This window comes from Paenibacillus sp. FSL H7-0918 (assembly GCF_038007025.1).
Taxonomy (GTDB): domain Bacteria; phylum Bacillota; class Bacilli; order Paenibacillales; family Paenibacillaceae; genus Paenibacillus_AQ; species Paenibacillus_AQ odorifer.
On record NZ_JBBOWJ010000005.1, the window covers coordinates 230,686 to 288,356 of the forward strand.

Here is a 57,671-nt window from a genome sequence, read left to right on the forward strand (position 1 = left end):
AGGCAGTGATATGCTGCTACTAAGCATTGATACGAGTATGATATCTGTACAGGCCAATGACGCTGGAATGAGTCCATTCAGAGCTAACGTTACGCTGAACCTCAGTACATCTGCAGGAGGCAAAGAAACGGCTATCCACCAGCTTAAAGGTGCTGTTACGATTACCTTGACGCTGACTAAGGAACAGCTTGCTAAGCTTGATACAGATTTTGCGGGTGTCTATTATGTAAATGGCAGCACGTTGGAATATTTGGGTGGAGTGTTTAAGGATAATACCGTTACCTTCACAACAAATCACTTTTCCTCCTTTGCGGTGCTGGAATACCATAAGCAATTTAGGGATACTGCTGGTCACTGGGCAGAGTCGTATATTTCCAAGCTGACGGCTAAGCATGTGATTAAAGGGATCGACGATACGCATTATGGACCACAGGCGAATGTAACCCGTGCAGATTTTGTTACACTGGCCGTTCGTTCTCTCGGATTGGATGAAGCAAATGGGGCTATCGTACAGAGTGCTTTTGCAGATGTATCTAAAGATGCTTATTATGCACAGTCGATAGACAAAGCTGTCCAGCTTGGATTGATCCAAGGCAGTGATGGCAAGTTCCGACCTAAAGATGCGATTACTCGTGAGGAGGCGGCAGTTGTCCTGCAGAAACTGATGCAGTATAAAGCAGGATTGCAAGCTTCCGTTGCTGCTGCTGCAAGCTTTAAGGATATGAATAGTGTATCTGAGTGGGCGAAGCAAGCGGTAATTGATTTGCAAGCAAAGGGAATCCTTGACGGCAAGGGCGACAATAACTTTGACCCTCGTGGCAAAGTGACCCGTGCTGAAATCGCAAAACTGTTATATGGAATAATCAAATTATAAGATAGGTTGGCAAAGGCAGGCAGAGGTGACTCTGGCCTGCTTTTTGTCTTTTTTGCGTGTAGTCTCCTTTTTCTTCTATGTAAAAAGGGAATTTCCACTATTCATATGATTTTTCATATATAATATTTTTGAATTAATTTTTAATTTTCAGAATCTTTCAAAATAAAAGGTAGATTGCAAGGAGTGCAAGTGAAATTAAATATCTCCAATCTGCCACTTCAGGAGTCGGGTAAAATATATTTACCAGTTAGAGCGTTATTTACCGGCCGTATCATCTTTTATGCAGGTTTATGATGAAGACAGCCATGCGCTTGTACTGGAAAGTGGTCTATAAGCTTCCAAGTTGGAGGGCACCTTTGAGGGTGTTCTTTTTTTGAATATATAAAATACTTACTTGACAGGTAGGAATAAAGGGGTATATGATATCACCAATACTTAAACAGTAATTAAATGAACAGTGAAATAATTCAACTGAGCTGATTGGACCACCAAAGGCTCCCGTACTTTTCCCTTGTCAGGGGTAGGTGCTGGGAGTCTTTTTTTATGGGCTGATTGGGAGAAAGCAGAGGTAAGTAAGCCATGAGCGAACAATATTGGAGACAGCTGGAGGAGACAGATTGGGCATTTCGCAAGGCGGTTCGCAGATTCGTGAAAGAGCGGGATAAGGTCGCCGTAGCAGGCATCTCCTTACCAGGCATGCTGATTCTGCACAAAATCATTCGTGATGGTGAACAAAGGCTAGGAGACTTAGCGGATGAACTAGACTTCACCTCAGGTGCGATTACCGCATTGAGCGATAAGCTTGAGGCGGGTGGATATACCGTGCGCAGACGTAAAGAAGGCGACCGTAGAACGGTAATGCTGGATATTACGGATAAAGGCCGCAAGCTGGCGGAGCAGAACAGCAACATCGGAGAACGATGTATTTCGCTTTTGTTTGAGGGGTTTACGGAGGAGGAATTGGCGCAGCAAAATGACTTTTATCAGCGGATCATTAGCAATTTGGAAGGATTCTCGGATATCCTGCTGAAGCTCGCCAAGGAGAATGCAGAGACCTCTCCAACCCTTGAACAGAAGCCACGAACAACCACCAAAAAAAGTAATTATCTTAGCTACTAAAAATTGAACGTAGGAGAGATGAACGATGGGACATTCAACCATTTATCCAACTGGAGCAACCGTATATAACCCTAACAAAGCCTGGAGTGGCTATACCGTATTTCAAGCTGGTGAAGAAGGTGTTGTACTGATTGATATGAACGGTAAAGAGGTGCATTTGTGGAAGGGGCTGCTTGGATTTCCGGCTAAAATCTTCCCGGGTGGTTATGTGCTGGGCAGCACAGGAAGAAGAGATCCTAAATTCGGAATACAGGATAATGTAGATCTGGTACAGGTGGACTGGGATGGGAACATCGTGTGGAAATATAACAGCTATGAACATATAGAAGATCCGGGTTATGAACCCCTCTGGTATGCCCGCCAACATCATGACTATCAGCGCGAAGGCAATCCGGTCGGATATTTTGCACCGGGGCTTGAACCCAAGGTAGACAGTGGAAAAACGCTAATTCTTGCTCATAAAAACATCTACAATCCTCAAATCTCCGACAAACAATTGCTTGATGACACGATCCTTGAGGTGGACTGGGAGGGGAATATCGTCTGGGAGTGGGCTCCAAATGAACATTTTGATGAGCTAGGCTTTGATGAAGCGGCCAAAAATGTACTATTTCGTGATCCTAACTCACGCTCTTTCGGAAATCTAGGTGGTGGTGTTGGAGACTGGCTGCATATCAATTCGGCTTCTTATGTAGGACCCAATAAGTTTTACGATGCAGGGGATGAGCGTTTCCATCCGGATAACGTGATCTGGGATGCGCGTGAAGCAAATATTATTGCGATCACGGATAAGCGTACCGGAGCCATCGTTTGGAGAATCGGTCCGGATTACTCGCTGCCAGAAGTGAAGCATATCGACTGGATCATTGGCCAGCATCATGCGCACATCATTCCGAAAGGTTTGCCGGGAGAAGGCAACTTACTTGTATTCGATAACGGGGGCTGGGGCGGTTATGGTCTTCCAAATCCATCTTCTCCTTTTGGGCAAAAAAATGCACTCCGCGACCACTCGCGAATTCTGGAGATTAATCCCGTAACCCTTGAGATTGAGTGGCAATATACAGCGGCAGAAGCAGGTTTCTCTGTCCCAACCGATTCTTATAAATTCTACAGTCCATATATCAGCTCAGCTCAACGGCTTTTGAATGGCAACACCTTAATTACAGAAGGTTCTAACGGCAGACTCTTTGAGGTTACGCCAGAACATGAACTGGTATGGGAATATATTTCGCCATTTACTGACTCCAGAAATACCAACATGGTCTATCGTTCCTACCGTGTGCCTTATGCATGGGTACCACAGCTGGAAACGCCAGTTGAACAAGCGATTGAGCCAATAGACGTAACGCAGTTCAGAGTCCCGGGGTCTGCACCTAAAGGATCGGATTCTGTGGTAAGTGTGGCGACAACCCTGCCATTTGTTGAAGGAGCTGCTTGTGTGGCGACGACGGATGAAGGCAGCAGCCGCAAGGTAAATTAACAAATTTGAGGAGATGTGTCGGTTGAAAAAATCATGGATCAGCTCAAGCTTTCTGCTCTTATCTTTATCAGTGGTTATCCTTTTATCGGGCTGCAGCTCCAAGGGCGACGCGGCTGCCTCTAATGCCGCTAAAGAGGGAGCGGCGAACAGCAAAGCAGAGACATTAAAGATAAAAATTGCTGACATCAATACGAATCCCACTTTTCGGGTGGCACTAGATAAAGGCATCTTTGCCAAACACGGGATTGACGCTGAACTGGTCAACTTTGGTTCCCCTGCGGAAGGTGTAAATGCCCTTTTTATTAAACAGGTGGATGTGGCTTTCGGGGCAGACTTCCCCTTGCTGAACGCAGTGGCGAAGGGCGATTATGCTATTATCGCCTCGGCGGGATTAGCGACTGATGAAGCGTCCACTGAATGGAAATTGTTCGTACAGGACGATATTCAGAAGGCTGAAGACTTGAAGGGGAAGAAGCTGAGTTTCATACGCGGTACCTTCATTCCGTACCTTTGGGATGAATATTTGAAAGAGCATAATGCTGCTCTCAGTGATGTGGAGTTGATAGGACAGGGTGCCTTTGATGAAGCTTATATCGCTTTGAAGCAAGGTGCTGTGGATGGAGCATGGTTTTATGGTTCGGTTCTGAATGATAAGCTCTACGCGCTTAAAGGTGTTCATGAACTGACAGATATGTCTAAAACCACGGTTCGATTGGGGATGGGGATTGTAACGGGAAATGATTTTGCGACTAAGAATCCGCAAGGTATAGCAAATTTCCTAGCAGCGGTGAATGAAGCCGGAGCCTATGCTCAGGCTCACCCAGATGAGGTTGCTGATCTGATGTATAAGGAAGTGAAGCAGCCTAAGGAATCAACGATAAAAGATCTGCCGAATAATCCGTGGGCACTAGGATTTACTCAAGCAGCGTATGACAGTTTGACCAAGCAAAAGAAATATATGGTCGACAACGGAATCATTGAGAAGGATTTTGATCTGGATAGCAAACTGAATCTCGAGCCGCTGGCGAAGGCATTGCCAGAAGAGGTTACGTACAAGAAATAGGGGGAGTTCAGCATGTCATTATCTGCTAAGCAGCATACCATTCATATTGAGCAGCTCCGTAAAAGCTACAGTGAACCGACTGCTGGGGACGTTCACTACATTATAAAAGATGTAGATCTCGTAATTAAAGGTGGCGAATTCTTCGTTCTGCTCGGGCCGAGTGGTTGCGGGAAATCAACACTGCTGAATATGATCGCCGGCTTTGTCTCCAAATCCGGTGGGCATCTACGGGTGGATAATGTAGAGGTGAATAAGCCCGGCAGAGATCGGGCGGTTGTGTTCCAGCAGGCTGATTCCTCCTTATTCCCTTGGTTAACCGTTCGTCAGAATGTGGAGTTCGGATTGCGGATGAAGAAAATCGCAAAGGTGGAACGGCATACAATATCGGATAGGTTCATCGGGCTTGTTGGGCTGAACGGGCATGAGGAGAAGTTCCCGAAGGAGCTGTCTGGGGGTATGAAGCAGCGTGTTCAGCTGGCTCGGGTGCTGGCGAATGATCCAGCGATTCTGCTGATGGATGAGCCATTTGGTGCACTGGATGCGATGACGCGCCGAACGATGCAGAAGGAATTGGTCAATATTTGGCGCCAGACACATAAGACGGTGATTTTTGTAACTCATGATATTCAGGAGGCGTTATTGCTGGGAGAACGAATTGGTATTATGTCAGTAGGACCGTCCTCTAATATTACGGATATTTATGACAATACACTTCCGTATCCGCGGGACGTAACCTCACCGGAATTCTACTCGTTATACAATCAAATTCAAGGTCATTTCGAAGAATAGGATAGGGTGAGACAGATGAGAAAATGGGTGGAGAAGAAGTGGGTTTCCGTAACCCTTCTATGGATTACCGCGCTCTGCGTCTGGCAGCTTGGAGCTGTAATCTATAGCCCCGATGTGATCCCCGGACCATGGAGTACACTTAAAGGCGGAAGGGAGCTGCTGGAAGACGGAACCTTGCTGCAATATATCGGAATTAGCTTTTACCGGGTGCTCATTGGTTGGGTACTCGGCAGTTTACTGGCGATTCCCGTAGGACTAATCATTGGGAAGGTGAACTTGATCCGTATTTTTGCGGAGCCTTTCCTGAACTTTATCCGTTTTATCCCGCCGATTGCATTCATTACTTTGTTCCTAGTATGGTTTGGTATTGGGGAGCAGTCGAAGATTGCGTTAATTATGTACGCTACCTTTTTTATCGTGGTGCTGAATACTTTAACCGGTGTGATGTCCGTGGAAGAGGACAAAATCCGCTCAGCCCGCAGTATGGGCGCCAGTGAGTGGCAAATTCTGATTCATGTGGTCGTTCCGGCGACGATCCCTTATATTTTTACGGGTATCCGGTTAGCGATGGGCACCTCATATATGGCGATTATCGGCGCGGAAATGATTGCTTCGAACGAAGGTGTAGGTTATCTGATCTGGAATTCCCGGTTGTTTTTCCGTACGGATTGGATCTTTGTCGGGTTATTCTGCCTTGGCTTTATGGGCTTCTTTACGGATCGGCTTTTTGGCTGGTTCGGTAAGAAGGTGCTTTACAGATACGGTGTTGTCAGTGTGGCAGCGCGTAGACGGTAGTTATATTCATACATGTAAAACTGCCTGGAAATGTCGGGCAGTTTTTTACTTGGACTGAAGTTTATACGAATATTTTTTGTCATTGTAATTAAATTGGATGGAATCCAGTGATGAGGGATTAAGAGAATAATCATTTATTTTTTCTTTGTTGCCAGTCAGAAGATTATAAATATAAACTTCGTAACTATAGCTACCATCTGCATTTCCAGGAAGTATGGAAACCGATAGATAAAGTTTTTCTTTTTCATCAACTGCATAACTATAAAATTTACCTCCAGATGAATGGAATTGAGCAATTTCTTTATTAGATGTTGGATCGTCTACTTTCATCACCCAAGCTTGTTCTCGTATCGGCTGAGCGCCATCAGTGAAAATGGAAAAGGTATGATAGAGGATATAATCATCTAATCCAAAAACGCCGCTAACCACCAGAACAGCATCGCCATCATTTAAAGGTAACGTCAATAGCTTCTTGGACTTTTCTACAGCTAGTGTTTTTTCATTAGGAGAACTTAAATAGAAAGTGAAAGGCTCTGTTGGAAAATAAAATGGATTTGCTTCTGTTCCAGGGGCAATGTTCATTTTTGGGGCTGGCAACCATACGATACCGGCAGAGGTATTGACAGCGTAGTTGTATTGTTCTGTATTCTGATCACGTAATGGGAGGGTGTAAAGATCACTGTTTATTTGAATGATTTTATTACTTGTATCTGGCGTGTTATTTTTAGGAGGAGTAGCTGCATTGTTGCAAGCTGAGATAAGCAAAGTACATAGAAATAAACCTGTTACCATCTGAATTTTTGTAAACGGCATTTTTCAAGCTCCTCTGAGGGTCATTTCTTATTATGAATAAATACTACTATACATCAGTAAAGTTCTATTTTAGTGTAATTAATGTAATTATTTTCATAAAAACATTTCTAAGGGAAACGGCGGTCATCTAAAAAAGACGACAGGTCGTTTCTTTTTATTTACAAATATTCCTATTCTCCTTAATGCCGCGAAAATAGTACACGCCTATACTGCAATTGGGTGCCTAACAGTTGTACATAAAGAAGCCCGCAAATAAGAAATAGGAGTGAAGGGGAAATCATGAAAAAAGGGATCAAAAATCAATTATCGATGGGTCTAATGTTATCCTTGCTCGTCCTGTTGCTTGCTGCTTGTGGAAATTCAGCCAAGGCTGAAGAAACAACGAATGGAAAGGCTGGCACCAAAGAATTAAGTCTGACTGAGATCGAGAGTAAAGCTAAAGAAGAGGGCAGTATCGTCAGTGTAGGAATGCCGGATTCCTGGGCGAACTGGAAAGATACATGGAGTGATATGAACAGTAAGTATGGTCTTACACATTCGGATACCGATATGTCGAGCGCGGAGGAAATTGCCAAGTTTGATGCGGAAAAAGACAAACCAACGGCCGATATCGGAGATGTGGGGATTGCGTTTGGCTCGGTTGCCGTGGATAAAGGGGTAACCCAGCCTTATAAAACATCCTACTGGGATGAAATCCCCGATTGGGCTAAGGATAAGGACGGGAATTGGATCGTCGGCTATCAAGGCACCATTTCTTTTCTGACTAACACTAAGCTCGTGGCGAATCCACCGAAGAGCTGGGAAGATCTGAAGAACGGTAACTACAAAATCATCGTTGGTGATGTAACCAAGGCTGCTCAAGCACAGATGGCTGTATTGGCCGCAGCGATTGCCTTTGGTGGCGATGAGTCGAACATTGAACCGGGGATTGCTTTTTTCGAGGATTTAGCTAAAAACGGACGTCTCTCCAATGCAGAAGCTTCCCTTGCCAACATTGAAAAAGGGGAAGTAGAAGTTACCCTGCTCTGGGATTTCAACGCTTTGAACTATAGAGACCAGATCAACAAAGATGGCTTCGCAGTAGCCATTCCCCAGGAAGGCAGTGTCGTGAGCGGGTATGCCACGATCATCAACAAATATGCGCCGCATCCTAACGCGGCGAAGCTTACACGTCAATACATCCTTAGCGATGAAGGACAGATTAATCTTGCCAAAGGTTACGCTCGTCCGATCCGTGACAGTGTAACGTTGCCGGATGATGTTGCAGCTAAGCTGCTGCCAAAAGAAGAATACGTCAACGCTAAGCCTGTTGGTGATTACAAGGTATGGGAAGAGACGGCAAAAACCATTCCTCAATTGTGGCAGGAACGTGTGCTTGTGTATTTGAATTAGTATTCATTTCTCCCTAAAAAAGAAGCAGGGCGCCTTCGTCATGATGCCGTAAGGCGCCTTTGTTCTATTCCCGCGACAAGGAGCGAGTAAGATGAAACAAAGAAGCCGCGGTGTGATCCTGGCACTTATTCCATTTGCACTAATGGTGTTAGCCTTTCAACTGGTACCTATACTATCCATGTTGACGGGAAGCTTTCGCACAGCGGACGGAACGGGATTTACGTTAGGCAATTATCTGCATGCGTTGCAAAGTGCCTATTACATGCAGGCGATTAAGAACAGTCTGCTAATCTCCATAACCTCAAGTCTGATAGGGATCATTGTCGGACTTTTTTGTGCTTATTGCATTACCCGGTTTACCCCGAGAGTACGCGATAGACTTCTGATGCTGTCGAATATGACCTCTAACTTCGCAGGTGTTCCGCTGGCTTTTGCTTATATCATTTTGCTCGGAAATAATGGGGTGTTTACACTCTTATTTAAACAGTGGGGCTGGAGTGTTTTTGCCGATTTTGATCTATATAGCTGGTCAGGTCTAATACTGGTGTATGTATACTTTCAGGTTCCGTTAGCCTTACTGCTTTTGTACCCGTCCTTTTACGGAATTCGTGAGCAGTGGAGAGAGGCAGCGTCCTTACTGGGGGCTGGGCCTTGGCAGTTCTGGAAGACGATTGGCCTGCCTATTCTAACTCCGGCGATCTTCGGCACACTTGGAATTCTTTTTGCTAATGCAATGGGGGCTTATGCCACGGCTTACGCATTGGTTGGCGGAAATTACAATCTGTTGGCGGTACGTATCGGTTCACTGATTGCCGGAGATGTGGTTACACAGCCACAAATGGGGAGTACGCTTGCTGTTCTGCTTGGTCTGACTACGATTTTGGCGGTTTATCTGAACCATTTAATGGTGCGGCGTGCGGAGAGGTTCGGAACGAAAGCACTCAGTAAACCGGATGTGAAAATCAAAGCTTCCCGGCGTTTATGGACAGCTCGTGAGGAGGCAGGGCAATGAATATACGTAAAGCAGGCTTTGCTCCACGCACCTTCATGCTGCTGCTCATGGTGTATTTGCTGCTTCCTCTTTTGGCAACGGGCATTTATGCTTTTGCACAAGATTGGCAGAATACCTTGCTGCCCCGAGCTTGGACGCTGAATTGGTTTGGGGAAATGTTTGAGGATATTCGCTTTCTGGAGGCGCTTTGGACCTCGCTTTATTTATGCCTGATCAGCGTGGTGCTGAGTCTGGCCGTGATGCTGCCAGCTGTTTTTGTCATCACCCTCTATTTTCCGCGTTGGGAGAGCTTTATGAAAGGTATTGTTGTTTTGCCTTATGCGGTGCCTGGTGTTGTGGCTGCGGTAGGTCTTATTCGTACCTATTCTTCTGGACCCTTTGATATCGCTGGAACAGCGTATTTATTAGTGGGGGCATATTTTGTGGTCATCCTTCCCTATATGTATCAGGGCATTCGCAATAGTCTGTTAACGGTTAATGCCGTTGAACTGCTGCATGCTGCGGAGCTGCTTGGTGCCCGCCGAAGAACGGCCTTCGTGAATGTGATTTTGCCTAATATATGGCCTGGGGTTATCGTCTCTACACTGTTATCATTTTCAGTTCTATTCGGCGAATTTGTCCTTACGAACATGTTAGTTGGCGGACATATTCAGACGATTCAGGTATATCTATATCAAAGGGTTGGTGAAAGTGGACATTTAGCCAGCGCGATTGCGATCTCTTATTTTCTGTTTATTCTAATTCTTTCGATGGTACTCATGAAGCTCGGTAAAAAGATGGGAGGGGGCGTTAAGGGATGAATGATTATCTAAAGCTGCAGGGTGTATGCAAAATGTTTGGGAATACCTGTGTGTTAGACAATGTTGATTTGGAGATCCGTGAAGGTGAACTTGTAACACTGCTAGGCCCCTCCGGTTGTGGAAAAAGCACATTGCTACGCTGCATAGCCGGTCTTTCAGAGCTGGATGGCGGCAGAATTCTTTTGGAAAATAAAGATCTGGGAAGTTTGCCGCCCCGTAAGCGCGAGGTAGGAATGGTGTTTCAGTCTTATGCCTTGTTCCCCAATCTGACGGTGAGCCAAAATATCGAGTATGGAATGAAAATGCGGGGATTATCGAAATCAGCCCGCCATCATCGCTGCGCGGAATTGCTGGCATTGGTCGATCTGGAAGATAAACGGGATGTATATCCGCAGTCCCTCTCCGGTGGACAGCAGCAGCGGGTAGCGCTGGCTCGTTCTCTAGCGGTGCAGCCCAAAGTATTGCTGCTGGATGAACCCTTAAGCGCACTAGATGCTAAGATACGCAAGAATTTACGTGCAGAAATTCGTGATATCCAAAAAAGGTTTAACATGACGACACTATTCGTGACACATGATCAGGAGGAAGCGCTGATTCTTTCTGACCGCATCTGTATTATGAACGGTGGCCGGATTGTGCAGGATGGCACACCTGAGGGGTTGTACTCCGCACCACGAACAGAGTTCGTTGCCCGGTTTATGGGCAGTTACAATGTATTGACCCGATCAGAAGTGATGACGTTGTTCCGGGGGATAGATAGCACGCAGGACCGCTTTGCTATTCGGCCTGAGGCGGTTACGCTGCTGCATGAGGGCGCGGGACTTCACGAGGTTGCTGCCGGAGTGCAACTGGTGGATGGCATCATTAAATCTGTCTCCGTGTTGGGCAATATTATTAGGTGTACGGTAGAGGTAGAAGACATTTGCTTAACGGTTGATCTTTTAAATGACGGACGCTGGCTGAGGCTGGTGGAAGGGGCTAACGTCACCTTGGCTCTGAACCCTTCTGAGCTGCTGCATCTGGAACGAGAGGGAGCGTAATAAGATGACTGAAATGAACAATAAACTTATTGTGGTAGTGTTGGACGGACTTAGATATGAGGCCGCACGTGAATATATGGGGTATATGGAGCATTTGGTGGAGCAGGGGAAAATATCATGTCACCGAGTGAAGTCGGAATTGCCTAGTCTGTCACGCCCGCTTTATGAAGTACTCTTGACGGGGACACCTGTGACCAAAAATGGAATTACGGCTAACCATATTGTGAGACCAAGCCATGAAGAGAGCGTATTCCATCTGGCAGTGGCCGCTAATTTGCGCACAGCTGCTGTCGCCTATCATTGGGTCAGTGAGCTTTATAATTCGGCCCCTTTTGATCCGCTGGCTGATCGCCATCAGCACAATGTGATGAAGCCCATTCAGCATGGCAGCTTTTATTTCGAGGATCACTATCCCGACAGTCATGTGTTTGCCGACGCGGTGTATTTACGGAGTGCCTATGATCCGCATTTCCTATACATTCACTCCATGAATATAGATGACGCCGGGCATCGTTATGGCGGCGAGAGTAAAGAATATGAGCTTTCAGTGCGTAATGCCGACGGTCTGCTGGCCACTGTTTTGCCTATTTGGATGGAACAGGGCTATAAGATTATGATTACGGCAGATCACGGAATGAACGCAAATGGGTACCACGGCGGGATAACCCCTTCCGAGCGAAATGTGCCATTATATACGTTTGGGGTAGATGTATTATCTTCAGAAAAAGAGGAAGAAATGCTGCCACAGCTGCGAATGGCTCCTTTAATGTGCCACTGTTTGGGGCTGGCCCCTTCGGCAGCAATGAGTAAGGAGGGCTTGCCTCCACTTGTGCAGAAGCAATCTCATGACAAAGTGGAAGAACCTTTGCCGTTGGTATGAAATAAAATAATTAGCACTAGAAAAATCATATACGTGAAAGCTGGGTTTTTGTATAATGATTTGTATATTTAACCCAATTAGGAGGTTGTCTATTGAGCGCTTCTAAAGCTATGAAATGGATTACGGGTTCCTGTGAAATTATTTTGGCAATTCCAATTCTGGGTGCTGCTATTGTTATTGGCACGGGGTATTCCGTTCTGGGGTTGATGTTTATTCTACATGTGATTACATTGATTTTATCTTCAAGAGACCGTGAGTCTATCTACGGTTCAGTGCTAGGAATTATAACTTCTTTATTGGCATGGATTCCTTTTGTGGGCTGGTTCTTGCACTTAATTACTGGGATTCTGTTGATGGTGAGTGGAGGACAGAAGTCCCGTTATCCGTCGAACCATATCTATCCACAATGATGTAAAATGACTTCAATACAGCCCAATTCGGACGTTTGTCCGGTTGGGCTGTATTCATGTTATAATGAGGGCACATTTTAGCAGTAAGCACAGAGAGGAGGCGCATCCATATGGAAATAACCGCACAAGAAGTAGCAGAATGGATGGTGAAGGAGATTCGTTTTACGGGTACCTTGCATCAGACGGCGGCGATTGAATATGTGAAAGAGAATTTTGGAGAACAATTTGTATTTGTGAATGAGAACGGCAATGCCTCACTCTCCAAAGAAGTGAAGAAAGCTTTCCGGAAACTCCATGGCGGGAGAATTGCTTGGGATCGAGACGGGTTCTTGTGGGCTTGGACCTAGGTTTGGCGTTTAAAAAACATTTATAAACTGTTCAACTTATATAATGAGATGAAAAACGGACCATGCATGTACTGCAATGGCCCGTCTTTTTGCATTCTTTTTAGTTAGATATATTCTGTCATTCCCTGTTCCTTTAGAAGCTCCACGATATCTTTGACTGACTGCGCTTTATCCTTGGGACAGATTAATAGTGCATCCCCAGTATCCGCAATGATGAACCCGTCTACACCAATGGTCGTGATCAGTCTGCCATTTCCATAGATGATTGAATTATGGGTATCTATCCCCACATGATTTGCTTTTATAATGTTGCCTGCATCATCCGGAGGGAAGATTGAACCCAGTGCATCCCAGCTGCCGATATCATTCCAGCCAAATTGCCCGGAAAGCACGACAACTTCATCAGAGCGCTCTAAAATGCCGTAATCAATCGAAATATTCTGAAGCGTTGGATAGATGGCATTAATAACTTCCTCTTCCTGATCTGTACCCAAATAATCACTGATGGGCAGCATGGTTTTGTAGAGTCGAGGTAGATAACGTTTGAAATTATCAATAATGACAGAGGTCTGCCAAATAAAAATCCCACTATTCCATAGATAATTACCGGATGCCAGATAACTCTGTGCATTCTGAAAGTTTGGTTTCTCTACAAATTCATCTACATCATATACAGCCACTGGGCTTGTCGCAATCGGCGTCTTATCAAAGGCAATATAGCCGTAGCCAGTAGATGGGAAAGTAGGCTTGATTCCGATGGTTACTATTTTGTCTGACTCCATGGCAACAGTACAGGCTTCGTCTAGTGTAAGACGGAATTGTTCCTCATCCGTTATATAGTGATCGGAAGGCAGGACGACCATTAAGGAATTGCCATGAGATTTCTCTATAGATAATGCTGCAAAAAGAATGCTAGCGGCTGTATTTCGCGCCACAGGTTCAATTAGAATATTAGCTTTGAGAACGCTGCTGTGCATAATACTCTCCAACAATACTGCTTGGGTACGATTAGTAACGATAACTGTATTCTCCTGAGGAATAATCCCTTTGAAGCGTTCAATCGTATCGTTTAGCATAATGTCGTTGCCACTAATATTCAGCAGCTGCTTTGGGATTTCTTGTCTGGACAGGGGCCAAAACCGTGTTCCGCCCCCGCCGGCTAGGATCGTAGCATATTTATTCATGATGCATCACCAACCGGGCAATTGTGAAGGATATAATGCTCTCCGAGCCTTGGTTCAGGTTGAGCCCCGCGGCATGGATGCCGTCATAACAAGCACCAGTCTGCGGATCGATCAGAGGGATTCCCAAGGAATTATGCCCTAGATACCAGTTGTAGCATAATTCTGCTTGCGTAAGATAGGCGGGGTCCTCAAGAACAACAGCTGCTTCCCGGCAGGCCAGCAGCATCTCGCAGGCTTCAATGGGCTGTTCATCATAGGGTGCAGCCAGCCCATCACGCAGCAGCCAGCCATGGCTGCCGATCGGTTTATAGTAACCTTTGCTGGAGAAGGTGGTGGAAGCTAGGAAATCCAGGCTTTCCTTGGCGGTCTCCCGCAGGTCTTTATTCCCGGAGATCAGGAAGGCCCGAAGCAGAGCCCAGGGCAGCATGGAATTGCCATAAGTGATGCTGTCCTCGAACCAATTCCAGCCGTGCCCCTTATAGCGGGTATATTGATTATGCAGCCGAACCGCAATATTTTCGATCAGACTCTCAATGGTTGCCCTTGGCAGAAAGGCGGCTTCTTCGGTCGTGTTTTCAGTATGCGGGTATGGAAAAGCATAACCTAATGAGCCCGGTGCTTCGGTAAGATAACTTAGGCCGATGATGGCATAGGCTCCAGCCCGAGGTGAGCCCAAGGCTTCCAGATGCGGCAGTGCCTGATTGATCAAATACCGGCAGGTATTCATCAGGTTATCGGGCAGGGAAGCAGCATGCGATAGGGCGAACCCGAGTGCCCACAAGGTACGTCCCTGGCAATCTTCAGAACCTTTATCCTCTATAAAGGAGCGGTTATAATCCATGAAATTGCGAAAATTGCCGTCCGCTGTCTGGGAATGATAGATAAAAGAGATATACGTATGAATGAGATCGAGTGCCACGGCATCCCGGGAATTCTCGTACATTAAGACCGCAGCAATCAGGGCGCGGGCGTTATCATCGGTAGTGTAGCCCTTGGAACGGTCCGGAACCCCAAACTTGGTATGCTGAAAGATTCCTGTATCGTCCGTGATTCTGCGCAGATAGCCTGGTTTAGCCTGTACTGTGGTGGAGGTTTCCATTAAATCACGCTCCGATCAGCTGACGCCGAGCTCTGGATATGGCTGTGGAACAAGGCGGCATAGATTTTGGCGATTTCGTTCCAGCGCATAGTGAGCCCGAGCTTCAACGTACGGTCTTCCATCGTTTGCACCAGGGCGGGGCTATTCAGCAAGCGCAAAATGCAGGCTTCCAAGGAAGCAGAATCATGAAAATCAGCCAGTAGACCGCGGCCTTCTGCCAACATTTCCTGGGCGTAGCGGTAAGGGGTCGACACGATGACCCGGCCATAACCGACTCCGTAGGCCAGGGTGCCGCTGACGGCCTGATCCTTACCCAGATAAGGAGTCACATAAATATCTGACATGACCAAGGACTCTATTACTTCTTCTTGGGTCAGCAACTTATCGACGAATTGGACATTGTCCTGCAGGTCAAACATTTCTACGAGGTCCGTCAGTTTCTGGCGGTAAACTTCGCCGGATTCCAGCTTGACGACCGGATGGGTCTTGCCCCAGACAATGTAAAGTGCTTCGGGATGTCGCTTGACCACGCCGCGCATAGCTTCGATGCTGTATTCAATCCCTTTGCCGGGACTGAGGAAGCCGAAGGTGGAGAGGATTTTGCGGTCTGGATAACCGTATTGTGCTTTGAGGCTGGAGCGTGAAGCTGTGCTCACTTGAGGGACACCGTGATGGATGAATGTGATTTTGGAAACTGGGATCTCATAAATAGTAGATAAATCAGTAAGGGTTGATTCCGCCATCGTCACGACCTGCACGCTACGCTCGGCCAGACATCGGATGATCTGATGCTGCTTAGGGGAGGGCTTGGTCAACACTGTGTGAAAAACAACAACATACGGAATGTTCAAACGTTCGACAAAGGGCAGCAGGTATTCACCGCTTTCTCCGCCGTAGATGCCAAATTCATGTTGGATGACCAACAAATCGGTATCAGAATTGTTGAGGAAATCGGCCGTATCTATATAATCTGCGTAATTATGCTGGTCGATCTGCCGTATTACCTGCTGATCGTAAGCGTAGGTTTCATTGTTGTTTATGGCAATAATCCGGGGCGGGTTGAAGCCGGGAAGGTGGATAAGTTCATCTAGCAGATCCTGTGTGAACGTGGCGATACCGCACTCTCGCGGCAGACTGGTTCCCAGGAACACGATGTTGTGATTACGGACTGTATTTTTCATTCAAAGAGCCTCCCTAATGGTCTTGCGATTGGTCTGGATACAAAAAAAGAAAATAAAGAAGACTTTATTTTCTGAATAGGGAAAGGTATTTGTTTTTTCTGAAATTAGAAATGTTGCAAATTATTTCCTAATCCCACTGTAACATGACCATTTAATCTTGTCAATTTAATTGACTCCTTGGGTGAGTGCGGATATATTATGGGAGGAGGTGGATGAATGCCAGTCATACGCAGTAAACTGAGCGAGGTCATGCTGAGGCATGATCCGAAATTATCGATCCGTAAGCTTGCCAAAGAGATCAATTACCACTTTGATTCAGTACGCCGAATGTACAAGAATGAGATGGTGCAGTATCCAAGGGATCTGCTGCTAAAATTATGTGTATACTTTAATGTCCAGCCCGGCGAGCTGATCGCCATGGATGCGGAAGACAACGATTGGGTAATCGATCGTTCAAATGATTATGAGGAGGACGATGATGACAAGGAACCCGGCACGGACAGCCACCTGTAAGCAGCTTCTGGATACATATCATGCCGGACGCGGTACAACCATAGTAAACAAACTGACGTTCACCGGTGTCGGGCACCGGGATGTCTATAATATAACCGCCCCGTTTATGTATAACGGGGAGGAAGTACTAATGGGAAGAGTTGAGGAACGGGACAGTGAGTTCTCTCAAGTCTTCTTTTTTACATGCCATGATGGAGTCTGGAGGCCTCGTGCGCATACGCATACGTACAATTTACAGGACCCGTGCTGGACCCGGATCAGGGGGGAACTTATTGTGGGCGGGGTGGAAGTGATTACGGCAGCGGATGATCCGCACCGGATTACCTCCTGGGTGACCCAATTCTACAGGGGGTATCACATCGATTCTTTAACCCACTTTTCTTCAGGTCCCGGCACGATGAAGGATATCCGGCTTATCGAGCTTGATAATGGCAGTGTAGGCGTATTTACCCGGCCACAGGGCGAACGGGGTGGGCGAGGACAGATTGGGTTCACAGTGATTCCTTCGCTGGACGAACTGAATGAGCAGACCTTTATTGATGCCGAGGTGCTTCAGGATCAATTCGTGCCCGAAGAGTGGGGGGGAGCCAATGAAGCTCATCTGCTGCGGGGTGGAATGGTGGGCGTATTGGGCCACATTGCCTGCTTCGATAGTGCCGGAAACAAACACTATTATGCCATGGCTTTTTCGCTGAATCCTGAGACTTATAAAGCAACTCCGGTCAAAATAATTGCAGTCCGCAGTGATTTTCCGGCGGGCCCGGGCAAGCGCAAAGAACTGGAGGATGTCATCTTTAGCGGTGGCTTGAAACGTCTTGGAGGAGGCCGGGCGGTATTATCTGTAGGGGTGAGTGATGCTGAAGCATATGAGATTGAGATCGCGGACCCTTTTGACGAATACGAATCCTAGCATTCTTCCAGTTGGTTTGACTAGATTATATGGTCATGTTACACTTAGTGTGACAAGAATTTATGGTCAAAGAGAGCGGGAAACCCAATGAATAAGTTTATTCAATTCAACACACGTAAGACTGACACCAAGTCCAACATCAATCAAGCGCGTAAGCAAGGACGTATTCCGGCTGTATTATATGGTATTGGTAAAGAGACTCTGACGTTGGAAGTGAATGAAAAAGAACTTCTGGACATTCTCAAAAAGAATCCGCGCGCAATTCTGCAAGGTAAGGTATCGGAAGAGCTGGAGGTTCCGGTCGTGGTTCAGAACATTCAGAAGGATACCCTGTCCGGCAAAATTCTGCATATTGATTTCCAACATGTAAATATGAAAAAGAGCATGGACAGCAAGGTGACTATTCATTTTGCAGGTGAAGCCGTAGGGATTAAAGCAGGCGGTACGCTTCAGGTTGAAATTTATGAAGTGGAAGTTCGCTGTATGCCTGAAGATCTTCCTACCTCCATGGAAGTGGATATCAGCGGACTGAATATTGGCGACCAGTTGCTCGTCTCTGATCTGATCTTCAAGGACGGTATTGAAGTGTTGACCGAACCGTCAACCGTAATGATCCAGATCAAGACCGTGCATGAAGAAGAGGAAGAAGAAGCGGTAGTAACTCCAGCTTAAACCTATATTTTTATAAAAAAGGCAAGTTTCCAGGGAAGAGGAAACTTGCTTTTTTTGCGTTGAATCATACAGGAACTTCTCGTTGGTCCTTTGCCATAGGGGAACTACATAACGGGCAGGGCTTTGAGGTTAAATGATCCTCAGCTCCGCCCGCTTTCATGCGTGTCCAGCCAGGACAGGTACTGCTGGTACAATTCCATACCGCAACGACATGGGTTCTTGTCGCAGTTGTCCGGCTGGTAGGTAAGGATCTTGTTGTCACTGTTCTGCTCACCGTAGTCGTTGCTGTGGAAGAAACGGCAGAGCGGAAGGCTGATAACATGAAGCGGGAGACCTCTGCTTTTTTGCCCCGATGCCTCGCAGGTGAACTGATAAACAGCTCTTCCCGGGCTCTAGTAACAGCTACGTAAGCCAGTCTTCGCTCCTCTTCCAGGGCAGCCAAGCTTGAACTCCCACTATTTGCAGCGGCCAGCTTGCGGTCCTTGAGCCGGTCCCCCTCCAGGGCGGAGCTATGCGGGAGAATTCCTTCAGAGGCTCCAATCAAAAAGACCACAGGAAACTCTAATCCCTTGGATTTGTGAATGGTCATAAGCGCTATCCGATTCCCTTGTTCTTTGGTGCCCGGCTGACGATTATGTTCATTACGTTCCGTAACATTATCTATGAAATCCAAAAAGGCAGGAATACTATCAAATCGCTCTGCAGACGATTCTAGTTCATCTAGCATTTCTTTTAACGTTTCGCGATGCAAGGTTGCTTGATGCCGCTCATTCGCTTCGATGAAATAATCATAGAATTGCGTGCGGATCTGGCGAATCGCTTGGACTGGGGTTAACTCGCGCATATTGCGAATTAGATCCAGCCGCTCTCTAAGCTTAGTGCCCTTGAAATCCTCCATGCCGGGCATGGACAACAGATGGATTAGTGGGCCTTGCTTTGGTTGTCTAGCTTCCATCTGCCGGATGTGATTCATACCTTTTTCACGGTTCATATAAAGAGTAGGCAGGATGTTCTCCATAGCCGCAAAATTCCGCCGATTCACGGAGAGACGCATATGATCCACGACCGGGGAAATTAGCCAGTGTTCGTACAGTAATTGCCCTTCTCCATAATCAATATAGGGAATATCGCGTAAAAGAAGTAATTCCAGAACGGCCCGGTTGCTGCTGGACGCTCTATATAACATGGCGAAGTCGCTATATTCTCTTTTGCCGCTCGAAACCTCGTTTAAAATATGCTCAACCATCTGCTCGGCTTCCTCGTCTGCTGTCTGGGGACGCATATACCGGGGCTGACTCCCGCTGCCTTTGGCTGCTTGCAGGGTTTTGGAACGCCGGCGCGTATTGTGCCGGATAATACCGTTGCCGAGTCCGACTATAGCTGGACCAGAACGGTAATTAATATCAAGTGTAATAACCCTTGCTCCCGGGTACAGCTTCTCGAATTCCAGAATGAATTCACTGCGTGCCCCGTTGAAGGAATAAATCGTCTGGTCATCGTCGCCAACGACCATCAGATTATGCTGCGGGTGAGCAATCATTTTGACTAATTCGTATTGCAGGGCATTGGTATCCTGAAACTCATCCACCATCACGTATAGATATCTCATCTGCAATTCCTGTAAAAGCGTAGGACGCTCCTTTAGCATCCGATAGGCGATTAAGAGGACATCATCGAAGTCGATTTTAAAATTGTCTAGTTTCCATTGTTCGTAGATTTCCAGAATGGATTTCATTTCTTTTTCAGCGGTGGTTCCTTCAGGCAAGCCTTCTACGGTACCCATGTTCATCTTGCAGGAAGAGAGCAGGGAGAGTAGCGTTTCCGGTGGATAGGCATCTTTAGGTAGCCCTAGCTCACGCATGATTTGTTTCAACAGGATGTGCTGGCGCCGCGTCTCACTGAAAATCTCTTGCTGCAATCCTTGTCTGCGCAAGAAAAATAAGAAAAAGGAATGAAACGTGCGGGCCTGCAGCCGCGCGACGTCCGCTGGGCCTACTCCCGGTAATAGGGCGATCCGTTCGCGCATTTCCGCCGCAGCTTTACTCGAAAAAGTCAGCAATAGCAGCTGACTTGGCGAGACACCGCGCACGGACAACAAATAACCGGTTCGGCAGATCAGAACCGAGGTTTTGCCGGAACCTGCGCCGGCCAGTGTTAGAAGCGGCCCTTTATGATGCCGTACCGCAGAAATCTGCGGACGGTTGAGTAAGATGCCGCCTTCTTCCAGCCTGCGAAAAAAAGCGGAGTCCTCATCCTCCCGCTTCACCAGCTCTTGGCTTGTCTGCGCTGAGGCCACAGCCGCTTGCGGGATCCGCTCACCAGTAGCTCCCAGTGGGATATTATGAAATAAAAGCTTATTCAATAGATTCACCTTCATTATTTCTGTATAGAGTGGTCTCAACAAATCTAGTTCTATGATGTTTGAGTTCATCTTAAAATGTGCCGAAAATTTAGCCAATCTACAATATACCATCCCAGGCTTTTTACTGCACAGGAAAAGTGTTGGATATTGAGCCAGTAAAAATATGGGGATTGGTGTGGGAGTGGGACACAACGGTGGTATAAATCCCGTAGATAGGCTGGAATGTGACTGCGTGGGCGGAATGTACGGTATAAATCCCACAGATAGGCTGGAATGTGGCTGCGTGGACGGAATGTACGGTATAAATCCCGTAGATTGGATGGAAAGTGGCTGCGTGGACGGAATGTACGGTATAAATCCCGTAGATTAGCTGGAATGTGGCTGCGTGGGCGGAATGTACGGTATAAATCCCGTAGATTGGGTGGATTGTGGCTGCGTGGGCGGAATGTACAGTAAAAATCCCGTAGATAGGCTGGAATGTGGCTACGTGGACGGAATGTACGGTATAAATCCCGTAGATTAGCTGGAATGTGGCTGCCTGAGCGAAATGTGAGGAAAAAATGCCCTAAATAAGGGCGAATCCGCCTCCATAAGCAAAAAGAGAGGCATATATGCCCTAGAAATGAGCAGAAGAGGAGCAGCGACGTGGAAGACAGGCAAAAATGCCCTAAATAAGGGCAAATCCGCCTCCGTAAGCGAAAGAGAGGCATTTATGCCCTAGAAATGAGCAGAAGAGGAGCAGCGACGTGGAAGAGAGGAAAAAATGCCCTAAATAAGGGCAAAACCGCCTACATAAGCAAAAAGAGAGGCATATATGCCCTAGAAATGAGCAGAAGAGGAGCTGCGATGTAGAAGAGGGGCAAAAATGCCCTAAATAAGGGCAAATCCACCCCCATAAGCGAAAAGAGAAGCATATATGCCCTAGAAATGAGCAGAAGAGGAGCTGCGACGTGGAAGAGAGGCAAAAATGCCCTAAATAAGGGAAAATCCGCCTCCGTAAGCGAAAAGAGAGGCATATATGCCCCAGTAAAGGGCGCCGGGTGCAGGTCTATTTCTATTTTTATAATATAAAAATTTCTGCCCGCGCATCGCAGGCTTGTCCAGCGCACATTTGCCACTCTCCTGAACAATTCTGTGATGCCCATTCCCTTTTCCTATCATGCTCATATCCTAAAGCAAAAACATGATATGGAGATGACCCTATGCCCTCGCCCAGTAAGGCCCGCATCAGACATGCCGTTACTATAGATGTACTGATTCCCGCGATTGAAAAAGATTTACAGACCCTTCCCCATGTGATTGACGCTGTTAGAAAGCAGGTTAAGCATCCCATCGGCCGGATATTAATTGTTGCTCCCAAAAAGAAACGGATGATTGAGTTCTGCCGCACAAAAGGCTGTACCTTTATTGACGAGAATACGGTGCTGCCGATTACGAAAAAAGACATTCATTACCGCTCACGCACCTGGGAACGTTCCGGCTGGCTATTCCAACAGCTGCTGAAGCTGAATGGTGACAAGCTCTGCACAGCGGATTATTTTTTGGTCATTGATGCCGATACCGTTCTGATCACCCCCCACCATTTTCGGGCGAATGGCAAGACACTCTTTTACAGCCGGAACTGGAGCCAACCACAGTATTTTGTAACCTATAAGAAACTCATGGGCCGCAAGGTGACCGCAAAATCATCATTTGTGACCCATTATATGCTGTTTGAACGCAGTCAATTGGCCCAAATGAAAAGAGAGATAGAAGCAAAACACCAAATGCCCTGGTATCGAGCTATTTTACACAGTATGAACCGCTCCAAGCAATTTGCCTTTTCCGAATTCGAAACCTATGCCAATTACCTGTATTCGAAGAATCGCGAGGGAATGAAAATTCAAAAAGCGCGTAATAAAGGTCTCCATATGAATGCAGGACAGCTATCCAAGCAGAAAGTGAATCAGCTGGCTGAGAAGTATAGATCATTGTCTTTTCATAAACGAAAGGGGTATGTGAGAACACCGGGGGCTAAATCCAGCGCAGGGGGGCGATAGGGTTGCAGATCGTACTCCTTTCAGGGGGATCGGGGAAGCGGTTGTGGCCGCTATCAAATGAGATCAGGTCAAAAGCTTTTTTAAGGCTGCTTCCAACAGAAGCTGGCGGTATGGAGTCGATGATCGAGCGGGTATGCAGAGGGCTGGAAGAGGTAGGTTTGTTGGATTCAAGCTGCATAGTGACTCATCGCAGTCAGGTGGAGATTACTCGCAAATCCGTTGGTGCTCAAGTCCCTTTATTAGCGGAGCCGCAGAAACGGGGGACTTTTACTGCAGTAGCTCTGGCGGCAAGTTATCTGCATTCTGTGAAGGGTATGGACTCAAAAGAGATCGTAGTGGTCATTCCGGTGGATTCGTATGTGGAGACTTCTTTTTTTAAACAGCTTCATCAATTTCCAAGTGTGCTTGCCGAATCACAAGCGGACATTGCTTTGATTGGTGTTTTACCTGAATTTCCTTCTACACAGTTCGGTTATATTCTGCCGGGTGAAGGGTCTGGGGTAGGGGGGACGTCTTTTTTAAATGTTAAGCAGTTTGCGGAGAAACCGAACGAATCGACAGCCGCCGAGTTCATTTCTCAGGGAGGACTGTGGAATTGCGGCGTGTTTTCCTGCTCATTAGGGTACTTGCTCTCAAGTATGATCGAACGGGATCTTCCAGTAGATTACATGGAGTTTATGGAGCATTATGATCAATTGCCAGAACGAAGCTTTGACTATGAGGTGCTAGAACACACGCGGCGTGCGGTAGTCATCCCCTATATTGGGGTGTGGGCGGATATTGGCAGCTGGGATGCACTTGTTCCCCATTTGCAAGGAAGAGTAATTGGCAGTGGGAGTATTTCTGAGGATTCAAAAGGTACCCATTTGATCAACGAACTCTCTTGTCCTGTGCATATCATCGGCGCTCCTGGTTTAATCGTGGCGTCGGGGCCAGATGGCATTTTGGTTGCTGGGATAGAGCAGGCAAAACGAATTAAGCAGAAGCTGGAGGGCCCTGCAGCGAAGCCGATGATTGAAGAAAAACGCTGGGGCACCTCACGCATTTTGGACTTCTCTCGTACGGCGGCAGGTATTGAGGTTACGACCTCTAAAATAACTATTTTGGCAGGCGAGCACACCAGCTACCATTTTCATCGGCATACTAAAGAAGTTTGGTCTTTTCTTTCTGGGAATGGAGAATACCGGATGAATGGCCATCTTCATGCGGTTGCCGCCGGGGACACGGTCACGGTACCTGCTGGTACGAAGCATGGACTGCGGGCCATTACAGCGCTCGAATTGATTATTATTGAACTGTTGGAATTTCCTGAGGTGGATGACTACGTACGAGTGTCTGCCGAATGGGAGGGGGAGGACAGCTTCCTTGATGATTTGGGATGAATGGAAAGGTAGTTCGCTTTAACCCGGAGGCAGTTGTAGACATGGGGAGATTGACCGGCTGAAGTGAAATAGATGTATTCAGTGCAACTATTTCGTGGAGTAGTGAATGCCTTGCGATTTAGATGTAGTTTGTACAGTTAAAAATCGCGAATTTTTGCGTTTTGAATAGATTTGCTGAATATAAGTGTACAGAGTGCAATTAAATCCGAATTAGCGCCTAAAAGAGGGCATTTAACTGTACGAAGTACAACTAATTCTTGAGAGGGACGGGGGATGCAATAGGCAAGCCACAGTAAGCTACAGGAAAGCGATAAGTAAGCTATAGGTAAGCCACAGTAAGCTACAGGAAAGCGATAAGTAAGCTATAGGCAAGCCACAAGTAAGCTACAGGCACGCCACAACCTAAACCTAAAGTGTAAATGAGAGACCCCTACCTAGCAAAAATAAACCCACAAATAGCACCGTGAGCAGAACTGCCCACGGTGCTATTTGTGCATCCGCTGCTTTATGCAGAAATTATTCTTTAGAATTTCTTTTCAAAAGATGCTCAATTCCTGCCGCGACTCCGTCTTCCTCATTACTGGTGGTGATGAATTCCGCCATTTCCTTAAGAATTGGCGCTGCGTTAGCCATAGCAATCCGGTAGCCGGCCTTCTCGAACATCGGCTGATCGTTATAACTGTCGCCCATGACAGCTACATCCGCTAGCGGGATACCATAATGGTCAGCAAGCATGGTTACACCGGAGCCTTTGTTGGCCTCTTCATGGTTAATCTCGATATTATTTACATGAGAGGCGGTAATAATTAAGCCCGGAATAGCTGCGAAGCGGGTGGAAGCTTCCTTGAGCAGCTCTCGGTTTAGAGAAAAAGCCAATGTTTTATAAATAACATTTTCCTCCTTGCTCCACACCTCTTCCATACTCTCCACATAGGTAACCGCTGCTTGTTGAAACTGTTGATCGATCATTGCTTTCAGCAGCCAGCTGACTTCTTCAGGAACTTCTTCATCGCTTAGTGCAGATAATTTCTCTAACCGTACACGTTTGTTCAGCTCTACATAAACGTTATCCTCAGTGTATACCTCGTAATACAAGTCCGGAATTTCGTTCATCCAGCGCAGAGCGGGAATGATGTCTGCTTTATTCAGCGGCGTGCTTGCCGCGAGGGTGCGATCAGATAATGTGACGACTGCGCCATTTAGACTGACTACTGGACATTCCAGATCCGCTAGCCGAAGCTGACGTTCTGCATCCATAAAAGAGCGGCCTGTGGCAATGATAACAATGTGACCTAGTTTCTGAGCTTTTATAATAGCTTCGCGGTTTTTTGGACTGATGTTTCCTTCTTCGTTCAGTAATGTTCCATCCATATCTAAAGCAATCAGCATATTGTATGAGCTCCTTTTCCAGGTAAAGTGGTACTTTTTAAGGGGTATTGAAACGTTACTTGTATCTTATCATTAATATTCTGAAAACCAAAAACCATTTTCATGCAACTGTACAATAATGAACGTCCAACAAGAGATAAGAGGTTTTTACAGTATATTTTTAGATAATAGTTCAGTCGTGGTACAATAGTTATCAAACTAACCGACTAGCCGAATCTATCGTCAGCTTATGTTCGTGGAACGTGACCCGACGGTATTTTTCCTGTGTAAGGACATCGGCAGCTGCTTATGTAAAGGGGACTATTTATGAGATCCAAAAACTTAGCCACCATGTCACTCGCCTTTATGGCATGTGGGTTTCTGATTACACTGTTTCTACCTGAAAACCTAGCCGTGATTCTACTGAGAGGTGGTTTCGAGGCCGGTTTGGTAGGGGGGATTGCCGACTGGTTCGCGGTAACGGCGCTGTTCCGCCATCCGATGGGGCTACGTATTCCACACACCTCACTACTGCTCAAGAATCGCGATAAGATCATCCAATCACTAATCACCGCGATGGAGACTGAGCTTCTTAACAAGGAAAGCATTGAGAACAAGCTGCGTAAGTTTGGCTTTATATCAATGGGCTCCAAGCTACTAACAAAGTTCTTTAGTAAAAAGAAGGCAAGAGTACAAATATTGGAGCAGCTTGGCGAATTCGTGTCTCGTCTTCCGGTAGAGAAGGCCGTACCGTTTCTGCAAAAGGCAGCCTCCGAATATGTTCGTGAAGCTGAGCTTGGCGTTGCGGCTGATAAAATAGTTACTAAGTTAATGAATGACGGTAAAGATGTAGCTGCTCTGGACTATGCGCTGGAAGGGGTATCTACTTGGAGCGGACGTCCTGAAACGAAGGCTATGCTGGGCAAGATTGCCAGCGAGAAATTAGCTGAAGTGAAGCTAGGCGGACTTAAAGGTATGGCTTTTCAGGCTTTTGTCGGGTTTATGGATGCAGATATGCTTGGTGAAATGCTGCAAGGTATGTTGCAGTCCGGTATCCGCGATTTTCGGGAAGAGGATAGCCCATACCGTGAAGAGATTATCCGCGAGATTCGAGTGGCCCTGTTCCAGATTGTTAATGACGAGGCTAGACTGGCTTCATTAAAAGAATGGGCAATAAATGAGCTTGAAGGCGAAGCAGCAACCGCATTTCTGCATACGCAATTGGAGAACATTCGCAGCAAAGCAATTTCCCTATTGGAGGAAGATCGGGCGGCTGGCGGACGCAAGCTGTTCACGCTCTATACCCTGCTTGTACGTCGTATTGGCAAGGAACAAGAATGGATCAGCAGCTGGGAAGAGCGGATTCGCGCTTCGCTAATTGCCTTTGTAGAGGCTAACCACTACAGAATAGGTCTTTTGGTAAAAGAGAATCTGGACAGCATGGATGACGCTAGTCTAGTGAATATGCTGGAAGATAAAGTGGGTAAAGATCTGCAATGGATTCGTGTGAACGGAGCTTTATGCGGGTTTGTCGTAGGGCTTGTGCTTACAGTTATTCAATTGATTTGAATGAAACTTACTATTTATTGTAAAATAAGGAAAAAAGAAAAGCAGCGATTCTCCCGTGAGGGAGGATCGCTGCTTTTTGTTGTGGCTCATGGCCTGTCTGCATCGTGGAGTAATAATCCTCCTCTGAGGCTTATGGACCGATATGACGTTATTTGTTAGTTCTTGGCTCTTGGAACATGCTTGCGGACTCCACTGGCGTTATTCCTATGGATGACGTTCATATGGGGCATTTTTCATGCCAATAGGGGTTATAGGGTCCTTAGCATTGCAAATGAGGGATAAAGCTGCGTTTGGGGTCAGCTGTGTCCGATAGCTACCTTGTATGCGCATATGTTACCTAATTCATTCGGAGATTGGTGTTTAGCTCAAGCAAGCTCCAAAAAGAAAGGGACCCAGCAGCCAGTTGATGGCTTAGGAGGCCCCTACTTTGGGTGAGTCTACAATTGCATTCCATCTGCAAGAGTTCTGTACCCTTGCTGTGGTGTTGCAGAAGCTTGATACAGCTGTTCTAAATGGTTTGCGGTTCGCTGCCAATTGAAGGCTTCAAGCGCATCTGCTCTCCCTTGTGATCCGATGGTAACTGCCAATTGTGGATGGCGGGCTATCCGCAGCAAATGCCGGGCAAAGGGTAAAGCCTCGCGATATCGTTCTACCAGATAACCGTTATGGCCAGAGGCGACAATCTCTCGGATGCCCCCATTATTAGAAGCGATAACAGGTAGACCGGAGGCCATAGCTTCTACATTAACAAGGCCGAAGGATTCATGATTCTGGGAAGGGCATACAAAGCAGTCTGCCGCCTGATAAAGGGTGTGTATATTCTCATGAGCCACATTTCCTAGAAAAGTAACAGACACTCTCAGCCGCCGTGCAAGGAGCTTCAACTGCCGTATGTACGACGGTTTGCCTTTGCCGGCTATGACCAGATGAGCGGGGAGGTGTTTGTTTAAATGCGACATAGCACGTATTAATATAGGCACCCCTTTGCGGGGGATAACCCGACCAACGAACAAAACGGTAAAGGTCTGCGGGAGTCTGTAGAAACTACGAAGCTGTTGTTTTTCAGATATCTGCACAGGGGTAAACCGGTCAAGATCAGCTCCCAATAAGACAATATGAATCCCTGTGGTCAGTTTCGGGAAGCGGCGATCCAATCTTCGCTGTAAGGAGTGGCTGTTGGCAATGATCAGATCCGCTTTTGCCAAGGCATTGGCCACTTTATCTGTACCCGGTGTGAAGGTAAGCGAGTGCAGGAACAGAAATACCGGGATATGAGGAAGCTGCTTCTTTACAGCAGACATAAGATGGGGGCGATTATCAACCTGAATGATGTCAAAGGATTCTTTCTGAATGTATTCTAATACCGAAGTAAGATAATGGGCTGGGGTGCTTGCAGGCAATCGGATAATTCTGACCTGCTCCAATATAGTGGCAGCAGGTAGTCCAGGTACCTTCCGACTTACAATGGTTACCTTATGTCTCTCCGCCAGTCTTCTGGCAATGGCCCAAATGCAGATTTCTACAGAACCGTCTCCCGGAACTGGGAACTGCTCCGGTGCAATGATACAAATGTGCATGGTTCACGCCTCCTTTTATCCGCTAATGGATATCCTCTTCCACCATATGCAACACAGTAAACAGTAGATACATCCGAAAGCGGAGAGGGCGTTTCACTCATGCCATTTGTACAGTTGCAGCATAAAATACTAAGGCTTACTAAGGCCGTGATTATTTTTTGAGGGACAGGGGAGAGGACAGTTGGGAAAGAAGTTAAAGTCTGCATTGACCAGCAAATGGATTAAAACCAAGGTGCTCATGCGAAGCGCTGAAATTTCACCGTTGATTCCCGAAACGATAAAATTCAGTAAAGTCAATCTGAAAGCTATGCTGCTGAAATATGGAATGGTTTATGTTAAACCGGAATACGGTACCTATGGCAATGGTGTGATGAAGGTTGAGCAGAGTAGAGAGGCTCATGGAACAGAATATAAGTACCAAAGTGGAACAAGACTCAAAACCTTTAGAACCTTCGACGCCTTCCATTTATCTTTAAAGAAAGCAACGCGTGGACGTAGTTACCTGATCCAGAGAGGAATAGTTTTGCTAAAGCACGGGAAACACCGCTTTGATATCCGTGTGATGGTCCAGCTCAGCCCGCAGGGCAAATGGGAAACTACCGGTCTGATCGGTCGGGTAGCTGAGAAAGGTAAGATTGTTACCAACTATCATAGCGGCGGCAAACTAACTGCTATGGAAAAGCTGCTGTCTCCTTATCTGAACGAAGCTCAGCAAGCGCAAATGCTTAAGATCCTGAGAAAGCTAGGAGAAGATACCGGACGTTTCTACCATAAGAAATATCCTGGGTTTAGACAGATTGGTGTCGATGTAGGATTGGATAGATCCATGACGCCTTGGATTATTGAAGTGAATACTAGTCCGGACCCGTATATTTTTAAACATCTTTCTGATAAAAGCATGTACCGCAAAGTAATGGCTTACCGCAGAGCGAATGAGAAGAAAAAGTCCGTTAAATGATCTGTTTCCTCGTATTTGCAATGACAGCAGAAATCTTTTGTTCTAATTCTATGATTTTTTGCTTGTGTGTTGCGATTTGGCGGTAACCGGAGACGAGTGAGGACAGAGACTGAGTGGTTAATGTAAGGTTTTGCTTGCGAATCGCTGCTTTGAAGTCACTCCAATCTGCGGAAATCCGTTTATTCAATGAGGTGACTACGCTTTTGTTTGATTTAATTGAGACCTGTGGACTATCAATGCCAGACAAGGTTTTGCGGGCATAGGTTATCTTTCGGGTACGTGTCTGTTTCGCTGCATTCAACTGATTCTGTCTGTCGCTAATTTCTTTGCGTGCCAACTGAACCAGGATCTTCATAGCATCACCTTGGGCTTGTAATACGGTATTCAACGTCTTGTTTTTAAGACCCTTGGCGATCTTGATACGCTTATTAAGCGCATTGTACTGGTCGAATAAGGGCTGATAGTGCTGTTTGCAGCTCTTAACGGTAGCCTCCAGTTGAGCTACGGTTTCTAAATCAATCTCTTTAATTTGCTTACGTACTGCAATCAGTGTTTGCTCATTATTATAGTGAAGGGTTCGGATCTGCTCCTCACGATTATTGTATTGCATCTTTAAAGTAGATAAATCATTGTACAGATTAGTCATCTTTATCCTTGTAGGACCGTCGGCAGTCGCAGCTGTTAGATCAAAAGCCGCTTGAATAGAGGGTGTTAATTCAGTCGTTGCTGCAGCAAAAGCTTCCGTTGATGTGCTTAACGATAGCAGGATCACCAGTAGTAGTAAGGGGAATGACTTTAGTGCGTTCATTAATTCGCTCCTCCTTTTGTCCGTATCCCTGAAGACAACAAAAAAGCACCCGTAGCAAAGGCAAAAGCCTTTATTACGGGTGCTTCCATCGTAATAGGTCACGAACGATATATTTATTCTTAAATATAAGTTGTTTATTTGCTAGCGTCAATAATTTAAATTTAAATATTTCCAATTTAAAATAATGCGCTAGACATTTCTTTCCCCAGTTCTCTTATCGTATACTGACATAAGAAGGTATGAGAGCTTTAGCACTAGCAACAAAGGAGGTCTGGCTTAAATGGGCAGCTCGGTAGAATTTAACGCAATTCTGGATCATGCATTTATGAGGTCTCCAGAAGGAATGGCCGTACTGTTTTCGAATAACGGCGATTTCAACTGGATAAAAGTCAATCCGGCTTTTTGCAATCTACTTGGCTTTACGGAGGCCGAGTTTCTTGCCGGGGCTCTTTTTACAGAATCGGAAAATAGAGAGGCACATTCAAAAGAGCTCTCCTATAGATTAGTAATGGACGAGCTTCAGAAATCGCCAGCGGGCAGCTGGAAGAAGGAACATTGTTTTTTAAACAAAGAAGGTCAACCCGTTTGCCTGTCTCTCATGTTCTCTGGATTAGGAGCAGAAGAAGGACAAGCCCCTTCGTATATTATAGTATACGCCGAGGATATTACGGAACTAAAGATCGCAGCTCAGGAAACGGTGGATCATCGGGATCAGCAGCAGCAAATGGAAGAACAAATTCGTCAAAGTGAACGCAATTATAGATTGATGTCTGAGAATTCGCTGGATTTAATCTCGCGTCATGCGGTCAAAGACAGTGTTTTCTTATATTGTTCTTCGGCTAGCCGTACCCTGCTTGGTTATGAACCTGAAGAGATGGTTGGGACAAGCGCCTATAATTATCTTCACCCCGATGATCTAGTTATGATGCAAGGTTTAATGGAGCAGAGCCGCAGCTCTGGCGTTATTCCGGCTGTAGCTTACCGCTACCGCCATAAGAATGGCACCTATGTCTGGTTCGAGTCGAGCAGTCGTTATACCTATGATGATGAGGGAAATGTCTTGGAGATTATAGCGATTGGGCGGGAAATTACGGAGCGCAAGCAGTTCGAGTTCAAGCTTAAGGAGAGCGAGCAACGGTATAAATCATTGTTTGAATACAATCCATCTGCTGTGTACTCTATGAATTTGCATGGAGACTATTTGACTGCCAATGCGAATTTGGAGAAGTTGACCGGGTATTCGCTGGAGGAACTGATCGGAATGTACTTTGGCCCCATTGTGCATGAGAAGGACATAGAGAAGACGTTGTATCATTTTAACTTAGCCGCCCAGGGTTATCCTCAAAGCTATGATCTAACGCTTATTCATAAAGACGGACACTTTGTAGAAATTAATACTACCAATATTCCGATCATTGTAGATGACCAAGTAGTGGGTGTGTATGGGATTTCCCGTGATATTACAGAGCGCATCCGTTATACAGAACAAATTGAGAAGCTTAGCAATGAGTATACCCTTATTTTAAATGCGGTTTCAGAAGGCATCTTTGGACTCGATATGGAGGAGAAGGTGACGTTCATTAACCCTGCAGGTTTGCAAATGCTGGACTATGAACATGATGAAATTATGGGCCATCCTTATTTGGATCATATTCAGCAAATAGCGCTTGATGGGAGCCATTATCGGCCGCAGGAATCTCCACTGATGAAGGCTATTAAGTCAGGTGTATCTTATCAGAGTAAAGATGCGGTCTTGTGGCGTAAGGACGGTTCTAGCTTTCTTGCGGAATACCAGGTAACCCCTCTGTTTGATAAAGGGGAGCCGAAGGGTGTTGTTGTAGTGTTTCGGGACATCACGGATGAGAAGGAAATCATTCGGGCGAAGGAATCCGCAGAAAAAGCAGACCAGGCTAAGTCTGAGTTCTTAGCTATTATGAGCCATGAAATCCGTACGCCGATGAACGGAATTGTAGGGATGACGGATCTCCTGGCGGAGACGGAGCTTGATGAAGAACAGCTTGGATATACTGACATTATTAAGGAGAGCAGCAGCTCGCTCCTATCTATTTTGAATGAAATACTGGATTACAGCAAAATTGAAGCCGGAAAAATGATGATTGTAAATGAGCCCGTGCAGCTTCAAGCCGTATTGGACAGCGTAATCGATCTATTTACAGCTAAGGCTTTGGAGAAAAATATTCAGTTATCATGCAGCATGGCATCTGGAGTCCCGCCACTGATTATGGGCGATGCCGGGCGGTTGCGTCAGATATTGGTCAATCTGGTCAGCAATGCAATCAAGTTTACAGATCGGGGCAGTATCAGTATTTACGTAGAGCAGAAGCTGTCCGCAGATCAAAAGAAATTAACTTTGAAATTTAATGTTAGGGATACGGGGATTGGCATTCCTCTAGAGAAGCAGCATCGGCTGTTTCAGTCCTTTTATCAGCTGCATTCCTCGTTTAATCGCAAATATGGCGGGACAGGATTGGGGCTGGCGATTTGTAAAAAGCTCGTTGAGCTGATGGGCGGAGCTATCGCTGTAGAGAGCAGTGAAGGAGAGGGCTCTAATTTCTATTTCACGCTGCAGATTAATCCTGATAGTAAAGCTGAGATAAATGTGGAAGATACAGTGCAGACAGAAGAACGGGAGACAACAATGGAAGGGGCAGCAGCTGCAGAAGGAGAATTGGATGCCGGTGCAAATGTAATTCTACTTCCGGAGGCAACTCCACATTGTACTCCTAAGTCTAGCCCTTTAAGAGGGGATCTATCCGAATGAAGCATGGACAGCCTCGGATTAGCAAGAAACTGCCTGCGGAGCCATATACACAGTGGGAGGTTGGGGTCGAATCCCCGTCCTCTGCATGTGGCCCAGCTACGATGGCAGCGTTAGCGGAGTATTGGAACAACCATTTAGGAGCGGACTTTATTCGGGGCAAAGGTCATTTTCCTTCCAAAGCCGCTCATATTAATTACATATACAGCCATCACGGTGGAAGACCTTGGGGGATGAGTGTGCGCCGTTTTACCAAAGGACTGAAGAACTATATCCATTCAGTGATTTTACCTAAGGATCAGCAAAAGTTACTTATTACTACGTTTAATGATTTTGAAGTATATAAAACAGAAATTGATGCCGGCCGGCCTGTGGCTGTTAAATTTGATAAGTGGTTTCGTCTGCGGTGGAGAGGTAAGTTTACTTACGACTACCATTGGGTACTAGGTATAGGATATGAGGGATTTGAGGACGGAGAGCGTGCTACCCTGATTGTCCACGATAATGGTGTGCGGTACAAGGACGGTAGAGTCACTCTAGGGAAAGAACGGCGTATTCCGTATTTTGCGAATAAAGACATTATTACGATGGTCGGGCTAGATATTGCAGATGCATCGAGGTAGAGGGATTGTCCTGACAAAATAGCTTGAAAAATTTGAGTCCAAACGTTTGCACTACTTAGACGATCATACTATAATCCAGTTAATAACTGGAAAAGGGGATAGGTGCTTTGTCCGTACAAAGGGAAATGAAGGAACCCATTTATTATGGGGATCCTGCGGCTACTAGAGGGATTTCCGTGTTTGCTCAGGAGTTTGATCAGTTATTCAGCTATGATGGGGACGATCTTGGCCTAACGTACTCACCGGGGAGTTCAGCTTTTTGTTTATGGGCGCCCACCGCTCAAGAAGCGGAGCTGGTACTCTATAATTCATGGCAGGGAGCAGCAGAGTGTAAGTATTCTATGGTCCGTGATGTCCGGGGAACGTGGAGAATTACAGTTGACGGTGATTTAGATGGCAAGTTCTATACCTACCGAGTACGTCTTGGAGAACAGTGGAATGAGGCGGTTGATCCTTATGCACGTGCTGTAGGAGTGAACGGTGATAGGGGAGCTATTTTAGATTTACGCAAAACAGATCCGGAACGGTGGACGGAAGATAAGCCACCCTTGGATGATCCTGTGGATGCCATCATTTATGAGCTTCATTTGCGTGACTTATCCATTCATCCAGCAAGCGGTATGACCCATAAAGGACAATATCTTGCTTTGGCGGAAGAAGGAACCCGCGGACCGGAGGGTATTCTCACTGGACTCGATCATATCGCGAACCTCGGTGTAACCCATGTGCAGCTATTGCCTGTCTATGATTATTCTACAGAGAGTGTAGATGAGACGAGGCTGGATGAACCGCATTATAACTGGGGTTATGATCCGAAGAATTATAATGTGCCAGAAGGCTCCTATGCTACAGATCCATATGTGCCTGGACTGCGTATCCGGGAACTAAAAACAATGATTCAAGCACTTCATGATCGGGGTCTCCGCGTCATTATGGATGTGGTTTACAACCATGTGTACGATGGCTATCGTGTGAATTTCACCAAGCTGGTTCCCGGCTATTATTTGCGTTACAAGCAAGACGGAAGCCTGTCGGATGGCTCTGGCTGCGGGAATGACGTGGCTTCAGAACGCTTGATGATGTCCAGCTTCATCGTGGAATCCGTAGTTTATTGGGCCAAAGAATACCATATCGATGGTTTTCGTTTTGACCTGATGGGCTTGATTGACCTCGACACGATGGAGGAAATCCGGCGTCGTCTGGATGGGATTGACCCGTCCATCATGACGATTGGTGAAGGTTGGATGATGGGGACGGAGTTGCCGATGGAGCGGCTCGCTCATCAGAAGAATGCTGCGCTTCTGCCGGGAATCGGACATTTTAATGATGATTTCCGGGATGCCATTAAAGGGAATATTTTTCTGCATGATCAACCGGGTTTCATCAGCGGAATGATGGGACTGGAGCTTGCGATAAAGGCAGGGGTCGCGGGAGGCATTGCTTATGCCCCAGGCATTGGACAATTTGCCGTGGAGCCTCAGCAAACCGTCAATTATGTGGAATGTCATGATAATCATACGTTATGGGATAAAATATTACTGTCCACACAAGGGCAGACGGACAAACAGCGCCAATCTATGCATAGGTTAGCTTCTGCGATAGTGTTCATGAGTCAGGGAATCCCCTTTGTCCATGCGGGTCAGGAATTTATGCGCACGAAAAACGGGGTAGAGAACAGCTATAAATCCTCGGTGAAGATCAACCAATTGGATTGGGAACTGTGCGCTGCTCATCAAGATGATGTGGTTTATCTGAAGCAGCTAATTGCCTTGCGTAAAGCACATCCGGCTTTCCGTATGCGAACGGCAGATGACATTCGGAATCATCTAGTATTTGAAAAAGCACCGGTAAGTTCGGTAGCGTATACATTGCGTGGCCATGCTGGAGGCGATGCGGCGAAGCATATCTATGTGCTTTTTAATGCTAATGTAGAACAGACGGCTTTGGTTCTGCCACAGCTTGGTGCATGGAAAACAATTTTTGGAGCCGATCTTGCGCAGAATCTGACGGGTAATAAGCTAACTGTAAGCGGGATTGGAATGGTAGTGCTGACGGTGGACTAGATGTTTTTTTACAGATAATTCTTCAAAAGCATGCGGAGTATTGTGCTCAATGAGTACAGTGCGCTGTGTGCTTTTTTTGCGTGGAACTTTCTTTTGAATGGATGCTCTTATTTTACATAAAAAGGTGACATTACTCATTTTCGTTAAAGATATGGGGTGCTAATATTAAGGCATTTACTTTGGCGCTTTAGAGTGGCATAACAGCAGAAAGTGACAGAGAGTACTTTTCTTTGGTAGAGAGGATGAAAGAGATGGGGAAAGCAACCGGATTTTTAGAGTTTGAACGACAGACACCCTCCGAGTGTGAGGCATTGGAGCGAATTAAGAATTGGAATGAATTCTCGATACCTATGGATGAAGAAAAGCTGCGCGAGCAAGGGGCGCGTTGTATGGATTGCGGTACGCCATTTTGTCATGTAGGACGTCTGTTGTCTGGTATGGCTTCCGGCTGCCCTTTGCACAACTTGATTCCTGAATGGAACGATATGGTCTATCGGGGAAATTGGGAGATAGCGCTGAAACGTCTGCATAAGACTAACAACTTTCCTGAATTTACAGGCCGTGTCTGTCCCGCTCCTTGCGAAGGCTCTTGTACGGTAGGGATGAATGGCAAACCTGTCACCATTAAATCTATTGAGAAGTCGATTGTAGATAGAGGTTTTGCAGAAGGCTGGATTGTGCCTGAGCCGCCGCTTCATCGCACGGGTAAAAAGGTAGCTGTAGTGGGTTCAGGTCCGGCAGGGCTTGCCTGTGCGGCACAGCTTAATAAGGCTGGACATACGGTGAATGTGTATGAACGGGCGGACCGGATTGGCGGTCTGCTTACCTATGGTATTCCCAACATGAAGCTGGATAAAAAGACTGTACAGCGCCGGGTGGATCTGCTTGCAGCTGAGGGCATTACCTTCGTAACTCGAACAGAGATCGGCCGAGATCTCCCTGCATCACAGCTCAAGGCAGAGCATGACGCTGTAGTACTGTGTGGTGGATCTACACAGGCACGTGATCTGCCGATAGAAGGACGCGATCTGCGTGGGATTCATCAAGCTATGGAGTTTTTAACGCTGAATACAAAGAGCCTACTGGATTCAGGGCTTGCCGATGGGGAATATTTATCAGCAGCAGGTAAGGATGTAGTTGTAATCGGCGGTGGGGATACTGGAACAGACTGTGTAGCCACTTCGATCCGTCACGGCTGCCGCAGTGTGACTCAGCTTGAGATTATGCCACAGGCGCCGCTGACACGTCAGTCTAACAATCCTTGGCCGGAATGGCCAAAGGTGCTTAAAGTGGACTATGGTCAGCAGGAGGCCGCTTCACTGTATCAAGAAGATCCGCGCCGTTATCTGGTTTCGACGAAACGGTTTGTCGGCGATGAGGGCGGGCAAGTGCAGGAGCTGCGTACAGTGCGTATTGAATGGACTCGTAATGAACAGGGACGAATGGTACCGGTCGAAGTGCCGGGCAGTGAGGAGACCCTGCAAGCGCAGCTGGTATTACTGGCTTTGGGATTCACAGGACCCGAAGAAACTATACTGGGCGAGCTTGGGGTGGAACGCGATGAGCGGGGGAACGCCAAAGCAGAGTTCGGAGTACAAGTAACCAATGTAGAAGGTGTGTTCACAGCAGGCGATATGCGGCGCGGGCAAAGCCTTGTAGTCTGGGCTATTGACGAAGGGCGTCAGACTGCGCGCGAAGTAGACCGCTTTTTGATGGGATCCTCGAATTTGCCGTGAGTGTTAAGATGTAGCGAACAGGGCGTTCCTTTGGGAACGTCCGCTTTGCGTTGTGGTATGTTCAAGGTTAAGATTATTGTCTAAGCGCATATTTAATTAAGTTAAGTTGAAAAGGAGAATACATGATGAAGTTAATGTTTATTTCCGACATTCACGGATCTTTATTTTGGCTGGAACGGGCTTTGGAAAAGGTAGAAGAAGAGCAGCCGGACAGTCTTATTATTCTAGGAGACTTTTTATATCATGGTCCAAGAAATCCGCTGCCGAAGGAATATAACCCACAAGAGGTTGCTAATAAGCTTAATGCATATAACAAAAACAAGCCTATAACCGCAGTACGTGGAAACTGTGACGCCGAGGTAGACCAAATGCTGCTGGAATTCCCGATGATGGGCGATTATATAATGCTTTTGCACGAAGGCAGACGGATTTACGCTACACATGGTCATGGCTTTAGCATTGAGCATTTGCCGGCGCTTTCCGAGAAGGATATTTTTATTCAGGGACATACCCATATACCAGTTGCCGATGTAAAAGAGGGAGTGTATGTGCTGAATCCCGGCTCCATATCGCTGCCTAAAGAGAATAATCCGAATTCCTATGCTGTTCTAGAGGGCGGGGAATTTATCGTTAAGGATTTTGAAGGCAATGTGGTAAAAAAGATTACCGTATAGTGAGAGGGATCGTTTAAAGGAACTCCTGAAGATTGAGAGATTGAATAAGGGAGACAATGCCAAAGGACAACATTACCAATCCGGATAGTTTGTTGAACATGAGCTGTTTCGACCGTCCTAACATTATGTTGGTTCTGAACAAAGCAGTGCTCCCTGTCAAACCCATCCACCATAATGCGGAACCCAGAAAGACGCCACTAACTAGAAACGGCATATTGGAGCTGCTATGAGACAGAAGGACGCCAGATGCCGAACTGGTCATGCGGCCGTTGCTTTTCAGTAATTCCAAGATTTGAAGATCGATGTCATCCATTGCAACCCACTCCTTTAAGCTAATTATATAAAATCCATTAGAAATGAAAATGGAATCACTAAAATAAGTAAAATTATTAAATGATATCCTGATTTATATTAAAATAATTAAATTTAGCTTCGTTGTTACGGATGAAAACTTAAATTTTTTAACTGTAAAATGGGGACTGCGAACAAAAAAATTCCTTCCAACATTATTAATGTCCCAGGGAATTGAGCACTAGAACATATTATTGTATGATGAGGAAGGAGTTTTAAGGGTAGGACTGGCTCCAAATATATTAGTAAAGGTAGTTAACACATGAATCCTAAAGATTTGAACTATACAATGCCACCGGAATGGGGCAAGCATGAACGTACTTTTATCTCCTGGCCGGTGCAGGAATCTATGTGTTTCCCGGATAACCACGAGTCAGTGTGCCAAGGTTATGCTGACATTATCACAGCCATCGCCGAGTTTGAACCAATCACGGTCATTGTGAACCCGGAGGATGTGGAGCGGGTAGAGCATTTGGTCGGCGGACCGAATGTAACGCTGCTGCCTATTGCGCATAGCGATGCTTGGCTGCGTGATAACGGACCTACCTTTATTGTTAATAAAGAAGGACAAATGGCAGGTGTGAACTGGAAGTTTAATGCTTGGGGCGGTAAATATTCACCTTGGGATTTGGATGACGAAGTGGCTCCGCAGATTCTGGAGCATGCGCAGATCACCCGTTTTGATGCACCGCTTGTGATGGAGGGTGGCTCGATTCATACGGATGGAGAAGGCACTTTGCTTACTACAGAAGAGTGTCTGCTTAACCTAAACCGCAACCCGGAGCTGAAGCGCGAAGAGATCGAAGAGTACGTGCGGAACTATACAGGTACAGAAGCTATTATCTGGCTGAGACGTGGCCTTAGTGGCGATGAAACCGATGGTCATGTTGATAATATTGCTTGTTTTGCTGCACCAGGCAAAGTTATTATCCAGGTCTCTGAGGACCCGCAGGATGAGAACTATGAGATTACGCAAGAGAATCTGCGTATTCTGGAGAACGCTACAGATGCCAAAGGGCGTAAGCTGGAGATTATCAAGATTCAGCAGCCACCACGGGTCGATCATGACGGCAGTCGTCTGACGCTCAGTTATTTGAACTTTTATTTCGTGAACGGTGGAATTATATTGCCTGTGTTTGGCGGCACCGCGACAGAAACGGATACACTTGCTGAGAAAGTGCTGGCTGGTTTGTTCCCGGATCGCAAGATTCGTACAGTTAACGGAATGGCCGTTATCACCGAAGGCGGAAATGTCCACTGCACTACGCAGCAAATGCCTGCACAGCAATAATTTGAAGGAAAACTAAACGTCCAAAGGGACATTTATATACAAGGAGGACAGATACTTGAGAAATGTAAAAGTAGCTGCGACACAAATGAGTTGTTCCAGCAATATTGAGGAGAATATCAGCAAAGCCGAGACATTGGTCAGAGAAGCGGCAGCACAGGGTGCGCAAATTATTTTGCTGCAGGAGCTGTTTGAGACTCCGTATTTCTGTCAAAAAGAGAAAGCTGATTATTACGCATACGCAACAGAGCTTGAGCATAACAAGGCGATTAATCATTTCAAAGCAGTAGCCAAGGAGCTGCAAGTGGTACTGCCGATTAGTTTTTATGAGAAAAAGAATTACGCGCGTTACAACTCACTTGCTGTAATTGATGCTGATGGAACGGTGCTGGGCAAATACCGCAAGAGTCATATTCCAGATGGCCCAGGTTATGAAGAGAAGTTCTACTTTAATCCGGGAGATACTGGCTTTAAGGTATGGAACACTCGTTATGCCAAGATTGGTGTAGGCATCTGCTGGGATCAATGGTATCCAGAGGCGGCTAGAGTAATGAGCCTGATGGGAGCAGAAATTCTGTTCTATCCAACGGCTATTGGGTCTGAACCGCAGGATGGATCGATCGATTCCAAGGATCATTGGCAGACCTGTATGCTTGGACATGCAGCTGCGAATCTTATTCCAGTCGTGGCTTCCAACCGTATTGGTGAGGAAATTGATGAGGATTCGAGCATTAATTTCTACGGTTCATCGTTCATTGCAGGTCCTCAGGGCAATAAAATCGTTGAGGCTGGACGTGAGGAGCAAACCGTGCTGGTAAGCGAATTCGATCTGGATGCTTTGGAAGTTGGCCGGATCGAGTGGGGAATCTTCCGTGACCGCCGGCCGGATCTGTATAAATTGATCGGTTCTTATGATGGAGATATCACACTTTAATAGGTTTAAAGTTAAATATGCTAAAGGCATTGCTAGAGAGAATAGAATCTCTGGCAGTGCCTTTTTCTGTTTGATGGTATTTTTTTTGAGAGTGATGTACGCATAAAATGTATAAAATAATAATATTGTGTTATATAACCTTACATTATTTAGAAAAGTTAATTGTCATGAATCCTTTAATCTGTTAAAATCTCTTTAAGTTATTTCCAAAAATAGGGGGAATGGGGATATGAAAATAAAAGGTCGTGTTTTAATGTCAGTTTTTATATCATTTGTGGTGGTTGCATTGGTAGGTTGTGGAGCAAATAACAGTAAAGCTGGTAACGAATCCTCAGCGGAGAAAATTAAGTTTGCCAGTGATGCCAGCTACGCTCCTATGGAGTATATGGACACGGATAAAATCAAAGGATTCGACATCGATTTCATTAAGGCAGTTATGGAAGAAGCGGGAATAGACTATGGCGTAACGAACACAGGCTGGGAAACGATGCTGCAAAGTGTGAAGCAGGGAACGGAGTATCAAGCAGGGCTATCTTCAGTATCGATTACGGATGAACGTAAAGAAACCTATGACTATTCCATCCCTTATTTCGAATCTACCAATATGATTATGGTTAAAGAAGGCAGCGACATCAAAAACGCACTTGACCTTAAAGATAAAGTAGTTGCAATACAAGGGGCCACAACTGCAGATGACCTGATGAGCGGAATAATGGGTGTCGACAACCCTAACTTGAAACGTTTTGACAGCAATGCGGTGGCATTGATGGAACTGAATGGCGGCGGAGCCGATGCGGTTGTAGCGGATATTGCCATTGTACGTGAGTACATGAAAAACAATCCTAAGCAGAAGCTGGTGGGGATTGTAGACACGGAGAATTTCGGAGCGGAATATTACGGCATTCTTTACCCTAAGGGCAGTGAGTTAAAAGCGAAACTGGATCCGGCTATTAAGAAGGTATTGGAAAACGGAAAGTACGCGGAAATCTACAAAACTTGGTTCGGCGAAGAACCTAACCTGGATAGCTTATTGAACGCAAAATAAGGAAAAAACCTAATAAGCATGCGTAATGATAGCTATTGCGCATGCTTATTTTTTTAAAGAGAGATGACATAAAGAAGAGAAGGGGAGAGTCCTATGGATTTTAGAATGGACATTATCATTCATTATTTGCCCGTCCTTTTAAAAGGGACACTGCTGACTATCGGTATTTCTGTAGTTTCTATTTTATTTGGCTCTATTTTGGGACTGGGGATCGGATTTGGCAAAATGGCCCCAAAATGGTATTTGCGCTGGCCTTTTCATTCATATATCAATTTTTTTCGAGGAACACCACTGTATGTGCAGATTCTGATTGTTCACTTTGGAGTGATTCCCCCGCTTTACGGCAAAACCAATGCTCTAATTACTGCGTTTGTTGCTCTGTCGCTTAATTCGGCTGCTTATTCGGCTGAGATTTTTCGGGCAGGCATTCAGTCGGTTGATCGTGGGCAACGGGAAGCGGCTATTTCACTGGGGATGACTAGTCGGCAAGCGATGAGATTTATTATTTTACCGCAAGCGATCAAACGGATGGTTCCGGCTTTTGGTAACGAGTTTATTGTGCTTGTGAAAGACTCCTCTCTTCTGGCTTTGGTGGCTGCACCGGAAATAATGTATTGGACTAACACGATGAAAGGGCAATATTTGCGGATATGGGAGCCTTATTTGACAGCGGCACTTATTTATTTCATTCTTACCTATTCTCTTAGCAAGCTGCTGAATTACGTTGAACGGAGGCTGAAATAGGATGGAGCCTATGATTTCAGTACGGAACTTACATAAATCATTTGGAACAAATACGGTGCTGGCCGACATAAGTATCGATATTTTCAGTCAGGAGGTAGTGGTGGTTATTGGACCGTCCGGATCGGGTAAATCCACCTTTTTGCGTTGCCTTAATTTACTGGAGCAGCCGCAGGCCGGCGAGATTGTAATTGAAGGCACTTCTTTGATGGCGGCGAGTACGAAGATTAACGATATCCGTACAGAGCTTGGGATGGTGTTTCAGCAGTTTAATCTATTTCCTCATATGAGGGTTATAGAAAACATTATGCTGGCGCCGGTTCAGGTGCGTAAATGGTCTCCGGATAAAGCGCGGCAAAAAGCGCTGGAGCTGCTGCGAAAAGTAGGTCTAAGTGAAAAAGCAGAGATGTATCCAGCCTCATTGTCTGGGGGTCAGGCTCAGCGGGTAGCGATTGCAAGGGCGCTGGCTATGGAGCCCCAAATTATGCTCTTTGACGAACCAACCTCAGCGCTTGACCCGGAGATGGTGGGGGAAGTGCTGGCGGTGATGAAGGAACTGGCCCGTGAGGGGATGACGATGGTCGTGGTGACACATGAAATGGGCTTTGCGCGTGAGGTGGGGGATCGGGTGCTGTTCATGGAACAAGGTGAGATTGTGGAAGAAGGAAGTCCGGAGCAGCTGTTCGGAAATCCTATGCAAGAACGGACACGATCCTTTCTATCAAAGGTGCTGTAATTTAGTGGAAAGTAGAATCTTGTTATTTTATCAGGTATATTAGAAGAGTAACGGTTAATTCAGGGATTTATATGCAAAATCTGTCGGAACGTGGAGAGGAGGCTCTGGGGATATCTTTTGTTATCATAATCTTGCAGTGATAGAGGGAGAAATACGATGAGCACATTTAAAAACTGGTTAAACACAACCAAAAACGGACTAACAGATCAAGTGAAAAAATTCAAAAATAAAGACTTCATGAACGCGATAGTTGCAGGCTGCGCTTTGGTTGCTGCGGCTGACGGTAAAATAGAAGATGCAGAGAAGAATAAAATGGTCGGCTATATAAATCTAAGTAATGAATTGAAGGTATTTGACATGAGAGATGTCATTGCTCAATTCAACCATTATGTTAGTAACTTCGAGTTCTCTCCGGAAATAGGGAAACAAGAGGCTTTGAAAGCGATCGCTAAGTTTAGCGGCAAACCAGAAGCGGGCCGTCTGATCGTGGGCGTATGCTCGGCAATTGGATCAGCTGATGGTGATTTTGATGATTATGAAAAAGCAGTTGTGCGGAATATTTGTGGCGTCTTAGGATTAAACCCTAGCGAATTCAGTTTATAAATTAGGTGAAGTCATAGATAAAAGTTCGTTGAAACGTAATTTATTCTTTATCGTATCACTGATATAACACCTAAAAGCTAGACTAACAGATAATGATTTTTATCGGAAACGGAGGTACGTTGATTTGGCTGGAATTAATCTGGTAAAAGGTCAAAAGATTGATTTGACTAAAGGTAATGCGGGCTTGTCCAATGTAATTGTGGGCTTAGGCTGGGATCCAATTGAAGCCTCGCGGGGATTCTTTGGAGTCAAGAAACAGGCGAATGTCGACTGTGATGCCTCAGCACTGCTATTAAATGAGGATGGTAAACTAACTAAGAAGGGTAACCTGATCTGCTTCCACAACAAGCAAAGTCCTTGCAACTCGGTCATTCATTCCGGAGATAATCTGACGGGTGAAGGCGACGGAGATGACGAGCAAATCATGGTTAATTTGAAAGCCATTCCTGCCGATGTTCACAAGGTTCTGGTTGTCGTTAACATTTACGATGCGGTGAATCGCAAACAGGATTTTGGAATGATCAAATCAGCGTATATTCGGGTAATAAATGCTGCCGGGAATAGTGAGTTGATTAAATTCAACTTGTCAGACAACTACACAGGTTTTACGGCACTTATTTGTGGAGAGCTTTATCGCCAAGGTGGAGAATGGAAGTTCGCTGCAATTGGTGAAGGCAGCCACGCCGCTCATATCAATCAACTTGCAGAACGCTACGTATAATCCAAATATAAGAAAAGAGGTATGTAATCATGGCAATTAATCTATCCAAAGGTCAAAAAATCGATTTAACGAAAACAAACCCAGGTCTATCCAAAATCACAGTAGGTCTTGGTTGGGACACTAATAAATATGACGGCGGAAAAGATTTCGATTTGGACGTATCCGTCTTTTTGACCAATGCTAGTGGTAAAGTTGATAAAGAAACCAACTTCATCTTCTTCAATAACAAGCAAAATGAGAATGCTTCTGTTGTTCATACCGGAGATAACCGTACAGGTGAAGGCGATGGTGATGATGAGCAGGTTCAAGTGGATCTTCAGAACATCCCTGCTGATGTAGACAAAGTAGCTTTTACTATTACAATTTATGATGCTGAAGCAAGAAGCCAAAACTTTGGACAAGTCTCCCGTTCCTACGTACGTATCGTAAACGATCTGAACAATGAAGAATTGATTCGTTTCGACCTCGGTGAGGATTTCTCTATTGAAACTGGTGTCGTTGTAGGCGAATTGTATCGTAACGGTGCAGAATGGAAGTTCAATGCTATCGGCAGTGGCTACAAAGACGGCTTGAGCGGTTTGACTCGCGACTACGGCCTGCAATAAATTTCATTCTGCATGCTAAAGATGAATTGAATTCATAAATGAAAGAAGGTTTTGTCAGTGACGATCAGTCTCTCTAAAGGACAACGGATTGATCTTACCAAGACTAATCCGGGTTTGACGAAGGTAGTAGTAGGATTGGGCTGGGATACTAATAAGTATAGCGGCGGCCAAGATTTTGACCTTGATGCCTCAGCCTTTTTACTGCATGAAGATGGTAAGGCCAAGGGCTCCGATGATTTTGTATTCTACAACAATCCTTCGGGTGGCGCAGGTTCCTTGACTCATACGGGGGATAACCGTACAGGTGAGGGTGACGGAGATGACGAGCAGATTGTTGTTGATTTCAGCAAAATCCCTGCTCATATTCAGCGCATCGGAATAACGGTAACGATCTATGATTATGAAACTCGGGCACAAAACTTTGGACAGGTTTCCAATGCTTTTGTACGTGTAGTAGATGCGTCTAATGATCGTGAAGTGCTTCGCTTCGATTTAGGTGAAGACTTTTCAACTGAAACAGCTGTTGTATTCTGTGAGTTCTACCGCAATGGTTCGGATTGGAAGTTCCAGGCGATTGGAAGTGGCTTTGCCGGCGGTCTAAGCGCTTTATGCAGAAACTATGGACTGGACGCGCAATAACATCCAAGTGGGCGGGGTCATTACCGATCCTGCCCTTTTTATAAATATTTAGAGCAGTACAGACTCCACTTTGTGGGGTTCTTTTTTACAAAATTATTAGTTGGTTTACTCCATTTATAAAGGTGGCGTAAGAATGAGTGTTAACGTAGTCAAAGGGCAAAAAGCTGATCTGACCAAAGGCAATGCTGGACTTCATTCTATAATCGTAGAGATCGGCTGGAATGCTCCAGCTGCTCTGGAGATTGATAGCTCTGCTTTCCTGCTTGGATCAGAGGGTAAAGTAAGTAAAGACGAGGATTTAATATTTTATAATAATCCAGCCACATCGTATATTAGGTATAAGGATGTGCCAGGATTCAATGACCGCAAGCAATTCGAAGTTCAATTGGATAAGATTCCTTCCGATGTGATGAAGATTGCCTTTACGCTTACCATTTATGATGGGGAGAAAAGGGGTCAAAGTTTTGGGCAAGTTAGTCAGGCCTATTTTCGGATTCTCAATCAAGTGACAGGTGCGGAACTGCTCCGATGTGATCTCGACAATCTTTTCTCCGTGGAAACGGCCATTGTGGTAGGGGAATTATATAGATATAACAGTGAATGGAAGTTCAGTGCCATTGCAGCGGGGTTTGCCGGAGGTTTGAAAGAGATATGCAGCAACTTCGGTATTGAAGCGAATGAGGAGCCTGCTCCTGCTGCTCCACAGCCGGAGGTTAAGCCGCAGATTCCACCACAAATCTTCGCAACGCCGCCTGCGCAGCCAGTGAAACGTGAAGAAAGCTCTCCACCCACACCTCCGCCTTCGCCAATGAATCTCAACTTGAAGAAAATCGAGCTGAAGAAAAAAGGCGATTCCATCAATTTGAAAAAATCAGCCAGTGGTAATTTAGGGGAAGTGTTGATTAATCTCAACTGGAACCAGAAGCAGGGCGGACTCTTTAGTCGTAAAAATGGCGTAGATCTAGATCTTGCTTGTCTGTATGAACTGAAGAATGGCAGTAAAGGAGTGGTACAAGCGTTGGGCAATGCCTTTGGCTCATTGAATCAACCTCCTTATGTCATGCTTGATGGGGATGATCGGACAGGCTCCGTAACTACTGGTGAGAATTTGCGTATAAATGGTATCAAAATTTCCGAGATTGAACGCATTCTAGTGTTTTCCTTTATTTATAAAGGGGTAACCAACTGGTCGGAGGCCGATGGGGTTGTCACCATCAAACAAGGCGGAGGACCTGATATCATTGTAAATTTGGACGAGCATAACAACCGTAAAGGGATGTGTGCCATTGCGTTATTCCGGAATGTAAGCAATGAAACATTTAGTGTTGAACGGCTGGTGCAATATTACAGTGGTCATCGTGAGATGGATGAAGCCTATGGCTGGGGGCTGCGCTGGGTTGCGGGCAGCAAATAATCGATTTTACCGGAGGCGCAAAGTGTAATGGATTGGTTCGCAGATTTTTTTAGAAATATTAGTGAGAATTACGGGCATTTTTTCTCATGGAGTGATGTAGTAGGTACACTCTCTGATCCTGTGAGCTGGGGGATTATCGGGAGCTTAATTCTACTAGAAGGTTTGCTCTCTGCAGATAATGCGCTTGTGCTTGCCGTTATGGTTAAGCATCTACCTAAGGAGCAGCAGAAAAAGGCGCTTTTCTACGGTATCTTAGGGGCTTATTTGTTCAGATTCCTGGCCATTGGACTAGGGACATTTCTTATTAAGTTTACTTTGGTTAAGGTTCTTGGTGCACTGTATCTCTTTTATATCGCATATAAAGGTTTATTTAAAGGTAGTGGCGAAGAGCATACGGAGAATAAAGGCACTTCTTTTTGGAAGACGGTTCTCCTTGTTGAATTAATGGATATTGCTTTCAGTATTGACAGTGTTATTGCAGCATTTGGACTTAGCGATCAGGTTTGGGTTCTCTTTATGGGTGGTATCTTAGGGGTTCTGATGATGCGCGGAGTGGCGCAGGTATTCTTGAAGCTTATTGATAAATTCCCTGAATTGGAACAGGCAGCGTTCCTGCTTATCGCCATTATTGCGGGTAAGATGCTAGCGGGTGCTTTTGGTTTTGAATTGCCGCATGTCGTATTCTTTACAATCCTTATAGCGGTATTCGTGGGTACGATCCTCTATAGTGCTAGACGTAAGAAAAAAGATGCCCATAAAAGAGCATGATTAAAAAAGTAATTGCACCATAGAGAAGTCGGAGCCGATCATGCAAGAATAGAAACGCCTGCTTCTTTCAGGTAATCGTATATGTTATAGCGTAGGCCTTCACTTATATTTGAGAGAGCCAAGATGCCATCCCCAAGGGAGAGTATTGCCGGTTCTGACACTCTCTATGAGGAGAGGTCTACGCTTGTTTTGCTTGGCTTCGCAAAACTATAAGGGGGAACCGATTTGAGATACTTCGATTACCTGACGAAAGAACAAGAAATCTCTTTGTTTTACACTCCGCCTATCTCATTTGATCATACCACGAACAAGGAACTGTTAGCCTACGCTGTCGGCGCTGCCCTCTATATGCCGGCTACCCGTGCAAGTGTTGCAGAAGACATCATTAAGCTCAAGAATGCAGGTCTAGTGACGGTTATTATAGATCTGGAGGACGCAATCGGAGATGACCAGGTTGACAATGCAGAGGAGTCTATTATCCAGCATCTTATTTACCTAGCTGCTTACGCAGAAAATGAGCTGGATTCATCGAACAGCCTCCCGCTTCTTTTTATACGAGTACGTAACCCGGACCAACTCCGGCAAATGATTTTCCGCTTGGGATCCTTGGTAACGATGTTAACAGGGTTTGTATTTCCTAAGTTCTCTGTGGACAATGGAATTCAATATTTTGAAACGTTAGCTGAGTACAACAATACGCGTGGTTATAATGATCCTGTGCTTTACGGGATGCCAATCTTGGAAACTGCACCTATTATTTATCGGGAAAGTCGAGTGGACAGTCTGCTATCTATCCGTGATTTACTCCGTAATTACCGTGAACTTGTCCTAAACGTCAGAATTGGGGCAACGGATTTCTCCAGCCTGTTCGGACTGCGTCGCAGTCCTGATGTTAGTATTTATGATCTTACTCCTATCCGTGACTGTATCTCGGACATTATCAATGTGTTTGGGCGGGTTGAAGAGGGATATGTGATCTCAGGACCTGTCTGGGAGTATTTTGCGAATAAAGGTCATCGAGTTCTCCGGCCGCAGCTACGGCAGACGCCATTTGAGGATACTTACGGCAAAAACGGCCGTGATATGCGGAATAGCTATATCTCGAGCAGTGTGGACGGGCTAATTCGTGAGGTTATTTTGGATAAAGAGAATGGAATTGTGGGTAAGACGATTATCCATCCTTCTCATCTCAGACCTGTTCAGGCGATGTATACAGTGATGCATGAGGAATACGTCGACGCTTTAAGCATTGTAGAAAGTAATGATGGCAGTCTGGGCGTGTTTAAGAGTCAATATTTTAATAAAATGAACGAAATTAAGCCCCATCTGAATTGGGCAAGACGAATTTTACTACGATCTCAAATATACGGGGTGTTACATGAACAACAGCATTTTGTCGGATTATTACCCGAAAACGAATTTACGCACGTATAACATAGTCGAGAACCTGCAAGTGAATGTAACCGAAACCTTTAACCCCTTTCATATGCCTCTGGATTCTTTATTTTCTATGGCGGCGCGAATTAATAAAAAACGAACTTTTCTGTTTGTCAGTAAGGTGCTTGGCAAGCATATCCCCGTCGATCCGTATACTTCACTTCTAAGCGGAGCAGCGTTGGCGCTGCTGTTATATCAGGAGATGAACGGCGATTCCGTGGATAGTGATCGTATGACAAAGTTATTGGATATGGCGGTTCATGGGCTGATTCATCCTGAATTTGCTAAGGAAGCCTATCAACATTTACTAGCGGCCCGGCTGGTTTTGCCCAAGCCTGTGGTTTTTATTGGATTCGCAGAAACGGCAACTGCACTGGGTCACAGTGTGTACAACATCTTTGCTGAGCAGGCATCCTATATTCATACTACGCGTGAGCATATTCCTGATTTGGAGTCTGTTGTAAGTTTTGTAGAAGAGCATTCCCATGCAGTTGATCATCTATGTTATGCCTTGGATACCGAACTCTTATCTGGGACAGAGCCCATTATATTGGTAGATGACGAGATTACGACCGGGAAAACCGCGATCAATACAATTCGAGATATTCAGTCAAAATTCCCGCGGGAGGAATATGTGGTAGTCTCTCTTCTGGATTGGAGAAGCGGCAGCAATCTTCAACACTATAGTGAGCTTGAGCAGGAGCTGGGGATTCGCATTAAGTCGTTATGTCTGCTGCAAGGGAATATTGAAGTGATAGGTTCACCGGTGTTTAATAAGGATACTGAGCAGCTGGATAGAGAGGCCATTTTTGAGTGTGAGGTTGTAACTACTTATGCTCAAGATGGAATGGAACGACTGGAGGTATCCTCTATCGATTCCTATGGTGAGATCAACACAGCGCCGTATATGAAATATAGTGGACGGTTCGGAATGGAGTCACAGGATAATCTGGAGCTTGATCAGGGTGTGAAACGAATAGCTGAGCAGCTGCGGCAATTGCGTAGAGGACCGAAAGCCTTGGTAATGGGTGTAGGAGAATTTATGTATCTTCCGATGAGAGTGGCGGCGGAAATGGGGGAAGGGATTGCTTACCAGTCTTCCACTAGAAGTCCAATCCACCCTGAGCGTCGGTCGGATTATGGGGTACATAGTGCTGCTGCGTATCCTTCAGCTGGTGATCCGGAAATCACAAACTTTATTTATAATATAGCTCCTGGTCAATACGATGATATATTTGTGCTGATTGAGCGTGATGTACCGCATGAGCGTATGAAACCTATGCTTGATATACTGAAGAAACTGGCCCGCCATAAAGTGCATCTTATTGTACTGACCTCGGAAAGAAGAAGTGGAGGCCCTACCTATGAAGGGAACAGTAACTGAAAAAATTCTAAACAGAAGTATAGCCGAACCGGTCCCGCTAGGCAGCTATTCTCCGTCAGATGTTATATTTTTGCTTAAGGATCTGAGCGATGTTTCACTGGAGCGGGCGACTGACGAAAGAGAGGCCGCCATTCAATCAGGTGTACACTACTCTGAGATGCTGCCCGTGGAATATCAGCCTACTGAGCAGTATATTGAGTTATTTCACGAGACGCTGGAGCAATCTGCGGAGAAGGTCGCTCTAGCAGTAGCGGTAGTCTCTGAGATGATTGTCGCTCAAAGGGGACTTGATACGGTGTTAGTCTCTTTGGCAAGAGCGGGAACGCCAATTGGTGTACTGATTAAGCGTTATATCCAAGAGCGATATGGTGCTGATCTGCCGCATTATAGTATCTCTATCATTCGGGGCAAGGGGATTGATGAGAACGCAATCCTTTATATTCTGCAAAAGCACGGGCTTGACGCTGATTTGCAGTTTGTCGACGGATGGACGGGGAAAGGGGCTATTCGCCAGGTATTGATTGAAGCGTGCAACAGCCTGTATGAGAAATATGGCATTCGGCTAAATGATGACCTGGCCGTATTGGCTGATCCCGGGAACTGTTCAGGCACGTTCGGGACTAGAGAGGATTATCTTATTCCTAGTGCATGCCTCAATTCTACGGTGTCAGGACTGATGAGCCGGACAGTGCTGCGCGATGATTTAATCGGTCCGGAAGAATTCCATGGGGCTAAATTCTACAAGGAATGGCTCGATACGGATGTATCCAATGTATTCATTGCGGCGATCTGCCCGTATTTCTCCTCCGTTGCGGAAAAAGCACAAGCGATTGCTGAACAGATGCAGCAATCGCCGCCAGAAATTACATGGCAGGGCCTGCGTGATATTCAGAGTATTCAAGAAGTGTTCGGCATAGATAACATCAATTTGGTCAAGCCCGGAGTCGGAGAAACTACCCGAGTGCTGCTGCGCAGAGTACCGTGGAAGATTCTTGTCGATACTATGGATAATCCAAATCTTCGTCATATTATTCTCTTAGCAGAGGATAGAGGGGTTCCAGTAGAAGTATTCCCTGGACTCACCTACTCCTGTTGCGGGATTATTAAGCCGCTGAGAGGTGAGACGGAATGATCTATGCCAGTGATTTGGACCGAACGTTAATCTATTCCTTAAATGCAATCGGTGTCCCGGAGAATACTCCGGGCCTGGTTCCTGCGGAGGTTGTGGATGGTAAGACGGTTTCATACATTTCGCAAAAAGCATTGGCTGATCTGATGGAGCTTACTTCCCGTATTATCTTTATGCCCGTTACAACACGTACCATAGCGCAGTATAAGCGTATTAATCTGTTTCAAGACACGATTATTCCAGACTACGCGATTACTAGTAATGGCGGGAATATTCTGATTGGTGGCGAAGTAGATAAAAGCTGGAGAGCTTCTGTGGGCAGGCTTGTTCAAAATGAATCGGCTGCGGCAGAAGAAGTTAGAATGCACGTTTGGTCTGTAGTGCACGAGGAATGGATCATTAGTGAGCGGTATTGTGATGATTTATTTTATACTTTTGTAGTAGTTCGTGATTTATTACCTATGGATGAGATCACGAATCTGGCAGAGCGATTATATGATTTGGGCTGGCGGGTATCCTTACAAGGGCGCAAGCTATATGTCGTTCCTGCCGCTGTGAATAAAAGTGATGCGATTGTTCATGTGCGCCGGACGGTTCGTTCAGAACCGATGGTAGCATCGGGAGATTCCTTGTTGGATAAGAGTTTACTAGAAAGTGCGGACTATGCGATTGCTCCTTGTCATGGAGAAATATTTGCAGAGCAGCAGAGTGGTCTTGTAAAATCAAGGTATCCCTTTACGAAGCAAGCGGGTGTTTTTGCTGGTGATGAAATTCTACAGTATGTAAACATGATCTATAATAACTTAACCGTATTGGGAGTTGGGCCACTATGAAAAAGGTAAACATTTATTTCAATCGCTGGTTTTCCGTCGCTTACCATTATATGAATCTCATCCGCAATAATGAGGATGGCGTTCCTGTACAAATCTTCGCCACGCATCCTGATATTCACCATATGTCCCTTCAAGGTGCTGATGTTGCTGGGACTGAACCAGCACTGACTGGAATAGAATATGTTCAATTCTGCGTGGATTTCTGTCGCCGCAATGAGATCGATATCTTCATTCCACGGTTACATATGCTGGATATAGCTTTGCATGCTGCTATGTTTGATGCGATTGGCACCAAGGTTCTAGTCTGTAGAGATTTGGACTTATTGGAGACCATCATGGATAAGGGGAAGTTCTACGAAAGTGTTAAGGAAACAGGGATTATGACAATTCCTGATTATCATGTGGTGAGTACAGCAGAGCAGTTCAAAGAGGCTTATCATGATCTTGTAGCCAAAGGACACCACGTATGCTTTAAACCCACGGAGACAGAGGGAGGCCTTGGCTTCCGTATCATTGATAACACACGTAGTCCTTTACAGGAGCTGTTTGGTCATGTAACTCCGCTGATATCCTTCGATGAGGCCTATCGTATTCTGGGAAGTGAACCTACATTCCCTGAACTTATGGTGATGGAATTGCTGGAAGGTTATGAATACAGTATAGATTGCTTGTCAGATGAGAATGGCAGGCTGTTAGCGGCTGTACCCCGTCGTAAAGCTGGCGGTCGTCTGCGGCTGATGGAGCATATTCCGGAGCTGGAGGAGATCGCTTCCCGGGTAGCAGAGGTATATAAAATACCTTTCAATTTCAATATTCAAATGAAGTATAGTGGTGGAATTCCTAAACTGCTGGAGATTAACCCCCGGATGTCTGGAGGTCTTCATATTTCTTGTCTGTCTGGAATTAACTTTCCATACCTGGCTGTCAAAAGTGCACTCGGCGGAGAGGTCCAGCCTGCGGAGTTCGGCGATAATGTGCTTGCCAGCCATGTAGAGCAGCCGCTAATTATGAAAATAAACGGCGAATCCGTAATTCCGGATCCCGTGAATTGAGCGTTCGCAATCTCGCTCACAAGAGGTGAGAAAAATTAAATTTAAATCGAAAATATTGCTGTATGCCGGTATTGGCTATGTTGTCGCTGTATTAACGAGTTCTTTTTTGCCTGAGTTACTCTCCTTGCTGTTGCCTGTAGCGGGTGCAGCGGTAGGGGTTCTTGCAACGAGAAGTCCAAGAACCAACCTTCCGGCTGAGGTGCTGCCAGCAGGTCCAGAGACGTTGCCTGTTGCTCCAGCTCCCTCTGCAAATGCTCCGCAATTACCTAGTGTGGCAAATAATGCTGCACCAGGTAATCCGGGCAATAGTGGTAGAACTGAGGCCGAACCAACGAAGATTGGACCGGAATTTGCTCCAGTAGTTGAGTACCTTAGCATTTTGGAAGATATGATTATCTCCGAGGGGCAGAAGGATACACTGGACAATGAAATTGTCGAGAAATCACTGGCGCTTTTTGCGAGACTTCAACGTGTAATTCCGCTGCTGCAGGAGCTCAATAATGGCGATATTAATCATACGGTCCGCAGATTGATTCTGAAGGATTTAAATGGTGTGATTAACCCATTTTTGCGCCTAAGTGGTGAAGCGAAGACGAAGAATCGGAGAACGCTGCTGAACGGTCTAAGAGATGTTGATTCCAAAATATCGGATATTGCTTCGACGATCGAACATAAAGACCTGATGGAACTTCAGACGAAGGCGGAACTGATTCATCAGCGGTATAGCAGTTCCGAATTATAGGAGGGAAACCCATGTCCACGCAGTTGATCCAATTAAAAAAAGAAGATGAACAAAAGGTAGTCGAAGAAGCCGCACAATTGATCGAGAAGGTATCCCAGACAGATACAGTCACGTTGGATTCTTTAATGGATGATATCGGGAAGCTTGGGGTGAAGACGCAGGAAAAAGCAGGCCAAACGCTCAAGCTGCTGGATCGTCCGGTAAATGACCTGATGTCCGGTAAGCGTGTTGAAGTGCCTAACATGATTATGAAGCTGCGGAATGAGTGTGAAAATCTGCAACAGAGTAAGAATGTTAGCTTTTTCGGCAAAATGCTGCGGAAGAGTCCGATGAAGAACTATGTGTACAAATATCAGTCTGTCCGCACAAATATTGATGCGATTGTTACTGGTCTACGCGACGGCAGAGATACCCTCGAAGAGAGTATTGTAAATATGCGCCAGCTGAAACGTACCTCTATGGAGGAGATCTATAACCTTCAAACCAAAATTGCCTTCGGCAATAAGCTAAAAGAGCTGTTCGAGGTGGAGATTGCGAAGCCTGAGAATGAGTTCCGTAAAGCTTATCTGGAGCGTGGTCTGCGTAAAGTGATGGTTCGTATTCAGTCCATGACAGAGATGATTCTGCTCTACAATCAAGCGATTGCTGCTACAGATATCATCAATGACAATAATGATAAACTGATCGATTCCGTAAATAATGCGATTGATAAAACTTCTAATCTGATTACAGTGTCGGCAATGATTGCGATGTCGCTGGCCGATCAGGAGAATGTTATCAACGCTGTAGAAGCAACAAATAAGACGATTGAAGATCAGTTTAAAGAAAATGCACGCTTGCTGCGTACGACTACAGAAAAAACGACCGAGCTTCTATCCAAACCTTCCATGTCTATGGAAGCCGTGAATCAAGCGATCGGGGATTTGCTTAGCGCATTGGATACTTCGGAACAGTCAAACCGTCGTATTATCGAAAGCTGCCAGGATTATACATCCAAAATGACGACGATCAATACCCAACTGGGCAATCGTCTAGGACTCAATGAAGCGGACAAGCCTGAGGCGCTGAAACAAGGTGAAGCAGAGAGCCAACTGAGCAGCTTCTTGAACTAATTGTTTTAAAAAAAGTTCATAAAAATATAGCAGAGCAGTGAGTCTTCATTTCTGGGGGTTCGCTGCTCTGCTTTTTTTTGGATATGAAGTAGCTTACTTCAACTACATAGGCGTAAACGTGATCTAATCAAATGAAGTTTACTGTAGCCAAACATAAAGCCCTATTCAAATACATAAGTTGTCACAAGACTACATGTGGAGGAAGTGGGGATAGGCTATGGTTTTAGGCTGTTTGATACTCGTGCTTATCATCGTCGCCAGCAGTGAAAAAGCAGAAGCCATTGCTAAAATGAATGAAGACAATTAGCAAGAGGTAGCTTCGCTTCCCCGTAAGTATTCAGGGATTTTTTGCCGCGAGTTGGTTCAAGTAATTTCCAGCGGGTTATTGGGTATAATAACGCAAGGCTGTCGATTAGCCCATAATCAGCTGGAAATACCAAAATCCCTAAGGAGGTCACATGGAGAACGAGGCACTGCTTCAGGTTGAACAATTAGCACTTAAGAAACAGAAGATATTCCGGCAAAGCGTAATGCGCTATATTGCCAGAGCCATGCTGGCCAGTATGTTTATCGGATTCGGTGTAATTGTAGCATTTAAGACAGGCAACTATTTCTTTATGGAGCAATCCCCCTTTGCATATCCAATGGCTGCGATTACTTTCGGAGCGGCTATTATTCTAATTTCTTTTGGTGGTGGGGATTTATTCACCGGAGATACTTTTTATTACACATACACGGCACTAAGACGGAAAATGAAATGGTCTGAGGTTGTCCGCATGTGGATCATGAGTTATATCGGTAATATTCTTGGGGCTGCCGTTTTTGCCTTGCTGATTTTTTTGACAGGACTGTTCTATAGCTCAGATGTAAACGGTTTTTTGCTATATGTAGTGGAGCATAAAATGGAAGCCCCGGCAGGTCAGCTTTTCTTTCGGGCTATTCTTTGTAACTGGCTCGTTTGTATGGCTTTTTTTATACCGATGAATATGAAAGGCGATGGGGCCAAAATGTTCGCCATGGTCTTATTCGTATTCTGTTTTTTCATCTCAGGCTATGAACATAGTATTGCCAATATGTGTACCTTTGCGATTGCGCTTGTACTTGATCATCCCGGAACGGTATCGTGGTATGGCGTGGTGCATAACCTTGTCCCCGTTACGATCGGCAATTTAATTGGCGGTGGCGTACTGATGGGGGTAATGTATTATTATGTGAATAAACCTTTTTTGGATGACACTAAGCATTAACTGAAAAATAGAAAATAATAATTCTCCAAAACTTCGCTCTTGTATAGGGGTGGAGTTTTTTTGTGCAGAAAGTTATTTTTTAACATTGGGATTATTTGATTTTTAAGGATTGAAAAGGATTAGAGGGAGAGAGGTAGAATACATAATTATGCAATGCAAAATTGAAGATTCATACAGAATGGGGTAAGGGCTTTGGATGAGACAACAGGGATACTGACGGATGAGACCATTATTAAGGCTTCCAATCAGCATTGTATTGACCAAGGAATTGATCCTGAGCAACCGCCTGTCTTTGCAAAGGGATATTCTACTGATGAATTGGGGGCACAACTTAGCGTATATAGTGAAGTGATTGAGGTTATCGAATTTTTTGTCAAAAAATTTCTTTCCTCAGTCAAAGGGAACCCGATCCTAGTTACGATTTCGGATGATGCAGGTTATCTATTGGCGTTCCAAGGAGATGCGACGATTATTGATCTCGTAGGACAGGTAGGCATCAAAGAAGGCGTGCAGATGAATAAAGAGGTGGGTACCAATTCAATCGCTTTAGCCCTTGAATATCAGAGGCCATTCCAGCTG

Annotated in this window: 55 protein-coding genes (2 of these 55 only partly in view); 46 read left to right on the forward strand and 9 right to left on the reverse strand. The window is 45.6% G+C overall.

Features of this window, described 5'->3' with window-relative positions:
• The 6 genes from MHI15_RS28455 to MHI15_RS28480 all read left to right on the forward strand — a co-directional run.
• Nucleotides 1-874 carry the end of an S-layer homology domain-containing protein gene (locus MHI15_RS28455; RefSeq protein ID WP_341165168.1) on the forward strand. It extends 5,030 nt beyond the left edge of the window, so the window shows 874 of its 5,904 coding nt (coding positions 5,031-5,904); its start codon lies beyond the left edge, outside the window; its stop codon occupies nt 872-874.
• Nucleotides 875-1,453: 579 nt separating this feature from the next.
• Nucleotides 1,454-1,993: a MarR family winged helix-turn-helix transcriptional regulator gene (locus tag MHI15_RS28460; protein ID WP_036687318.1), complete on the forward strand. Its 540-nt coding sequence runs from the start codon at nt 1,454-1,456 to the stop codon at nt 1,991-1,993.
• A 25-nt stretch (nt 1,994-2,018) separates the two neighbouring features.
• Nucleotides 2,019-3,473 carry an aryl-sulfate sulfotransferase gene (locus tag MHI15_RS28465; RefSeq protein ID WP_076192518.1) on the forward strand — a complete coding sequence of 485 codons (1,455 nt, stop codon included), beginning with the start codon at nt 2,019-2,021 and terminating at the stop codon, nt 3,471-3,473.
• A 22-nt stretch (nt 3,474-3,495) separates the two neighbouring features.
• Complete coding sequence (locus MHI15_RS28470; protein WP_076192516.1) at nt 3,496-4,536, forward strand: ABC transporter substrate-binding protein; 1,041 nt, start codon at nt 3,496-3,498, stop codon at nt 4,534-4,536.
• A 12-nt stretch (nt 4,537-4,548) separates the two neighbouring features.
• Nucleotides 4,549-5,325: an ABC transporter ATP-binding protein gene (locus MHI15_RS28475; protein WP_076186160.1), complete on the forward strand. Its 777-nt coding sequence runs from the start codon at nt 4,549-4,551 to the stop codon at nt 5,323-5,325.
• A gap of 15 nt (nt 5,326-5,340) precedes the next feature.
• The gene (locus tag MHI15_RS28480; RefSeq protein ID WP_341165169.1) at nt 5,341-6,120 is read left to right on the forward strand and encodes an ABC transporter permease; all 780 of its coding nucleotides are present in this window, start codon (nt 5,341-5,343) and stop codon (nt 6,118-6,120) included.
• A 45-nt stretch (nt 6,121-6,165) separates the two neighbouring features.
• Here MHI15_RS28480 and MHI15_RS28485 read toward each other — a convergent pair whose 3' ends face one another.
• Nucleotides 6,166-6,933 carry a hypothetical protein gene (locus tag MHI15_RS28485; RefSeq protein ID WP_076304748.1) on the reverse strand — a complete coding sequence of 256 codons (768 nt, stop codon included), beginning with the start codon at nt 6,931-6,933 and terminating at the stop codon, nt 6,166-6,168.
• 279 nt (nt 6,934-7,212) lie between these two features.
• On the opposite strand from MHI15_RS28485, the gene MHI15_RS28490 reads away from it, so the two are divergent.
• The 7 genes from MHI15_RS28490 to MHI15_RS28520 all read left to right on the forward strand — a co-directional run bounded on the left by MHI15_RS28490 (nt 7,213) and on the right by MHI15_RS28520 (nt 12,814).
• Entirely contained in the window at nt 7,213-8,325 is a 1,113-nt protein-coding gene (locus MHI15_RS28490; RefSeq protein WP_339245963.1) for an ABC transporter substrate-binding protein, read from the forward strand.
• Nucleotides 8,326-8,416: 91 nt separating this feature from the next.
• The gene (locus MHI15_RS28495; protein WP_076306798.1) at nt 8,417-9,337 is read left to right on the forward strand and encodes an ABC transporter permease; all 921 of its coding nucleotides are present in this window, start codon (nt 8,417-8,419) and stop codon (nt 9,335-9,337) included.
• The gene (locus tag MHI15_RS28500; RefSeq protein WP_076186152.1) at nt 9,334-10,137 is read left to right on the forward strand and encodes an ABC transporter permease; all 804 of its coding nucleotides are present in this window, start codon (nt 9,334-9,336) and stop codon (nt 10,135-10,137) included. The genes MHI15_RS28495 and MHI15_RS28500 overlap by 4 nt, the downstream gene beginning before the upstream one ends.
• Nucleotides 10,134-11,177 (forward strand): ABC transporter ATP-binding protein, encoded by a 1,044-nt coding sequence (locus MHI15_RS28505; RefSeq protein WP_076307967.1) that lies wholly within the window; start codon nt 10,134-10,136, stop codon nt 11,175-11,177. Before MHI15_RS28500 ends, MHI15_RS28505 begins: the two co-directional genes overlap by 4 nt.
• A gap of 4 nt (nt 11,178-11,181) precedes the next feature.
• Nucleotides 11,182-12,057, forward strand: coding sequence for an alkaline phosphatase family protein (locus MHI15_RS28510; protein WP_081387133.1), 876 nt, complete (start codon nt 11,182-11,184; stop codon nt 12,055-12,057).
• A gap of 92 nt (nt 12,058-12,149) precedes the next feature.
• A complete protein-coding gene (locus MHI15_RS28515) occupies nt 12,150-12,467 on the forward strand; it encodes a hypothetical protein (RefSeq protein ID WP_036687337.1) in 318 nt (105 codons plus the stop codon).
• A 110-nt stretch (nt 12,468-12,577) separates the two neighbouring features.
• Entirely contained in the window at nt 12,578-12,814 is a 237-nt protein-coding gene (locus tag MHI15_RS28520) for a DUF6953 family protein (protein ID WP_036687339.1), read from the forward strand.
• Nucleotides 12,815-12,918: 104 nt separating this feature from the next.
• On the opposite strand, the gene MHI15_RS28525 is transcribed toward MHI15_RS28520, so the two are convergent.
• From MHI15_RS28525 to MHI15_RS28535, 3 genes are read right to left on the reverse strand one after another with little or no spacing between them, the layout of a single operon-like run.
• Nucleotides 12,919-13,998, reverse strand: a complete 1,080-nt coding sequence (locus tag MHI15_RS28525) for a mannose-1-phosphate guanylyltransferase (protein ID WP_076127047.1) — start codon at nt 13,996-13,998, stop codon at nt 12,919-12,921.
• A complete protein-coding gene (locus tag MHI15_RS28530; protein ID WP_076219709.1) occupies nt 13,991-15,097 on the reverse strand; it encodes a glycosyltransferase in 1,107 nt (368 codons plus the stop codon). Before MHI15_RS28530 ends, MHI15_RS28525 begins: the two co-directional genes overlap by 8 nt.
• Nucleotides 15,097-16,278, reverse strand: a complete 1,182-nt coding sequence (locus MHI15_RS28535) for a glycosyltransferase family 4 protein (RefSeq protein ID WP_076275948.1) — start codon at nt 16,276-16,278, stop codon at nt 15,097-15,099. Before MHI15_RS28535 ends, MHI15_RS28530 begins: the two co-directional genes overlap by 1 nt.
• Nucleotides 16,279-16,494: 216 nt before the next feature.
• On the opposite strand from MHI15_RS28535, the gene MHI15_RS28540 reads away from it, so the two are divergent.
• From MHI15_RS28540 to MHI15_RS28550, 3 genes are all read left to right on the forward strand, one after another.
• Nucleotides 16,495-16,791 carry a helix-turn-helix domain-containing protein gene (locus MHI15_RS28540; RefSeq protein ID WP_076127054.1) on the forward strand — a complete coding sequence of 99 codons (297 nt, stop codon included), beginning with the start codon at nt 16,495-16,497 and terminating at the stop codon, nt 16,789-16,791.
• Nucleotides 16,754-17,701 (forward strand): DUF1861 family protein, encoded by a 948-nt coding sequence (locus MHI15_RS28545; protein WP_139330081.1) that lies wholly within the window; start codon nt 16,754-16,756, stop codon nt 17,699-17,701. Before MHI15_RS28540 ends, MHI15_RS28545 begins: the two co-directional genes overlap by 38 nt.
• Before the next feature lie 87 nt (nt 17,702-17,788).
• Nucleotides 17,789-18,373 carry a 50S ribosomal protein L25 gene (locus tag MHI15_RS28550; protein ID WP_339245968.1) on the forward strand — a complete coding sequence of 195 codons (585 nt, stop codon included), beginning with the start codon at nt 17,789-17,791 and terminating at the stop codon, nt 18,371-18,373.
• Nucleotides 18,374-18,437: 64 nt separating this feature from the next.
• Here MHI15_RS28550 and MHI15_RS28555 read toward each other — a convergent pair whose 3' ends face one another.
• The gene (locus tag MHI15_RS28555) at nt 18,438-20,735 is read right to left on the reverse strand and encodes a UvrD-helicase domain-containing protein (protein WP_248549149.1); all 2,298 of its coding nucleotides are present in this window, start codon (nt 20,733-20,735) and stop codon (nt 18,438-18,440) included.
• Nucleotides 20,736-21,008: 273 nt separating this feature from the next.
• Here MHI15_RS28555 and MHI15_RS28560 point away from each other — a divergent pair, with 273 nt between their 5' ends.
• The 3 genes from MHI15_RS28560 to MHI15_RS28570 all read left to right on the forward strand — a co-directional run bounded on the left by MHI15_RS28560 (nt 21,009) and on the right by MHI15_RS28570 (nt 24,156).
• Nucleotides 21,009-21,191 (forward strand): hypothetical protein, encoded by a 183-nt coding sequence (locus MHI15_RS28560; RefSeq protein ID WP_341165170.1) that lies wholly within the window; start codon nt 21,009-21,011, stop codon nt 21,189-21,191.
• Between the two features lie 746 nt (nt 21,192-21,937).
• A complete protein-coding gene (locus MHI15_RS28565) occupies nt 21,938-22,774 on the forward strand; it encodes a DUF6492 family protein (protein ID WP_076124729.1) in 837 nt (278 codons plus the stop codon).
• Nucleotides 22,775-22,776: 2 nt separating this feature from the next.
• Nucleotides 22,777-24,156, forward strand: coding sequence for a sugar phosphate nucleotidyltransferase (locus tag MHI15_RS28570; RefSeq protein WP_312151579.1), 1,380 nt, complete (start codon nt 22,777-22,779; stop codon nt 24,154-24,156).
• 516 nt (nt 24,157-24,672) lie between these two features.
• Here MHI15_RS28570 and MHI15_RS28575 read toward each other — a convergent pair.
• The gene (locus MHI15_RS28575; RefSeq protein WP_076124725.1) at nt 24,673-25,545 is read right to left on the reverse strand and encodes a Cof-type HAD-IIB family hydrolase; all 873 of its coding nucleotides are present in this window, start codon (nt 25,543-25,545) and stop codon (nt 24,673-24,675) included.
• Between the two features lie 306 nt (nt 25,546-25,851).
• Here MHI15_RS28575 and MHI15_RS28580 point away from each other — a divergent pair, with 306 nt between their 5' ends.
• On the forward strand, nt 25,852-27,093 hold the full coding sequence (locus MHI15_RS28580) for a DUF445 domain-containing protein (RefSeq protein ID WP_076282373.1): 1,242 nt from the start codon (nt 25,852-25,854) through the stop codon (nt 27,091-27,093).
• A gap of 437 nt (nt 27,094-27,530) precedes the next feature.
• On the opposite strand, the gene MHI15_RS28585 is transcribed toward MHI15_RS28580, so the two are convergent.
• Entirely contained in the window at nt 27,531-28,670 is a 1,140-nt protein-coding gene (locus MHI15_RS28585) for a glycosyltransferase family 4 protein (protein WP_076282372.1), read from the reverse strand.
• Between the two features lie 181 nt (nt 28,671-28,851).
• On the opposite strand from MHI15_RS28585, the gene MHI15_RS28590 reads away from it, so the two are divergent.
• The gene (locus tag MHI15_RS28590) at nt 28,852-29,628 is read left to right on the forward strand and encodes a YheC/YheD family protein (protein WP_232061115.1); all 777 of its coding nucleotides are present in this window, start codon (nt 28,852-28,854) and stop codon (nt 29,626-29,628) included.
• Here MHI15_RS28590 and MHI15_RS28595 read toward each other — a convergent pair.
• On the reverse strand, nt 29,621-30,436 hold the full coding sequence (locus MHI15_RS28595) for a hypothetical protein (RefSeq protein ID WP_076220534.1): 816 nt from the start codon (nt 30,434-30,436) through the stop codon (nt 29,621-29,623). The genes MHI15_RS28590 and MHI15_RS28595 overlap by 8 nt on opposite strands.
• Before the next feature lie 280 nt (nt 30,437-30,716).
• Here MHI15_RS28595 and MHI15_RS28600 point away from each other — a divergent pair, with 280 nt between their 5' ends.
• The 5 genes from MHI15_RS28600 (at nt 30,717) to yfcE (ending at nt 38,311) form a co-directional block, all read left to right on the forward strand.
• Nucleotides 30,717-33,218 carry a PAS domain S-box protein gene (locus tag MHI15_RS28600; protein ID WP_340393232.1) on the forward strand — a complete coding sequence of 834 codons (2,502 nt, stop codon included), beginning with the start codon at nt 30,717-30,719 and terminating at the stop codon, nt 33,216-33,218.
• Nucleotides 33,215-33,838 (forward strand): C39 family peptidase, encoded by a 624-nt coding sequence (locus MHI15_RS28605; RefSeq protein ID WP_341165171.1) that lies wholly within the window; start codon nt 33,215-33,217, stop codon nt 33,836-33,838. The genes MHI15_RS28600 and MHI15_RS28605 overlap by 4 nt, the downstream gene beginning before the upstream one ends.
• Nucleotides 33,839-33,945: 107 nt before the next feature.
• On the forward strand, nt 33,946-35,901 hold the full coding sequence (pulA, locus tag MHI15_RS28610; RefSeq protein WP_341165172.1) for a type I pullulanase: 1,956 nt from the start codon (nt 33,946-33,948) through the stop codon (nt 35,899-35,901).
• 251 nt (nt 35,902-36,152) lie between these two features.
• Nucleotides 36,153-37,637: a glutamate synthase subunit beta gene (locus MHI15_RS28615; protein WP_341165173.1), complete on the forward strand. Its 1,485-nt coding sequence runs from the start codon at nt 36,153-36,155 to the stop codon at nt 37,635-37,637.
• A gap of 125 nt (nt 37,638-37,762) precedes the next feature.
• Nucleotides 37,763-38,311, forward strand: coding sequence for a phosphodiesterase (yfcE, locus tag MHI15_RS28620; protein ID WP_076185584.1), 549 nt, complete (start codon nt 37,763-37,765; stop codon nt 38,309-38,311).
• Between the two features lie 13 nt (nt 38,312-38,324).
• Here the strand turns inward: yfcE and MHI15_RS28625 are convergent, their stop codons facing one another.
• Nucleotides 38,325-38,624 (reverse strand): hypothetical protein, encoded by a 300-nt coding sequence (locus MHI15_RS28625; RefSeq protein ID WP_341165174.1) that lies wholly within the window; start codon nt 38,622-38,624, stop codon nt 38,325-38,327.
• Nucleotides 38,625-38,924: 300 nt separating this feature from the next.
• On the opposite strand from MHI15_RS28625, the gene MHI15_RS28630 reads away from it, so the two are divergent.
• From MHI15_RS28630 to MHI15_RS28725, 20 genes are all read left to right on the forward strand, one after another.
• Entirely contained in the window at nt 38,925-39,953 is a 1,029-nt protein-coding gene (locus MHI15_RS28630; protein WP_076124703.1) for an agmatine deiminase family protein, read from the forward strand.
• Between the two features lie 55 nt (nt 39,954-40,008).
• On the forward strand, nt 40,009-40,884 hold the full coding sequence (gene aguB / locus MHI15_RS28635) for an N-carbamoylputrescine amidase (protein ID WP_076124702.1): 876 nt from the start codon (nt 40,009-40,011) through the stop codon (nt 40,882-40,884).
• A gap of 229 nt (nt 40,885-41,113) precedes the next feature.
• Nucleotides 41,114-41,929: a transporter substrate-binding domain-containing protein gene (locus MHI15_RS28640; protein ID WP_340394854.1), complete on the forward strand. Its 816-nt coding sequence runs from the start codon at nt 41,114-41,116 to the stop codon at nt 41,927-41,929.
• Nucleotides 41,930-42,022: 93 nt separating this feature from the next.
• Nucleotides 42,023-42,673: an amino acid ABC transporter permease gene (locus tag MHI15_RS28645; protein WP_076124698.1), complete on the forward strand. Its 651-nt coding sequence runs from the start codon at nt 42,023-42,025 to the stop codon at nt 42,671-42,673.
• 10 nt (nt 42,674-42,683) lie between these two features.
• Nucleotides 42,684-43,406 (forward strand): amino acid ABC transporter ATP-binding protein, encoded by a 723-nt coding sequence (locus tag MHI15_RS28650; protein ID WP_076220274.1) that lies wholly within the window; start codon nt 42,684-42,686, stop codon nt 43,404-43,406.
• A gap of 156 nt (nt 43,407-43,562) precedes the next feature.
• A complete protein-coding gene (locus tag MHI15_RS28655) occupies nt 43,563-44,009 on the forward strand; it encodes a tellurite resistance TerB family protein (protein WP_076185595.1) in 447 nt (148 codons plus the stop codon).
• A gap of 124 nt (nt 44,010-44,133) precedes the next feature.
• Nucleotides 44,134-44,730 carry a TerD family protein gene (locus MHI15_RS28660; RefSeq protein ID WP_076124695.1) on the forward strand — a complete coding sequence of 199 codons (597 nt, stop codon included), beginning with the start codon at nt 44,134-44,136 and terminating at the stop codon, nt 44,728-44,730.
• 29 nt (nt 44,731-44,759) lie between these two features.
• Entirely contained in the window at nt 44,760-45,335 is a 576-nt protein-coding gene (locus tag MHI15_RS28665) for a TerD family protein (RefSeq protein WP_036687420.1), read from the forward strand.
• Nucleotides 45,336-45,392: 57 nt separating this feature from the next.
• Nucleotides 45,393-45,974 (forward strand): TerD family protein, encoded by a 582-nt coding sequence (locus tag MHI15_RS28670; RefSeq protein ID WP_341165175.1) that lies wholly within the window; start codon nt 45,393-45,395, stop codon nt 45,972-45,974.
• A 133-nt stretch (nt 45,975-46,107) separates the two neighbouring features.
• The gene (locus MHI15_RS28675; RefSeq protein WP_340394855.1) at nt 46,108-47,388 is read left to right on the forward strand and encodes a TerD family protein; all 1,281 of its coding nucleotides are present in this window, start codon (nt 46,108-46,110) and stop codon (nt 47,386-47,388) included.
• A 27-nt stretch (nt 47,389-47,415) separates the two neighbouring features.
• Nucleotides 47,416-48,156, forward strand: a complete 741-nt coding sequence (locus tag MHI15_RS28680; RefSeq protein ID WP_341165176.1) for a TerC family protein — start codon at nt 47,416-47,418, stop codon at nt 48,154-48,156.
• Between the two features lie 225 nt (nt 48,157-48,381).
• Nucleotides 48,382-49,590, forward strand: a complete 1,209-nt coding sequence (locus MHI15_RS28685) for an HpcH/HpaI aldolase/citrate lyase family protein (protein ID WP_232061116.1) — start codon at nt 48,382-48,384, stop codon at nt 49,588-49,590.
• Entirely contained in the window at nt 49,535-50,977 is a 1,443-nt protein-coding gene (locus MHI15_RS28690) for a phosphoribosyltransferase family protein (protein WP_081391898.1), read from the forward strand. The genes MHI15_RS28685 and MHI15_RS28690 overlap by 56 nt, the downstream gene beginning before the upstream one ends.
• Nucleotides 50,958-52,109 (forward strand): cysteine protease StiP family protein, encoded by a 1,152-nt coding sequence (locus MHI15_RS28695; RefSeq protein WP_076304760.1) that lies wholly within the window; start codon nt 50,958-50,960, stop codon nt 52,107-52,109. The genes MHI15_RS28690 and MHI15_RS28695 overlap by 20 nt, the downstream gene beginning before the upstream one ends.
• Complete coding sequence (locus MHI15_RS28700) at nt 52,106-52,939, forward strand: hydrolase (protein WP_076304761.1); 834 nt, start codon at nt 52,106-52,108, stop codon at nt 52,937-52,939. The genes MHI15_RS28695 and MHI15_RS28700 overlap by 4 nt, the downstream gene beginning before the upstream one ends.
• Complete coding sequence (locus MHI15_RS28705; RefSeq protein WP_076185601.1) at nt 52,936-53,991, forward strand: ATP-grasp domain-containing protein; 1,056 nt, start codon at nt 52,936-52,938, stop codon at nt 53,989-53,991. Before MHI15_RS28700 ends, MHI15_RS28705 begins: the two co-directional genes overlap by 4 nt.
• A 34-nt stretch (nt 53,992-54,025) precedes the next feature.
• Nucleotides 54,026-54,733: a hypothetical protein gene (locus tag MHI15_RS28710; RefSeq protein ID WP_076304768.1), complete on the forward strand. Its 708-nt coding sequence runs from the start codon at nt 54,026-54,028 to the stop codon at nt 54,731-54,733.
• A gap of 11 nt (nt 54,734-54,744) precedes the next feature.
• A complete protein-coding gene (locus tag MHI15_RS28715) occupies nt 54,745-55,845 on the forward strand; it encodes a toxic anion resistance protein (protein ID WP_036687432.1) in 1,101 nt (366 codons plus the stop codon).
• A gap of 458 nt (nt 55,846-56,303) precedes the next feature.
• Complete coding sequence (locus tag MHI15_RS28720) at nt 56,304-57,092, forward strand: formate/nitrite transporter family protein (RefSeq protein ID WP_076124688.1); 789 nt, start codon at nt 56,304-56,306, stop codon at nt 57,090-57,092.
• A 192-nt stretch (nt 57,093-57,284) separates the two neighbouring features.
• On the forward strand, nt 57,285-57,671 hold the beginning of the coding sequence (locus tag MHI15_RS28725; RefSeq protein WP_076278939.1) for an ATP-binding protein. Its footprint extends 1,230 nt past the window's final position; only the first 387 of its 1,617 coding nucleotides appear in the window; the start codon lies at nt 57,285-57,287; its stop codon lies beyond the right edge, outside the window.

What these genes read in the sequence shown, in the direction of transcription:
- MHI15_RS28520 (WP_036687339.1), top strand. Translation starts at nt 12,578, where the DNA reads ATGGAAATAACCGCACAAGAAGTAGCAGAATGGATGGTGAAGGAGATT.
- MHI15_RS28475 (WP_076186160.1), top strand. Translation starts at nt 4,549, where the DNA reads ATGTCATTATCTGCTAAGCAGCATACCATTCATATTGAGCAGCTCCGT.
- MHI15_RS28585 (WP_076282372.1), bottom strand. Translation starts at nt 28,670, where the DNA reads ATGCACATTTGTATCATTGCACCGGAGCAGTTCCCAGTTCCGGGAGAC.
- MHI15_RS28655 (WP_076185595.1), top strand. Translation starts at nt 43,563, where the DNA reads ATGAGCACATTTAAAAACTGGTTAAACACAACCAAAAACGGACTAACA.
- MHI15_RS28625 (WP_341165174.1), bottom strand. Translation starts at nt 38,624, where the DNA reads ATGGATGACATCGATCTTCAAATCTTGGAATTACTGAAAAGCAACGGC.
- MHI15_RS28505 (WP_076307967.1), top strand. Translation starts at nt 10,134, where the DNA reads ATGAATGATTATCTAAAGCTGCAGGGTGTATGCAAAATGTTTGGGAAT.
- MHI15_RS28545 (WP_139330081.1), top strand. Translation starts at nt 16,754, where the DNA reads ATGATGACAAGGAACCCGGCACGGACAGCCACCTGTAAGCAGCTTCTG.
- yfcE (WP_076185584.1), top strand. Translation starts at nt 37,763, where the DNA reads ATGAAGTTAATGTTTATTTCCGACATTCACGGATCTTTATTTTGGCTG.
- MHI15_RS28540 (WP_076127054.1), top strand. Translation starts at nt 16,495, where the DNA reads ATGCCAGTCATACGCAGTAAACTGAGCGAGGTCATGCTGAGGCATGAT.
- MHI15_RS28525 (WP_076127047.1), bottom strand. Translation starts at nt 13,998, where the DNA reads ATGAATAAATATGCTACGATCCTAGCCGGCGGGGGCGGAACACGGTTT.
- MHI15_RS28500 (WP_076186152.1), top strand. Translation starts at nt 9,334, where the DNA reads ATGAATATACGTAAAGCAGGCTTTGCTCCACGCACCTTCATGCTGCTG.
- MHI15_RS28630 (WP_076124703.1), top strand. Translation starts at nt 38,925, where the DNA reads ATGAATCCTAAAGATTTGAACTATACAATGCCACCGGAATGGGGCAAG.
- MHI15_RS28575 (WP_076124725.1), bottom strand. Translation starts at nt 25,545, where the DNA reads ATGCTGATTGCTTTAGATATGGATGGAACATTACTGAACGAAGAAGGA.
- MHI15_RS28680 (WP_341165176.1), top strand. Translation starts at nt 47,416, where the DNA reads ATGGATTGGTTCGCAGATTTTTTTAGAAATATTAGTGAGAATTACGGG.
- MHI15_RS28530 (WP_076219709.1), bottom strand. Translation starts at nt 15,097, where the DNA reads ATGGAAACCTCCACCACAGTACAGGCTAAACCAGGCTATCTGCGCAGA.
- MHI15_RS28690 (WP_081391898.1), top strand. Translation starts at nt 49,535, where the DNA reads ATGAACAACAGCATTTTGTCGGATTATTACCCGAAAACGAATTTACGC.
- MHI15_RS28695 (WP_076304760.1), top strand. Translation starts at nt 50,958, where the DNA reads ATGAAGGGAACAGTAACTGAAAAAATTCTAAACAGAAGTATAGCCGAA.
- MHI15_RS28510 (WP_081387133.1), top strand. Translation starts at nt 11,182, where the DNA reads ATGACTGAAATGAACAATAAACTTATTGTGGTAGTGTTGGACGGACTT.
- MHI15_RS28535 (WP_076275948.1), bottom strand. Translation starts at nt 16,278, where the DNA reads ATGAAAAATACAGTCCGTAATCACAACATCGTGTTCCTGGGAACCAGT.
- MHI15_RS28460 (WP_036687318.1), top strand. Translation starts at nt 1,454, where the DNA reads ATGAGCGAACAATATTGGAGACAGCTGGAGGAGACAGATTGGGCATTT.
- MHI15_RS28580 (WP_076282373.1), top strand. Translation starts at nt 25,852, where the DNA reads ATGAGATCCAAAAACTTAGCCACCATGTCACTCGCCTTTATGGCATGT.
- MHI15_RS28615 (WP_341165173.1), top strand. Translation starts at nt 36,153, where the DNA reads ATGGGGAAAGCAACCGGATTTTTAGAGTTTGAACGACAGACACCCTCC.
- MHI15_RS28665 (WP_036687420.1), top strand. Translation starts at nt 44,760, where the DNA reads ATGGCAATTAATCTATCCAAAGGTCAAAAAATCGATTTAACGAAAACA.
- MHI15_RS28675 (WP_340394855.1), top strand. Translation starts at nt 46,108, where the DNA reads ATGAGTGTTAACGTAGTCAAAGGGCAAAAAGCTGATCTGACCAAAGGC.
- MHI15_RS28495 (WP_076306798.1), top strand. Translation starts at nt 8,417, where the DNA reads ATGAAACAAAGAAGCCGCGGTGTGATCCTGGCACTTATTCCATTTGCA.
- MHI15_RS28485 (WP_076304748.1), bottom strand. Translation starts at nt 6,933, where the DNA reads ATGCCGTTTACAAAAATTCAGATGGTAACAGGTTTATTTCTATGTACT.
- MHI15_RS28605 (WP_341165171.1), top strand. Translation starts at nt 33,215, where the DNA reads ATGAAGCATGGACAGCCTCGGATTAGCAAGAAACTGCCTGCGGAGCCA.
- MHI15_RS28715 (WP_036687432.1), top strand. Translation starts at nt 54,745, where the DNA reads ATGTCCACGCAGTTGATCCAATTAAAAAAAGAAGATGAACAAAAGGTA.
- MHI15_RS28490 (WP_339245963.1), top strand. Translation starts at nt 7,213, where the DNA reads ATGAAAAAAGGGATCAAAAATCAATTATCGATGGGTCTAATGTTATCC.
- MHI15_RS28565 (WP_076124729.1), top strand. Translation starts at nt 21,938, where the DNA reads ATGCCCTCGCCCAGTAAGGCCCGCATCAGACATGCCGTTACTATAGAT.
- MHI15_RS28700 (WP_076304761.1), top strand. Translation starts at nt 52,106, where the DNA reads ATGATCTATGCCAGTGATTTGGACCGAACGTTAATCTATTCCTTAAAT.
- MHI15_RS28600 (WP_340393232.1), top strand. Translation starts at nt 30,717, where the DNA reads ATGGGCAGCTCGGTAGAATTTAACGCAATTCTGGATCATGCATTTATG.
- MHI15_RS28560 (WP_341165170.1), top strand. Translation starts at nt 21,009, where the DNA reads ATGTGGCTGCGTGGACGGAATGTACGGTATAAATCCCGTAGATTGGAT.
- MHI15_RS28650 (WP_076220274.1), top strand. Translation starts at nt 42,684, where the DNA reads ATGATTTCAGTACGGAACTTACATAAATCATTTGGAACAAATACGGTG.
- MHI15_RS28550 (WP_339245968.1), top strand. Translation starts at nt 17,789, where the DNA reads ATGAATAAGTTTATTCAATTCAACACACGTAAGACTGACACCAAGTCC.
- MHI15_RS28480 (WP_341165169.1), top strand. Translation starts at nt 5,341, where the DNA reads ATGAGAAAATGGGTGGAGAAGAAGTGGGTTTCCGTAACCCTTCTATGG.
- MHI15_RS28705 (WP_076185601.1), top strand. Translation starts at nt 52,936, where the DNA reads ATGAAAAAGGTAAACATTTATTTCAATCGCTGGTTTTCCGTCGCTTAC.
- MHI15_RS28465 (WP_076192518.1), top strand. Translation starts at nt 2,019, where the DNA reads ATGGGACATTCAACCATTTATCCAACTGGAGCAACCGTATATAACCCT.
- MHI15_RS28720 (WP_076124688.1), top strand. Translation starts at nt 56,304, where the DNA reads ATGGAGAACGAGGCACTGCTTCAGGTTGAACAATTAGCACTTAAGAAA.
- MHI15_RS28645 (WP_076124698.1), top strand. Translation starts at nt 42,023, where the DNA reads ATGGATTTTAGAATGGACATTATCATTCATTATTTGCCCGTCCTTTTA.
- MHI15_RS28640 (WP_340394854.1), top strand. Translation starts at nt 41,114, where the DNA reads ATGAAAATAAAAGGTCGTGTTTTAATGTCAGTTTTTATATCATTTGTG.
- MHI15_RS28595 (WP_076220534.1), bottom strand. Translation starts at nt 30,436, where the DNA reads ATGAACGCACTAAAGTCATTCCCCTTACTACTACTGGTGATCCTGCTA.